54 protein-coding genes and 2 tRNA genes (1 of these 56 cut by a window edge) are annotated in these 57671 nt (G+C 54.5%); 16 read left to right on the top strand and 40 right to left on the bottom strand.

From position 1 onward, the window contains the following. From E8D52_08630 to E8D52_08610, 5 genes are all read left to right on the top strand, one after another. A protein-coding gene (locus E8D52_08630) for a sigma-70 family RNA polymerase sigma factor (GenBank protein TKB69033.1) crosses the window boundary here: on the top strand, positions 1–987 show its 3' portion. 264 nt of this gene lie to the left of the window's left edge; only the last 987 of its 1251 coding nucleotides appear in the window; its start codon lies beyond the left edge, outside the window; it ends in the stop codon at positions 985–987. Between the two features lie 144 nt (positions 988–1131). After that, positions 1132–1932, top strand: coding sequence for a lipoyl(octanoyl) transferase LipB (lipB, locus tag E8D52_08625; GenBank protein TKB69032.1), 801 nt, complete (start codon positions 1132–1134; stop codon positions 1930–1932). A gap of 15 nt (positions 1933–1947) precedes the next feature. Then, positions 1948–3198, top strand: a complete 1251-nt coding sequence (locus E8D52_08620; GenBank protein ID TKB69031.1) for a Glu/Leu/Phe/Val dehydrogenase — start codon at positions 1948–1950, stop codon at positions 3196–3198. 115 nt (positions 3199–3313) lie between these two features. After that, positions 3314–3607, top strand: a complete 294-nt coding sequence (locus E8D52_08615; protein ID TKB69030.1) for a hypothetical protein — start codon at positions 3314–3316, stop codon at positions 3605–3607. Positions 3608–3797: 190 nt separating this feature from the next. Beyond that, positions 3798–4310, top strand: coding sequence for a hypothetical protein (locus E8D52_08610; GenBank protein ID TKB69029.1), 513 nt, complete (start codon positions 3798–3800; stop codon positions 4308–4310). Positions 4311–4485: 175 nt separating this feature from the next. On the opposite strand, the gene E8D52_08605 is transcribed toward E8D52_08610, so the two are convergent. The 3 genes from E8D52_08605 to E8D52_08595 form a co-directional block, all read right to left on the bottom strand. Next, the gene (locus tag E8D52_08605; protein TKB69028.1) at positions 4486–5286 is read right to left on the bottom strand and encodes a D-alanyl-D-alanine carboxypeptidase; all 801 of its coding nucleotides are present in this window, start codon (positions 5284–5286) and stop codon (positions 4486–4488) included. 353 nt (positions 5287–5639) lie between these two features. Next, positions 5640–5846 (bottom strand): hypothetical protein, encoded by a 207-nt coding sequence (locus E8D52_08600; protein TKB69027.1) that lies wholly within the window; start codon positions 5844–5846, stop codon positions 5640–5642. Positions 5847–5921: 75 nt separating this feature from the next. Then, positions 5922–7229, bottom strand: coding sequence for a VCBS repeat-containing protein (locus tag E8D52_08595; GenBank protein ID TKB69026.1), 1308 nt, complete (start codon positions 7227–7229; stop codon positions 5922–5924). A gap of 80 nt (positions 7230–7309) precedes the next feature. Between E8D52_08595 and E8D52_08590 the strand changes: the two genes are divergently transcribed. Then, positions 7310–7630, top strand: a complete 321-nt coding sequence (locus E8D52_08590) for a hypothetical protein (GenBank protein ID TKB69025.1) — start codon at positions 7310–7312, stop codon at positions 7628–7630. A 77-nt stretch (positions 7631–7707) separates the two neighbouring features. Here E8D52_08590 and E8D52_08585 read toward each other — a convergent pair whose 3' ends face one another. The 25 genes from E8D52_08585 to E8D52_08465 form a co-directional block, all read right to left on the bottom strand. Beyond that, a complete protein-coding gene (locus E8D52_08585; protein TKB69024.1) occupies positions 7708–8709 on the bottom strand; it encodes a hypothetical protein in 1002 nt (333 codons plus the stop codon). A 26-nt stretch (positions 8710–8735) separates the two neighbouring features. After that, positions 8736–9017, bottom strand: coding sequence for an integration host factor subunit beta (locus tag E8D52_08580; protein TKB69023.1), 282 nt, complete (start codon positions 9015–9017; stop codon positions 8736–8738). Between the two features lie 48 nt (positions 9018–9065). Further along, positions 9066–9968, bottom strand: a complete 903-nt coding sequence (gene sppA, locus E8D52_08575; protein ID TKB69022.1) for a signal peptide peptidase SppA — start codon at positions 9966–9968, stop codon at positions 9066–9068. A gap of 36 nt (positions 9969–10004) precedes the next feature. Continuing rightward, positions 10005–11720, bottom strand: coding sequence for a 30S ribosomal protein S1 (locus tag E8D52_08570; protein ID TKB69021.1), 1716 nt, complete (start codon positions 11718–11720; stop codon positions 10005–10007). A gap of 56 nt (positions 11721–11776) precedes the next feature. Then, positions 11777–12469: a 1-acyl-sn-glycerol-3-phosphate acyltransferase gene (locus E8D52_08565; protein ID TKB69020.1), complete on the bottom strand. Its 693-nt coding sequence runs from the start codon at positions 12467–12469 to the stop codon at positions 11777–11779. Beyond that, the gene (locus tag E8D52_08560) at positions 12466–13125 is read right to left on the bottom strand and encodes a (d)CMP kinase (protein TKB69019.1); all 660 of its coding nucleotides are present in this window, start codon (positions 13123–13125) and stop codon (positions 12466–12468) included. The genes E8D52_08565 and E8D52_08560 overlap by 4 nt, the downstream gene beginning before the upstream one ends. Before the next feature lie 44 nt (positions 13126–13169). Next, the gene (aroA, locus tag E8D52_08555; protein ID TKB69018.1) at positions 13170–14492 is read right to left on the bottom strand and encodes a 3-phosphoshikimate 1-carboxyvinyltransferase; all 1323 of its coding nucleotides are present in this window, start codon (positions 14490–14492) and stop codon (positions 13170–13172) included. After that, a complete protein-coding gene (locus E8D52_08550) occupies positions 14489–15382 on the bottom strand; it encodes a prephenate dehydrogenase/arogenate dehydrogenase family protein (protein TKB69017.1) in 894 nt (297 codons plus the stop codon). The genes aroA and E8D52_08550 overlap by 4 nt, the downstream gene beginning before the upstream one ends. Before the next feature lie 7 nt (positions 15383–15389). Next, positions 15390–16403, bottom strand: a complete 1014-nt coding sequence (gene aroF / locus E8D52_08545) for a 3-deoxy-7-phosphoheptulonate synthase (protein TKB69016.1) — start codon at positions 16401–16403, stop codon at positions 15390–15392. Between the two features lie 7 nt (positions 16404–16410). After that, positions 16411–17508, bottom strand: a complete 1098-nt coding sequence (locus E8D52_08540) for a histidinol-phosphate transaminase (protein ID TKB69015.1) — start codon at positions 17506–17508, stop codon at positions 16411–16413. Positions 17509–17510: 2 nt separating this feature from the next. Continuing rightward, positions 17511–18587, bottom strand: coding sequence for a prephenate dehydratase (pheA, locus tag E8D52_08535; GenBank protein ID TKB69014.1), 1077 nt, complete (start codon positions 18585–18587; stop codon positions 17511–17513). A gap of 161 nt (positions 18588–18748) precedes the next feature. After that, the gene (ruvB, locus tag E8D52_08530; GenBank protein ID TKB69013.1) at positions 18749–19753 is read right to left on the bottom strand and encodes a Holliday junction branch migration DNA helicase RuvB; all 1005 of its coding nucleotides are present in this window, start codon (positions 19751–19753) and stop codon (positions 18749–18751) included. 16 nt (positions 19754–19769) lie between these two features. After that, positions 19770–20258 carry a hypothetical protein gene (locus tag E8D52_08525; protein ID TKB69012.1) on the bottom strand — a complete coding sequence of 163 codons (489 nt, stop codon included), beginning with the start codon at positions 20256–20258 and terminating at the stop codon, positions 19770–19772. 4 nt (positions 20259–20262) lie between these two features. Beyond that, entirely contained in the window at positions 20263–20871 is a 609-nt protein-coding gene (ruvA, locus tag E8D52_08520; protein ID TKB69011.1) for a Holliday junction branch migration protein RuvA, read from the bottom strand. Positions 20872–20919: 48 nt separating this feature from the next. Continuing rightward, positions 20920–21678, bottom strand: a complete 759-nt coding sequence (locus tag E8D52_08515) for a YebC/PmpR family DNA-binding transcriptional regulator (protein TKB69010.1) — start codon at positions 21676–21678, stop codon at positions 20920–20922. Positions 21679–22261: 583 nt separating this feature from the next. After that, a complete protein-coding gene (locus E8D52_08510; protein TKB69009.1) occupies positions 22262–23005 on the bottom strand; it encodes a hypothetical protein in 744 nt (247 codons plus the stop codon). 24 nt (positions 23006–23029) lie between these two features. Then, positions 23030–23950, bottom strand: coding sequence for an Mrp/NBP35 family ATP-binding protein (locus E8D52_08505; protein TKB69008.1), 921 nt, complete (start codon positions 23948–23950; stop codon positions 23030–23032). Positions 23951–24249: 299 nt separating this feature from the next. Next, a complete protein-coding gene (locus tag E8D52_08500) occupies positions 24250–25401 on the bottom strand; it encodes a hypothetical protein (GenBank protein ID TKB69007.1) in 1152 nt (383 codons plus the stop codon). Between the two features lie 3 nt (positions 25402–25404). Beyond that, complete coding sequence (locus tag E8D52_08495; GenBank protein ID TKB69006.1) at positions 25405–25971, bottom strand: OmpA family protein; 567 nt, start codon at positions 25969–25971, stop codon at positions 25405–25407. A 123-nt stretch (positions 25972–26094) separates the two neighbouring features. Further along, positions 26095–27933 (bottom strand): adenylyl-sulfate kinase, encoded by a 1839-nt coding sequence (locus E8D52_08490; protein TKB69005.1) that lies wholly within the window; start codon positions 27931–27933, stop codon positions 26095–26097. Between the two features lie 137 nt (positions 27934–28070). Continuing rightward, positions 28071–28868, bottom strand: a complete 798-nt coding sequence (locus tag E8D52_08485; protein TKB69004.1) for a sulfate adenylyltransferase subunit 2 — start codon at positions 28866–28868, stop codon at positions 28071–28073. 25 nt (positions 28869–28893) lie between these two features. After that, positions 28894–30000, bottom strand: a complete 1107-nt coding sequence (trpD, locus tag E8D52_08480; protein ID TKB69003.1) for an anthranilate phosphoribosyltransferase — start codon at positions 29998–30000, stop codon at positions 28894–28896. After that, positions 29936–30652: a phosphoadenylyl-sulfate reductase gene (locus E8D52_08475; protein TKB69002.1), complete on the bottom strand. Its 717-nt coding sequence runs from the start codon at positions 30650–30652 to the stop codon at positions 29936–29938. The genes trpD and E8D52_08475 overlap by 65 nt, the downstream gene beginning before the upstream one ends. Before the next feature lie 14 nt (positions 30653–30666). Next, the gene (locus E8D52_08470; GenBank protein ID TKB69001.1) at positions 30667–33177 is read right to left on the bottom strand and encodes a HEPN domain-containing protein; all 2511 of its coding nucleotides are present in this window, start codon (positions 33175–33177) and stop codon (positions 30667–30669) included. A 43-nt stretch (positions 33178–33220) separates the two neighbouring features. Then, positions 33221–33670, bottom strand: a complete 450-nt coding sequence (locus E8D52_08465) for an Rrf2 family transcriptional regulator (GenBank protein TKB69000.1) — start codon at positions 33668–33670, stop codon at positions 33221–33223. A 297-nt stretch (positions 33671–33967) separates the two neighbouring features. On the opposite strand from E8D52_08465, the gene E8D52_08460 reads away from it, so the two are divergent. From E8D52_08460 to rplT, 7 genes are all read left to right on the top strand, one after another. Beyond that, positions 33968–34549, top strand: a complete 582-nt coding sequence (locus E8D52_08460) for a hypothetical protein (protein TKB68999.1) — start codon at positions 33968–33970, stop codon at positions 34547–34549. Between the two features lie 81 nt (positions 34550–34630). Continuing rightward, on the top strand, positions 34631–34903 hold the full coding sequence (locus E8D52_08455) for an HU family DNA-binding protein (GenBank protein TKB68998.1): 273 nt from the start codon (positions 34631–34633) through the stop codon (positions 34901–34903). Positions 34904–35049: 146 nt separating this feature from the next. Further along, a tRNA-Val gene (locus E8D52_08450) sits at positions 35050–35124 on the top strand. Between the two features lie 80 nt (positions 35125–35204). After that, the gene (gene thrS, locus E8D52_08445; GenBank protein ID TKB68997.1) at positions 35205–37133 is read left to right on the top strand and encodes a threonine--tRNA ligase; all 1929 of its coding nucleotides are present in this window, start codon (positions 35205–35207) and stop codon (positions 37131–37133) included. Between the two features lie 15 nt (positions 37134–37148). Further along, entirely contained in the window at positions 37149–37655 is a 507-nt protein-coding gene (infC, locus tag E8D52_08440) for a translation initiation factor IF-3 (protein ID TKB68996.1), read from the top strand. Positions 37656–37697: 42 nt separating this feature from the next. Further along, positions 37698–37892 (top strand): 50S ribosomal protein L35, encoded by a 195-nt coding sequence (rpmI, locus tag E8D52_08435; protein ID TKB68995.1) that lies wholly within the window; start codon positions 37698–37700, stop codon positions 37890–37892. Between the two features lie 53 nt (positions 37893–37945). Next, positions 37946–38314 (top strand): 50S ribosomal protein L20, encoded by a 369-nt coding sequence (gene rplT / locus E8D52_08430; GenBank protein ID TKB68994.1) that lies wholly within the window; start codon positions 37946–37948, stop codon positions 38312–38314. A 476-nt stretch (positions 38315–38790) separates the two neighbouring features. Here the strand turns inward: rplT and E8D52_08425 are convergent, their stop codons facing one another. Then, on the bottom strand, positions 38791–39564 hold the full coding sequence (locus tag E8D52_08425) for a c-type cytochrome (protein ID TKB68993.1): 774 nt from the start codon (positions 39562–39564) through the stop codon (positions 38791–38793). A 26-nt stretch (positions 39565–39590) separates the two neighbouring features. Further along, positions 39591–41108 carry a hypothetical protein gene (locus tag E8D52_08420; protein TKB68992.1) on the bottom strand — a complete coding sequence of 506 codons (1518 nt, stop codon included), beginning with the start codon at positions 41106–41108 and terminating at the stop codon, positions 39591–39593. Positions 41109–42218: 1110 nt separating this feature from the next. Here E8D52_08420 and E8D52_08415 point away from each other — a divergent pair. After that, a complete protein-coding gene (locus E8D52_08415) occupies positions 42219–42743 on the top strand; it encodes a hypothetical protein (protein ID TKB68991.1) in 525 nt (174 codons plus the stop codon). A 211-nt stretch (positions 42744–42954) separates the two neighbouring features. Here the strand turns inward: E8D52_08415 and E8D52_08410 are convergent, their stop codons facing one another. The 7 genes from E8D52_08410 to E8D52_08380 all read right to left on the bottom strand — a co-directional run bounded on the left by E8D52_08410 (position 42955) and on the right by E8D52_08380 (position 53067). Beyond that, positions 42955–43272 (bottom strand): hypothetical protein, encoded by a 318-nt coding sequence (locus E8D52_08410; GenBank protein TKB68990.1) that lies wholly within the window; start codon positions 43270–43272, stop codon positions 42955–42957. 25 nt (positions 43273–43297) lie between these two features. After that, positions 43298–45787, bottom strand: a complete 2490-nt coding sequence (locus E8D52_08405; GenBank protein TKB68989.1) for a response regulator — start codon at positions 45785–45787, stop codon at positions 43298–43300. 878 nt (positions 45788–46665) lie between these two features. Beyond that, complete coding sequence (pheT, locus tag E8D52_08400; GenBank protein TKB68988.1) at positions 46666–48378, bottom strand: phenylalanine--tRNA ligase subunit beta; 1713 nt, start codon at positions 48376–48378, stop codon at positions 46666–46668. Positions 48379–48386: 8 nt separating this feature from the next. Continuing rightward, positions 48387–50114: a phenylalanine--tRNA ligase subunit alpha gene (locus E8D52_08395; protein ID TKB68987.1), complete on the bottom strand. Its 1728-nt coding sequence runs from the start codon at positions 50112–50114 to the stop codon at positions 48387–48389. Further along, positions 49963–50664, bottom strand: a complete 702-nt coding sequence (locus tag E8D52_08390; GenBank protein TKB68986.1) for a ribulose-phosphate 3-epimerase — start codon at positions 50662–50664, stop codon at positions 49963–49965. The genes E8D52_08395 and E8D52_08390 overlap by 152 nt, the downstream gene beginning before the upstream one ends. Further along, positions 50664–52085, bottom strand: coding sequence for a 16S rRNA (cytosine(967)-C(5))-methyltransferase RsmB (gene rsmB, locus E8D52_08385; protein ID TKB68985.1), 1422 nt, complete (start codon positions 52083–52085; stop codon positions 50664–50666). The genes E8D52_08390 and rsmB overlap by 1 nt, the downstream gene beginning before the upstream one ends. Before the next feature lie 40 nt (positions 52086–52125). Next, positions 52126–53067: a methionyl-tRNA formyltransferase gene (locus E8D52_08380; GenBank protein TKB68984.1), complete on the bottom strand. Its 942-nt coding sequence runs from the start codon at positions 53065–53067 to the stop codon at positions 52126–52128. An 87-nt stretch (positions 53068–53154) separates the two neighbouring features. On the opposite strand from E8D52_08380, the gene E8D52_08375 reads away from it, so the two are divergent. Then, positions 53155–53231 (top strand) — tRNA-Met (locus tag E8D52_08375). Between the two features lie 286 nt (positions 53232–53517). Here E8D52_08375 and E8D52_08370 read toward each other — a convergent pair. The 3 genes from E8D52_08370 to E8D52_08360 are packed head-to-tail and all read right to left on the bottom strand — an operon-like array spanning position 53518 to position 55453. After that, positions 53518–53985, bottom strand: coding sequence for a hypothetical protein (locus tag E8D52_08370; protein TKB68983.1), 468 nt, complete (start codon positions 53983–53985; stop codon positions 53518–53520). A gap of 13 nt (positions 53986–53998) precedes the next feature. Then, a complete protein-coding gene (gene higA / locus E8D52_08365; GenBank protein ID TKB68982.1) occupies positions 53999–55138 on the bottom strand; it encodes an addiction module antidote protein, HigA family in 1140 nt (379 codons plus the stop codon). An 18-nt stretch (positions 55139–55156) separates the two neighbouring features. Further along, on the bottom strand, positions 55157–55453 hold the full coding sequence (locus tag E8D52_08360; protein TKB68981.1) for a plasmid maintenance system killer protein: 297 nt from the start codon (positions 55451–55453) through the stop codon (positions 55157–55159). Positions 55454–57004: 1551 nt separating this feature from the next. Here E8D52_08360 and E8D52_08355 point away from each other — a divergent pair. Next, on the top strand, positions 57005–57367 hold the full coding sequence (locus E8D52_08355) for a response regulator (GenBank protein ID TKB68980.1): 363 nt from the start codon (positions 57005–57007) through the stop codon (positions 57365–57367). Positions 57368–57671 lie beyond the last annotated feature (304 nt).

The raw sequence follows: 57671 nt of genomic DNA, 5'->3' as shown, positions 1-57671 counted from the left end.
GACCATGGGACACGACGCATTCGGACTACGCTGCGGCAAGCGGTGAAGGTGCTTCTCAAGTCCAAGCGTACGTCTATCTGTACAGACACCGTAAAAATGCTTCAAGTCGTCAGACGATTGAGCGGGTTTTCAGCCACCGCATTGGACGATGCGGAGAAGGCTTTAGGCACCGCCCTGAGTCCGTCAGACCCAGATCTCAGACCTGCCGCAACGACGATAAGGCAACTGAAAGCATCGCTTGATGAAATCCGATCCGCCAGGATCATCCTAGAGCAAGGGAAGGATGAGCTCGTACGGCATAACTTGCGTTTGGTCGTCGATGTTGCCAAGCATTACACCGGACGGGGATTGAGCTTGCTGGATCTCGTGCAGGAGGGCAACATCGGCCTGATGAAAGCGGCCGAACGATATCAGTATCGGAAAGGATTCAAATTCAGCACCTACGCGACGTGGTGGATTCGACAAGGCATCACCCGCGCAATTGCGGATCAATCGAGAACGATTCGGATTCCAGTGCACCAGACCGAAGCATCACATCGAGTCCTCCGCGTCACGCGGAAACTTGGGCAGCAATTCGGGCGGCCCGCTCGGTTAGAAGAGATTGCTCATGTGCTGCGCATGAGGCCAGAAAGGCTCCGCGATACCATGCAGGCGTTTCAGGAACCCATAGCCTTAGAGGCCCCCATTGGTGACGGAGAGACACAGTTTGGCGACATGATTCCAGACCAGCAGGCCGTTCCACCCGATGCCCATGTCCATCGGGTGGAGTTGACCGATCAACTCGACCGAATCCTAAGCACCTTGACGCCCCGCGAGCAAACCGTCATCAGACTCCGGTTCGGGATCGGCTACGATGAAGCCAGCACCCTGGAGCAAGTTGGTCAAAGTTTGTCCGTGACACGCGAGCGTATCCGCCAAATTGAAGCCAAAGCGCTGAAGAAACTGAAGACCCCGGAGATTAAAGAACTCTTCGTCGCCATCAGATAGCGCCTGCTTACTCTCCTCGTGTCGACGGCCAGATTCATGACCGTCGACACGCAACTTTCAACTGCATGGGTCGTTATGCGACAATGTGCACCCCATGCACACATGTCTTCTCCCTAGTCCAGCTGCCCCCCTTAATAACAGACGCTGGGATACGCAATCGTTTCTCATCGAGAGCTCAACTCACCTCTTCCACCGAGTGCCCCAGTGAACTATCCCGATGCCATCACCGCTCCAGCTCCGGATGTTCCCTATCCATACGCAGAGGCTGTTCGAGTCTTTTCAGATCCAGTTCCCTATCTTCATGCATGGGAGCTTCAGTCTCGCTTGCACGAGGAGCGGGTCCGTAATCAGGTACCGGACACCGTCTTGATTCTTGAACATCGCCCTGTTTATACCTTGGGGCGAAGTACCACCGCATCGCACTGGGGAGGCAATGCCTCGCTCTTATGTGAACACGGGATAGAACTCCACCATGTCAATCGTGGGGGGTCCATTACGTTTCACGGCCCAGGACAGATTGTGGTCTACCCCGTACTCAAGCTTGATCGGCATGCCACGGGTCCAAGGCAATTGGTCTGGTTACTTGAAGAAATCATCGTTCAATTGCTGAGCTGCTGGAACATCACCGGCCATCGCATCCCTGGTAAACCCGGCATTTGGGTCATGACTCCAACCCCTGAAAAAATTGCTTTCATCGGCATCCGCATCGAGCACGGTGTGACGCTCCATGGGTGTGCGATCAACGTGGATCTGGACGTGACACCGTTCCATCAAATCCATCCCTGTGGGTTCTCCGACTGCCGAATAACCTCCATGGCAGCGGTGTGCCAAAAAGCGATCTCCCTTGATCCCGTCAAACAGGAGCTCGCGCAGCTCTGTCGCAGGATGCTCCATCTCGATTGGCCTACTGGACTCGACACGGATAGACAAACATCCATCCGATAGCTAGGAGGGACCACGATGCAGGAACTCGACACCCCGACGTTTCGCTTGGCGGTGGCTCAGTTCGATCAGGCGGCGGAGGCCATGGGGCTTGACCCAAACCTCCGTGAACGACTGAAACTACCCCAACGCTCCCTTGTAGTCAGCCTCCCAGTCCGGATGGACGACGGACGGGTCGAAGTCTTTACGGGTTATCGTGTTCAACACGATTCTTCTCGCGGCCCCTCCAAAGGTGGCGTCCGTTACCATCCCGACGTGAACCTCGGTGAAGTGGCTGCTCTTGCAATGTGGATGACATGGAAATGTGCGCTGGCCGGATTACCGTACGGCGGCGCAAAAGGCGGAGTCGCAGTCGCCCCGAAACAACTGTCCCCAGCTGAATTACAGCGGCTGACACGACGATATGCTGCGGAGATTTTCCCACTGATCGGTCCAGACAAGGATATCCCGGCCCCCGATGTCGGGACCGATGCCCAGATCATGGCATGGATGATGGACACATACAGCCAGCAGGTTGGCTACGCTGTTCCTGGCGTCGTGACCGGCAAACCGCTGTCGATCGGGGGAAGCCTGGGCCGTGAAGAAGCGACGGGACGCGGAGTCGTCTATGTGACGCACGAGGTGCTGCGTCACCTCAAGTTGTCAATCGACGGTGCCACCGTGGCGATTCAAGGATTTGGAAATGTCGGCTCACACACGGCCCGCATCATGCACGAGCACGGTGCACGGATCATTGCTGTCAGTGACGTCAACGGAGGTCTCTACAGCAACAAGGGATTGGATATCACAGCGCTCCTTCGACGCGACCCCAGCCAGCCGCTGCATGAAACCAAACTTGGGGACGCGATCACGAGTGAAGAATTACTCCGATTAGACTGCACCATACTCGTGCCCGCCGCCCTATCCGAGCAGATCACGGCTAAAAATGCGAATTCCCTGAGGTGTCGAATCTTGTCTGAAGGGGCAAACGGTCCGACGACTCTGGAAGCCGACCGCATCCTCGCAGACAAGGGTATCTTCGTGATCCCCGATATCCTCGCAAACTCAGGCGGCGTCATCGTCTCGTACTTCGAATGGGTGCAGGACCTGCAGCGATTTTTCTGGAGCGCAACAGATATCCAGAATCGGCTGCAAGATATCATCACGTCCGCCTTTCAGCGCACACTTCATTTTTCGAGCGAACGCCGAGTGTCCATGCGCATGGCCGCGCTCATGAGTGGCATTGACCAGGTCGCCCAAGCACATCTCCAGCGTGGGCTATACCCCTGACCCTGGGATTTCTCCACGCTGTTCCATTGCGACCTCGTGTCTGTATACTTGCTCCTCTGCACGCGCCTGCGCTAGGCTGCTGGCTTTCGTGGCAGAGGAGGGTTAGAAATACCTCATGAATCGAAACAAGATTGCAACAGCGTGGAAGCAGCATTGCGCCACCGGTTGGCCTCAGTTTTCAAGCCCACACCAAGGACAGTTGATGACGATCGACACAGTTATCAGTGGCTGTGTGGTCTTCTACCTCGATACCGCCGAGGGCCTTGACGCTCAGCGAGTGGCCATCGTGAAAGACTGCTTGGGAGATCTCGATGAGCTGACGGAGATATTGGATAGCGAATCCAAAATCTACTTTTTCCGGCTTCGCGAACTCGGCGCGATGTTGCTGGGCGATGAGCCACGATCATGAGGCAAGAGCATCGCCTCCACCCGACGAGTCCCTATCCAACGGTGGCTCGTGTGTCCTGTTTCTTGCAGGTCCGAAGGCTCTTGGCTACAATGTGTCATATGCTTTTTCAGATTCTACCGGTTCACCCATTCTGATCAATCACGACCACATAGAGAAGAAACGCCAAACACCAATGATGAAAGAGCGAGTCATGCGAAGAGTTATCATTCTGCTGGCGAGCGTCCTCGTAGTGCTTGGCTCAGCTCATGCCGAGCCGTACGAGTTAAGCAAGAACGATGTTATGGAGCCAAAGGCCATTTCGAGCACCGAGATCTCGCTGTTCGGCGTCAAACTCGGAGACTCAGAATCCAAAGTCATTGAAACGCTCGTCACTGAAAAGATTTCCGGAGTCAAGGTTGAGCAGGAAGCGGCGTTCATCTTCCTGCTCGATCAACGAAAGCCAACCGGTCCAATGGCTGGAGTGCGTATTCAGGACGGAAGAGTTGATCTTCTGTTCATCAATAATCGATTCACGTATAAGACCAGAGGCATCTTTCGTAACGTGCTCAATAGTGAGAGCCCCGAAGAGATCAGAAAGGTGTTAGGCCAAGAGGAGTATGGTGATGAAAACGTCATGGGCGCCGTCATGGCCTACGATAAGCAGGGTTTCCAAGTGAACTACCTTGGGAAAGATATCAACATCGAGTTTGCTGCCCCACGGTAATTCAGCCAAAACATGGAGTCAGGTCTAGGGAAATCCATCTTGAATCATCGATAAGAGTTCTCACCTGCACACTCTGAAACAGGCTCACCAGCACAGGCCGACAAGCAGAATGGTACTAGCCGCTATCCCTGCTCACTCGGTGAGTAGATCTGCCAAGAATGAGAGCTGGAGGCTGCTATTGAGGGGTTGTGAGACGAAACCCGTAATCGATGAGGCTTTTTGCGGTATTCCACCGACGATTGGAATTCAGGATCACGAGAAGCAGATCGCTGCCATTTTGAGAAACCTTCGCGATAAGGCATCGACCGGCTTTGGAAGTGAATCCGGTCTTCACCCCTACCACACCGGGAATGCGGCCGAGTAAACGATTTGTGTTATGCAGGACGTAGGCGCGATATCCACTAACCGGTGTGATAATTTCACGTTCCTCTCTGACAAGGTCTCGGAACACCGCGTTTCGCATCGCCACTTCACTGAGTGCTGCCAGATCTTCAGCTGTCGAGTAATGATCTGGGCCGTCGAACCCGCACCCGTTGCTGAAATGCGTGCCGGATAGTCCAAGTGCCACAGCCTTGGCATTCATCAATTTTACAAACTGCTCTTCATCGCCGCCGACATGCTCGACAGCCGCCAGGCAGGCGTCATTGGCTGAGACCATCATCATCGCCTTGAGCAAATCCCCAAGGCGAAAGACTTCTCCAACCTTGAGTCGCAAGTGAGTCTTGGGGGCCCTCGCCGCATTCCGGCTCACGGTGGCCAGATCATTGAGGCGGCCTTTCTCAAGGATGATCAGCGTCGACATAATCTTGGTGAGACTGGCCGGCGAGAGACGTTTCCCCACCTCGTACTCGTACAGGATGCGACCCGATCGCAATTCCTTTAGGAGAATACTGTGCGCTGGAATTCGCTTCCAGGGGAGGGGTTGTGGAACATAGCTGACAGGATGCGTGGCTCGCGTCCTAGAATAGTCCTCCATCCCTGAAGCCGGACATATGGTGAGTATGAGCAACGAAAGAAAAACGACCGAACTTAGTGCAAGGCGAGGAAGGATCAGACCCCAACTCTGTCTATGATCGTCGGGCGAGATAGGGTCGTGCTGAGCCACAAAAGACCGCCTCTTCTAGAAAATGAAGGATTCACGCACTTTATCACCTTTCCGTCCACTATCAATCACTTTATGGAAAAACCGGAGCAGGTCCGCCAGATCAATCCAAAACCCGCAATTGAGACAGCGCGCGTATATCCGCCGATTGACGAGGGTATAATGACGCTCCACCAGCATAAATCCCTTGCACTTGAGGCACTCCATACATGTCCCGTTCTCTCCGATTACCGAATGCGATTCATGATGAGCGCGACGCATCCGGCGAGCAAGCCACCGCCCAGGAGCGTCGTGCCAAAGTACACCAAGACATTGGTGCCCCCAGCCGGTTGAGTCCCTTCCCACAAATCCCGAACCCCACCCTGCACCATCAGGACGGAAAGGGTCAAGAGAGCCCCAATCATGAACCACCATGCAAAGGATCGAAACGCCATCGTAATGCCTGATAATCGCGGGCAGTTTTCCTCACCGGCAACTCTAGCGAAGGCCCTCCTGGCTGTCAAGAATAGTCAGTGATTGCTCGCGTCCGACTCTCGTGCCTTCGATGTCGCAACGGATTTGAGTCCACGGTGAAGAAAGATCGAGACGCTGCCACTCCCGTTATCGGCGATGGCCAGCCCCGGTTCTTCCAGCGCAGAGGTTATGACATGAAAGGACGAAAGAGCAAACGGACCGGACTTCGTGCGGTAATTTCTCGGTGGGTAATGGAAGGTCCCATCGCCTTTCCCGAATAAGATCGACAAGTCATTGGACTGGAGATTGACGATCGCGACATCCTCGATCCTATCGCCATTGAAATCTCTCGCCAACCCAAAGTTCGGACCGGCATCAGCCCCGGAATCCTTACCGGATCGGAATGTCGCGTTGCCGTTTCCAAGAAATGTCGTGAAGCTGTCCTTCTCTCCGTTGATGACCAGTAGATCTCTGTGATGATCGTTATTGAAGTCGGCAAAACTTACGCCAAGAGGTCGACGGCCTGTCGAATAGTCTGTGGGCTCCCGAAAAGAACCGTCGCCATTCCCGAGCCAAATGGAGACGGCATTCGACATCGGGCCTCCATTCGTCACCACCATGTCTAGCTTCCCATCGGCATCAAGATCGGAGAGGGCAACGGATGTGGGAGTATCTCCATGTTCGTACTGAACCCCGTGTCGAAATTCACCGGTCCCGTTCCCTAGAAAAATTTTGACTTTGTCGTTCCGTAGAGCAACGACAAGATCCGTATGATGGTCGCGGTTGATATCGTTGGCGGCCAGTGCAATGGGTGCACGATGGACCGGATAACGTGGTCCCTCTTCAAACTTGCCATCTCCATGCCCGAGCAAGATCATGATTTCGTCGCCACCGGAGCACGCCAAGGCCACATCAGCATGTCGGTCCTGATTGAAGTTGCCCATCACGAGGGAACGTGGTTCCTGACAGACATTCAGCTGGATCTGATCTCTGAATGTCCCATCTCCATTCCCTAACAGGATCGAGAGGGTATTACTCGCAATATTGGTGGTGACCAGATCGGTGAACGAGTCATGATTGAGGTCCTCGGCGACAATCGTGGTTGGATTCTTACCGACCTTGTAGCTGGCAAAATAATAAAAAGGATCAGGTGGGTTATACGGATCGCTTTTGGAACAGGCCCACAGAACATGCCCAATGAGAAGGAACAGCCATAGCAGGGAAAGAAACGGCCTGGCTGCATAGGGTTTCCGTTCGATATCAATCGTCACATCGTCTCCGATACCCGAACTCTGCTCGCCCAATGGGCCTATGATGGTCGAATCAAAAGGCCCAGTATACAGAGGCGGTCTTCCCACTCGCAATCTTCAGCAAGCCGTCATCAGCCTTTGAATTTTGCCTGCCGCTTACGTTATGATGCGACGTTACTTTTAGGAGGAAGATTATGAGCAAAATTGTGAACGTTGATATCACGATGTACGGGATTGCCGAAGTTCTCAACTGGTGTCATGATCGAAACAAGGGGCGTATCCCTGGCGTTGATACCCTGGGCTTCAAAAAAATGCAGGAGCTGTTGGCGGAGAAGCCGCAATCGGCGGATTATTTTACGCTTGATCAGTTCTGGAAGAAGAAGGTGACGCTACCCTTAACCGAAGACGAAGTTTCGATGATTGATCGTTGTCTCTACGACATTCCCAATTTAGACAACGAACCGCTCCCGCAAATTCGGCACAAGTTTTGGCCCCAGCAGGTGGGAGCCCATTAGAAGAGAATCTTCGATACGAATTGGTTGTGTATTTCCGGGGAACACGTTGGAATTGACGGACGAGAAGCTTCGTCTGATTAGAGTGTTCCCTCGCCTTTGAGATAGCTGCGGAAACGCTCCATGAGATCGGCTCCCAGAGTCCTGCCGTCAGGTTTCTTTGTCGACGGGTCGGCAAAGTGTCCACGGATTTCCTGAAGACGTTTCTCCGCCTGATCATTCCCCTGCAAACGCTTGGTTTTCTGGAGAGCGGTTTCAAAGGCATCGAACGTCAATTCATGATAGCCGAACGAGCGGATGCGCTTGACGGCTTTCATCATCGCCTGATTCCGAAATGTCGTCAAATGGTCTGAGTCAACTTCTTTCAACCCCAACTTGCGTGCACGCCGTTCGGCTGCTTTGCGGATACCGCTACGGACAAAATCAGGAGACGTTTGAAGCCGCTTCCAGGCTTCATCCGTCCATGCCATTCGTTCCTGCGGTGCTTCCCAGAGTTCATGCAGGATCTGTTCATCGATGCGGGTGAGGCCCCGTTCTCTGGCCAGATCCTCACTATCTCGTTTCAGCATATCCGTCACAAAGTCCATTGCGATGGGCGGCGAGTGCTTTAACTTGTCTTGCAGTAGCGCCACCGCTTCCTCGGTCCATTCCATCGGGGGGCCGCTCTCCTCGCGGAGGTCACCAAGCGCTTCCACTTTTTCAAACAGCTCGACATTCACTTCGAGATGCCCCCGCTCCTTCGCAATTTCCTCCGCAATCTGCTTGATCATCGCGCGCATGAACTCGGGTACCATACCCAACCGCTCCTTCGCGGCGGCAGTCCATGGCAGGCGGCCATTAGCCATCTCATCGACAGCGGAGGCCATGCCGGCCTCACCGCCCATGCGTCCCATCATCTGTCCTTTAAACTGCTCAAGAATCTCCTCGGTGATTTCCTCGTACCCCAATTCTCGCGCTTTTGTTTCAGCCAAGCGACGGACCATGCCACGCAGAAATATTGGGGCGCGCTCCATGCGTTTGAGAGCACCGTCAGTCCAGCGGACGTCCGTGGTATTCGCCTGCGAAGAATCTGATACCGACATGGATTCCCCTTTCAACCAGACAATCGCTACTGTTGGTTGAGCAATTCCTTCAGCTCTTTGCCGGCCTTGAAAAATGGGACTCGCTTGGCCGGTACCGCAACCGTCTCTCCGGTCTTTGGATTGCGCCCTTCTTTCATTCGACGAGCCCGCAGACGAAAGCTGCCGAAGCCACGGATCTCAGTTTTATCGCCATTTTTCAGCGAATCCCTGACACAATCGAAAATGGTGTTGATCACTACTTCGGCCTGTCGCTTCGTCAGCGTGGTGACTTGCTCAGAAACTTTCTCAATGATCTGCGCCTTGGTCATCTCCACCCTCCCTTCGCCGCGATAACCGCCACACCTTCATGGCCACAGCTAGAAGGCCATAAGATACTTCAAATTCACACCCGGCTGAACATCCAACTTAGGGAACAGCATGCTGAGTTTCGAGTCCAGAATTTCACGAAGGGAAAAGCGACGGCGAGGCTCGATGACCTTCGGTTCCCCTTCGATCCCGACGACTTCCGCAGCCAGTTGAATGGCATCTTCCAAGTCGCCGAGTTCGTCGACCAGCTTGGCTTCCTTAGCCTGACGTCCGGTAAAGATTCGACCGTCGGCCAGCGCTTGAGCAGCCCGGAGTTCGAGTGAACGGCCTTCCGCTACCGCCTCGATAAACTGCTTATGGACATCATCCATCACGCCCTGCAACAAGCCTCTTTCATCCGCACTCATCTTACGAAGTGGAGAACCGACATCCTTATACTTTCCGCTCTTAATGACGACCCCCTCCACACCGATCTTCTGGAGTAACCCTTCCACATTGGCCGTTTCCATGATGACGCCGATACTACCGGTCAGAGTCCCAGGATTAGCCACAATCCGATCCGTTGCGGCAGCGATGTAATATCCTCCCGATGCGGCGACACTTCCCATTGACGCGATCACCGCCTTGTTGTGCTTACTTCTGACCCGCTTGACGGCATTATAAATCTCTTGTGATGGCACAACGCCGCCTCCAGGACTATCAATTCTAATGACGATGGCCTTGATGGAAGGATTTTCGCTGAATCGCTTCAGCTCCCCAATGGTCGTCTGAGAGTCCAAAATGACTCCCTCAACTCGAATCAGAGCGATGCGGTCCTCAGTGGATAAATCGAGGTCGGGGAACAAGAGATTGATCAGAATCAGGACCCCCAGCCCTACTGCGAAAAGCCAAAAGGCTTTCCGCAGTAGATGGCGTTTGGGAGGCTGTTCCGCTGGTGTCACTTCATCCGCCATTGACCATATCCCACATCGTTCACAAAACCGATCGACTTAGTTTTGGTCGTCCGGTTGCGACCGCTTCCGGCTCTGTTTGGCCGCCCGCCCCAGACTCTGGTCCAGCACACCTTGTGTTGAGTGATAGTCGTCAACCTGCTTACGCTCCCAATCCTGTTGATGGTCCCGAAGACTGAGTGCGATTTTGCGTTCCTCTCGATCGACCTTGATTATCTTCGCCGTCACGTCATCCTGCAACTTAAACTTTTCTTCGAGCTTCGCAGAGGGTTCAAGACCAGATTCGCTGACATGGATTAAGCCTTCCACCCCAGCGTCCAACTCGATAAAGATTCCAAAATCAGCGACTTTCGACACCTTGCCGGTCACTGAATCCCCGATGTGATAGCGCGCTGGAATCGCCTCATCCCACGGATCACGCGCCAACTGTTTATAGCCCAACGAGAGCCGTTCTTTTTCTTTGTCGATACGTAACACAATCGCTTCCACTTTTTGTCCTTTTTTGAACAACTCAGAGGGATGCTTGATGTGCTTCGTCCACGACATGTCGGAAATATGAATGAGCCCGTCAATCCCCTCTTCAAGTCCAATGAAGGCACCGAAATCAGTCAGGCTCTTTACCTTTCCCTCAATACGAGTCCCGACCGGATATTTGCCTTCGATCATGTCCCAGGGATTGGGCGCCGTTTGTTTCATGCCTAATGAGATCTTGCGGCTCGCGGGGTCGACATTGAGCACCGCGGCTTCCACTTGATCACCAACCGCGACGACTCTCGATGGGTGTCGGACTTCGTGCGTCCACGACATCTCGGAAACGTGCACTAATCCCTCGACACCCGGCTCGAGCTCTACGAACGCTCCGTAATCGGTCAGACTGACCACACGACCACGGACTCTGGTGCCAATCGGATACTTACCGGCTACATTGGTCCAGGGATCCGCACTCTTCTGCTTGAGCCCGAGAGAAATGCGACCGGTTTCGCGATCGTACTTCAGAACGGTGACTTCGGCTTTATCTCCCACCGTAAACAGTTCCGATGGGTGTCCAACTCGCCCCCACGACATGTCGGTGATGTGCAACAACCCGTCAATCCCGCCGAGATCAATGAACGATCCGTAGTCGGTGATGTTTTTGACGGTCCCCTGGATGAGTTGTCCTTCCTTGAGCGTAGCCAGCGTTGTCTGCCGCTTTTTATCCCTGGTTTCTTCCAACAACACACGCCTTGACACGACCACATTCCCTCGCCGGTGGTTGATCTTGATGATCTTCAGGGGGAAGGTCTTTCCAACGAGCCCATCCAGATCACGAACTGGATGAAGATCGATTTGCGAGCCGGGCAAGAACGCTTTGACACCAATATCGACCATCATGCCGCCTTTGATGCGTGAGACAATCTTCCCTTCTATGCTCTTCTCTTCCTTGTGGAGAGTCTCGAGTTCCTCCCAAATTTTCATCTTGTCGGCTTTTTCCTTGGAAAGGACAAGATTGCCGTCTGCGTCTTCACATTCTTCGATATAGACTTGGACCCGGTCACTGATCTTAAGATTCTGAAGCTCCTCGGAAGAGAACTGATCAGTCGGAATCATACCTTCTGATTTGTACCCGATATCGATGACGACCTTGTCCTTGGTCAGGGCCACGACCCGACCCTCGGTAATCGTGCCTTCTTCAAGGTTCCGAAAAGTTTCTTCGTATAACGCGGCTAATGCATCGCGGTCTAACTGAGCGTCACTGCTGTTGGATACCGTACTCATATGAACGTCCTACCTCTTCCGACTATTGTCGGGTGCTGATGGTGAAGTCACCGGGCTCACTCAGCGTTGTGAGCGTCGGTGGTTGGCCTGTTGGGTGTGTCGGGAGCCAGGTCGTCCTTCTCCTTTGGAGCAAGAACTTGACCTAAGGCTGCAATGTGCTCGATCACCGTACGGCTGACCTGTTGATAGAACTGTTTCGCTTCTGCCCTCTCTTTTTGTTTTCCTGGTTCGAACTGAATGGGTTCCCCAAATCGTACTGTAACCTGACGCAACCGAGGCCAGCGAGCCCCGATGGGCAGCACGTCAAAGGTTCCTTTCAAATAGGCTGGAACGACTGGGCACCCGGTCTGGGACACAATCACTCCGATACCTGCTTTCGGAGGCCGGAGGTGGCCATCATGGCTGCGACCGCCTTCCGGAAAAATGACCACCACATGCCCTGCTCGAATCAGGTTGATCGCTTTCCCAAACGCCTCTCGGTCGAGACGTCCCAGCCTCACCGGTATCCAGCCCAACGCCTGCAACAGACCGTTCAACACCGGGACCGGAAACAAGTCGTTTCGTCCCAAGTACCAGGCCCTCCGACGCATCCCACAGCCCAATAGTGGAATATCGAGGTAGCTGGCATGGTTTGCCGCGATCAGCATCCCTCCGGTCTGAGGAACCTGACCTTCGACACGATACCGAAAGCACATCCAGCTGACGGCGCGCGCCAACACCCACAGACATCCGTAGAGAACCCCACTCACGACCCGGTCGACATAGCCGCGATCATCTGCTCCACTACTTGATCAGGGCTCAGGGTAGACGTATCGATGAATCGTGCGTCATCTGCTGGAACCAATGGATCGATCGAACGGGTCCGATCGCGCTGGTCTCGGTCCGACAGATCTTGAGACGTGGCTTCAACCGTCTCCCCACGACCCACGGCAACCAATTCACGGTGTCGTCGCGCGACTCGTACCGTCGCATCTGCCTCTAAGAAAAACTTGAACGGTGCAGAGGGAAACACCTTTGTGCCGATATCCCGTCCCTCCGCAACCACTGACCCTCGTTGGCTGATCTGACGCTGGATCGGTAACAGCCATTCACGGACGGCGGGGATAGCAGACACAATAGAAGCTGCCGTCGTGACTTCGGGCGTACGAAGATCCCTTGTCACGTCCAAGCCATCGACCAAGACCTGCACCAGGCCCTGTTGAAACTGCATGTGAATCGAGGTGACTGGGAGAAGTGTCGTCACCTGCACCTGATCAGTCGGACGGATTCTCAACTGCAAGGCTTTCCATGCGAGGGCTCGGTACAGTGCCCCTGTATCAAGGTAGAGGTAGCCAAGACGAGCCGCCAATAATTTGGCTACTGTACTCTTGCCCACCCCTGCTGGTCCATCAATCGCGATAATCACTCAGTCCCCTTACTTCTCGAACCGTATCGTTTGTCCCACCACTCTCACCCAGGTTGGGTCAACAGATCGGTGAGTGTCTTTTCAAAGTTTGGAAATGACGTATCCACGCAGCTCGTATCAGCAATCGTCATACTCTGCTCCGCCGTCAGCCCACCGATGGCGAGAGACATGGCCACACGATGGTCTCCATGGCTTTGGGCCTTGCCCGCCGCGTTCAGCCTGCCGTTCTCTCCTCCTTGGCCTAATCCGCGGATGATCATCCCGTCAGGCCGTTCTTCGATAAGCGCTCCCATAGCCTGCAACTCGCGACTCATGGTCGCAATTCGGTCGCTCTCTTTGACCCGTAGTTCCTCGGCTCCGGAAATCACCGTGTCCCCCTCCGCCACAGAAGCAGCCACACACAGCACGGGAAATTCATCGATCGTCTTCGGGATAAGATCATGACCGATGGTCACGCCTTTCAGCGCGGATGACTTCACGCGGAGATCCGCAACCGGTTCGCCAGCCGCTTCTCGCAAACCCAGAACCTGAATGTCGGCTCCCATCTTCCTCATGACATCAATGAGACCGGTTCTGGTTGGATTCATGCCGACATTGTAAATGGTGATATCAGACCCCTGTACAATCGTCGCGCCGACGATGAGAAATGCGGCTGCCGAGAAATCACCAGGAATGGTCACATGAACGCCTCGCCATCCGACCGATGGTCGTCCATGCAAGACCAGCACACCGTCTTCTCGGGCAAGAGGGATGCCGAAGAACTGAAACATCCGCTCAGTATGGTCTCGCGAGAGACGTGGTTCCCGATACCGGGTCGCCCCTTGAGCAAAGAGGCCCGCGAGCAGGATCGACGACTTAATCTGTGCGCTGGCCACGGGGGAGGTGTACTCAATGGCGTGGAGGCCTGTCCCTGTAATCGCCAATGGCGCCAGCTCTCCTCCCTTACGGCCTCCAATAGCCGCCCCCATCTCACGCAGCGGCTTGACGACCCGGCCCATAGGACGCCGTCTGATCGATTCATCGCCCGTGAGGATCGAGAAAAAATCTTGTCCGGCCAGAAGGCCCGTAAGCAGACGGATGCCGGTCCCAGAGTTGCCGCAATCGATCGGGCCAGTTGGTTCAGAGAGCCCCCAAAACCCCTTCCCACAGACGGTCAATTCGCTCGGAGTCTGGGTAATAGGAATCCCCATTCCCTGAAGAGCCCTCATCGTGTTCAGACAATCCTCTCCCTGGCAATAGCCCGTAACCGTGCTCGTCCCTTCTCCCAGTGCGGTGAGGATGATCGCCCGATGGGTGAGCGACTTGTCACCAGGAACGGTGGTTGTTCCCTTCAGTGGCCGGCCCGGGGTGATCGTCAATGATGTCATGAGTGGCCCCGAGAGGGACGATTCAACTTCTCACGTTCGCCTTTGGCCCGTTCGAGCAACTTTTCGATTCCAGCAGCATCCCTATCTTTAATCAGTTGCTTCACGTTTTCCAGGGCCCGTACATATCTGTCGATATAGGACACGACATTATCCGGATTCCACAAGAAAATGTCTCGCCACATTTCCGGAGAACTCGCGGCGATCCTGGTCGTATCCCGTAAGCCTCCTCCGGAGTGGCCGGCAAGATCCAATGAGGGGACCTGCTGATCGCGAAGCTCGGCTAGGGCATTCATCAGTGCAAAGGCGGCCACATGGGGCAGATGACTGACGGCTCCCAGGATTTGGTCGTGCAGATGCGGATCCATCGTTAAGACAATCGAACCGGCTTCTTCCCACAGCTGCCTCACCCGATCAAGTGCCGCCGGATCGGTTCGTGTTGTTGGCGTCAGAATACAGCGTGCGCCCGTGAACAGTTGATCGGACCCGGCCGCGACTCCCGTCTTTTCTTTTCCCGCGATGGGATGGGCCCCGACAAAGTGCACGCCTGCCGGCATCGCCGCTTCTGACTGTTCAACCAAGGTGCCTTTCACACTGCCCACATCACTAACGATCGCAGTAGGAGCAAGGCAATGGGCCCATTCATGGAGATGTCGCTCATACGTATCGACCGGTGTCGCAAGCACCACTAAATCCGCTCCACGCACACCCTCTTGAGGATCAGCCACGTATCGATCGATCGCACCTAACGCAACCGCAGTCTTGAGATTTTCGACACGCCGGCCGACGCCGACGACGTGATCAGCCAAGGCCTTCCTCCGGAGGATCATCCCGAGTGATCCACCGATCAACCCCACACCAATGATGGCAACCTGCTTGAAATGAACGGCCATACTGGCGTTACAGCTCTCTGTCTACAGCTTTCGCGATTTTCCTGAGATCAGCCATCAAGGCTTTGAACTTCGAGGGCTTGATGGATTCTTCACCATCACACAGCGCACACTCAGGGTTCGAGTGAACTTCGATGAGCAGGCCATCAGCACCGGCCGCGACCGCCGCTTTTGACATCGGAGCCACGAGATCCCACTTTCCCGTAGCATGGCTGGGGTCAACGATGACCGGGAGATGCGAGAGCTCTTTTAATGTTGGAATAGCCGCGAGATCCAGTGTATTGCGATATTGCGTTTCGAATGTACGGATGCCCCGTTCGCATAACATCACGTTCTGGTTACCGCGGGACATGATGTATTCGGCCGACAGCAGAAACTCCTTGATGGTCGCCGACAGGCCCCGCTTTAAGAGCACCGGCTTGTCGTACGCGCCGACCTCCTTGAGGAGCTCGAAGTTCTGCATGTTCCGCGCGCCAATCTGAATAATGTCCGCCTTCTCGAGAAAGAGCTCGATGTCCCTGGTATCAAGAATCTCACTGACAACCGGCAACCCCGTTTGCTTCTTGGCTTCAACCAAATAGTCGAGCCCTTCACGACCCAACCCTTGAAAGGAATACGGTGACGTTCTGGGCTTATAGGCTCCACCACGAAGAATCGTGGCCCCAGAAGCCTTCACTTCATGTGCGATTCCAACCGTGAGCTCCAGTCGCTCGACTGCGCAGGGTCCCGCCATAATGACAAGTTGTTTGGCGCCGATTTTGACACCACCGACATCGATGATCGTCGCTTCCTTCTTAAACTCACGGCTGACCAGTTTCCACGGTGCTAAGATCGGCAGAACACTTTCTACCCCAGGGAGCGCCGTTAAGGGCTGATTGTGCAGGATTCGGTCATCACCGATGACACCGATAATGGTGCGTTCCTGGCCCGTGGAGATTTGCGATTTTAAGCCCAGATCCCGCAGTCGGTCGATAATGTGGTCAACTTCACTTTCCGAAGCTTCTGGTTTCAAGACGATGATCATAATTCCCTCACTCTATTTCTTCCCTGCCTCCATCCAAGATGTTCTTGAGAGCTTGGAGGAAGGCAACATTTTCGTCCGGTTGACCGATGGTGACGCGAATCATCGCTCCTTCGATATGCCGCACAATAATCCCCTTTCGCAGCAGTGCGTCGAACACCAGTCGCCCATCCTGCTTCGCATCAAAGTAGAGAAAGTTTGCCTCACTCGGGATCGAAGTTATTCCGAGCGCGCGCAGCCCTTGTTCCATCTGCGCCATCCCAGCCTCGTTGACGGCCCGGCTCTTGGCCACATGCGCGTCATCGCCCAAGGCAGCCAGCGCGGCCTTCTGAGCCAGACTGTTGGCATTGAATGGCGGCCGAATCCTATTCAGGAAGTCGATCACCTCGGGTGTGCTGATGCCGTATCCAATTCGTAGCCCCGCCAGTCCATAGATCTTGGAGAAGGTCCGCAAGATAATCGCGTTCCTCCCCTGCTTCACATACGCCAGCGCATCGGGGAATTGCGGATTGCGGACATACTCGAAATAGGCTTCGTCGAATACTACGATGACATCCTTAGGCACGTTGGCCATGAGGCGATCGACCGCGTCCGCCGAGACCATTGTCCCGGTGGGATTATTGGGATTGCAGAGAAAGAGCAATCGAGTCCGCGGCGTCACAGCCCGTACCATCGACGCAAGGTCATGAGTCCAATTGGCAAGAGGCACGACCACCGGTTTGCCGTGGACAGCGGTGACCTCCATCTTATAGATCACGAACGTGTGATCGGCCATGATGGCTTCATCGCCAGGCGTCAAGAACGTTCTCGCCAACAACCCAAGGATCTCGTCCGAGCCATTGCCCAAAATGACTTGCTCACGTCCCACTTTCCACCGATCAGCAAGGCCCTGCCGAAGCTGATAGGCACCACCGTCCGGATATCGATGCAGCATATCCTGCGCACCGGTCAACGCGGCCAAGGCCTTCGGTGAAGGGCCGAGCGGGTTCTCATTGGAAGCAAGTTTGATCACGCGGGTGAGCCCAAGCTCACGCTGAAGCTCATCGATTGGTTTGCCAGGAACGTACGGGCTCAGAGATTGGATATCGGGATGGACGTGCAGTGTCATGGTCAGTCGTGAACCGGGTAGGATCCTAAAATCTTCATAAAGAGGCAGCGGGCCTTCACCTCTTCAATCGCTCTATTCACGCGCTCCTCACTTCTATGTCCCTCAACATCCACAAAGAAAATATACTCCCACGCTTTGCGCTGGGAGGGACGGGATTCTATCTTGGTCATATTGAGGCCGTGGGAAGCGAACGGGCGGAGCAGATCATAGAGCGCGCCAACTTTATCCTTCACCGATAACATCACCGACGTCTTATCTTTCCCTGTTCGCTCTGACGGCCTCTGCGACAGGATAAGAAAGCGGGTGACATTATTGAGGTTATCCTCAATACGGGCCTTAATGACTTTCAGCCCATAAAGCTGGCTAGCCAATTCCGATGCAATAGCGGCCGAGGCGGGCTCATCGATACACAGCTCGGCAGCCCGCGCCGTGCTTGCCACTTCAACCGCTGGCACATGCGGAAGATTGGTTTCGAGCCAGTTTCGGCATTGCGCAAGGGCATGTGGATGAGAATTGATTTTTTTCACATCCTCGATAAGACCAGATTTCGAGAGGAGGTGGTGTGAGACCTCCTGAAGAATCTCTCCATAGATCAGCAAGTTGGAATCCATAAACATGTCGAGGGTGTGATTCACGACACCCTCCGTGGTGTTTTCGATTGGCACTACACCGAAATTGGCCCGGCCTCGCTCAACCTCGCTGAAGACCTCTTTAATACTGTAGACAGGCACATACTGGACGGACGACCCGAATTTCTGCATGCAGGCCATGTGCGTAAAGGTGGCTCGTGGTCCCAAATATGCGACCTTCTGGGGAGACTCAAGCGACAAGGAAGCCGACATGATTTCTCGATAGACTGATCGGATGGCCTCGCTGGGGAAAGGGCCGCTGTTGAGTTTCGTGAGTCGTTCGATGATCTCAGCCTCCCGCCCAGCAGTATGGAGGTTGGCATCAGCATTTTTTTCTTTCTTGATTCTTCCAATTTCGATGACGCTCTTCGACCGCTCATTGAGCAGTCGAATGATTTCGTCATCAATCCGATCGATTTCCTTACGATATTCAGACATATCTTTGGGCATGCTGAGTCTCGCCTCGGACACCTACTTGCATGAGGGATTTCCCATCCCCGTCAGGGATAGTAGATCATGGAAACAAGTCAGGAATTCTACAGGAACGATTGAATCTATTGCAAGGATAGCGCTTGGATATCAGGAGCTTGAAACGTTGGAAGGCCCGAGGTTTACATCAGCAATTGAGACGGACGCTTAAAGTGATCGTAGGCCAAACGAGTCACTTGCCGGCCACGACCGGTACGATCCAGAAAGCCAGCTTGGATCAGGTAGGGCTCATACACATCCTCGATCGTGCCCTTGTCTTCCTGAACAGCGGCAGCCAAGGACTCCACCCCGACCGGTCCTCCATTGAACTTTTCGATGATCGTGAGAAGGATTTTGCGATCCATATCGTCGAAACCCGCCTCATCGACCCCGACCCAGGCTAACCCCTCCTTGGCCACCTGTTCGGTAATATGCCCGTCCGCCTTAATTTGGGCATAGTCTCTGATGCGCTTAATCAGCCGATTCACAATTCGTGGTGTTCCACGGGCTCGGCGTGATATTTCCGCAGCGCCTGCCCGGTCAATCCCAACCCCTAAGACTCCGGCTGAGCGCGTCACAATCGCCTCTAGCTCGGACGGCCCATAGAACTCCAGCCGATAGACTAAGCCGAATCGGTCCCGCAGTGGGGAGGTAAGGGAACCGGCCCTGGTCGTCGCGCCCACGAGCGTAAAGGGCGGCAGATCAAGCTTGACGGTCCTCGTGGCAGGCCCCTGTCCGATGACCAGATCAAGCTGAAAGTCCTCCATCGCCGGATAGAGCGCCTCTTCAACAGACGCGGGTAGGCGATGAATCTCATCGATAAAGAGCACATCATATTCCTGAAGATTGGTTAGAATCGCCGCCAAGTCACCGGCATGGGCTAAGACCAAGCCTGACGTTGACCGCAAAGCCGCGCCCATTTCTTTCGCGATAATATGTGCGATGGTCGTCTTCCCGAGACCGGGCGGTCCGTAGAAGATAGCGTGGTCAAGCGCCTCACCCCGCTGCTTGGCCGCTTCGATACAGACTCGCAGCGACTCCTTCATTTTCTCTTGGCCAACGTACTCATCCAGTGTCTGAGGTCGAAGGACGTTCTCCTGACCTCGTTCTTCGTCCGTGGCGCGATTGGTCACGACCCGCTCGGTCATGATACGACACCCATCCCTACTTGCCCTCCGGCATCTGTTGATACTTCGGCGGGGACGAAAGCGTCCCTTGACCAGGCTGAGCCGCACTGCCGCAGTCAGGAGGACACCTCTTAAAACCCTGGGTCGAGTCCGGAAAATTCTGCTCCATTTTCCTCAACTGGCATTGCGACAGCCTGCCACCATCCTTGGTCCCGCACCGAGCGGGCACTGAGGAACCACCAATTTCGGCATACCCCTCAGGACAGGATCCGCACACACCCAGCATATTGGCTCCCAACGGCACACATTGAACGAGCGTCGGATCGCCGTCTTTGCAGATTTCCGGAGCTTGGGTGACACCGGTCGTCGCATACCCATCGGGACAGCTTCCACAGGTCATTCTGATGCTCTTGGGCTCTTGAACCTCTTCTGCAAGCCCTACGGATGGCACCATGACCACGAGTGCAATCCCCATTAAGCCGTTACGCAGGAACAGTTTCGCACCATTCTTCGCGTAGAATGACATCTGCTTACCCCCTTCCAAGCTCCTTGAGCCCTTCACGAATGAGCTCCTTCAACGCCAACGAGCCTGTCGCAGCCTTTGTGGCCCGCTTTAAGGCTTCCTTGGCATCCTGGGCACGATAGCCCAAGTTTATCAGAGCGGAGAGGGCGTCCTCATACGGGCCATCCACGGCGGAGGTGTCAGTGGTCGCAAGCCGAGACGAACCGCCCTGGATTTTGCCAATCTTATCTTTCAGTTCAAGCACAATGCGGCCCGCCGATTTTTTGCCGATGCCTGGAACGGTCGCCAGCTTCTCGACATCCTCGGTTTGGATCGCATGGATCAGGTCCGTGATCGGCAAACTCGAGAGCACGCTCAGCGCCAGCTTCGGTCCGATTCCCGACACGCTAGTCAGCAGCAAAAACGATTCCTTCTCGCTTTGCGACAGAAAGCCGAAGAGCTGGATCGCATCTTCCCGGAGATGCGTGTGAATATTCAGCGCGGTAACTTCGTCAAGATTCGGAAGGGCGTAATAGGTGCTGAGTGGAATATGAACTTCGTACCCGACCCCCTGCACATCGAGCGTGAGGTGGGTAGGTGCCTTGAATGCCAACCGCCCCGTGAGAAAGGCGATCATGTCGTCTGGTTATCCGAGTGCCATGACGGTGTTGGTTGGCCGACCTTGTTATCCTGCTGCGGTCGCGGCCACTTTCTCCATGATTTCGTCCGGGATATCAAAATTCGCGTGAACCTTCTGCACGTCATCATGCTCGTCCAAGATCTCCATCAACTTGAGCATTTGTTCGGCTGACTTTTCGTCCAAACGGATCGTGTTCTGCGGAATAAAGGTGATTTCGGCTAGGGCTGCGTCGATCTTGGCATCGACCAGTGCCTTCTTCACGGCTTCAAAATCGTGGGGGGTGGTGAGTACCTCATAACTTTTCTCACCGACTTTCACGTCTTCCGCCCCGGCGTCGAGGGCCAACGAAAGTAGCGTATCCTCCTCAACCTTCCCCTTCTCAATTGCCACGAGCCCCTTCTTATGAAACTGCCAGGCGACGGCACCCGCTTCCGACATATTGCCATGATTTTTCGTCAGGAGACTACGAATTTCCGCGACGGTCCGGTTCCGGTTGTCGCTCGTAATCTCGAGAAGTACGGCGGTCCCTCCGGGGCCATATCCTTCCAACTGAAATTCCTCGTACATCACACCAGGCAATTCCCCCGTCCCTCGCTGAACGGCCTTCTTCATCGTATCGCCAGGCATGTTGGCTTCCTTCGCCTTGGCGATCGCCAGGCGCAGTCGGGGATTAGCCTCAGGGTCACCACCGGATCGAGCCGCAATGGTCATCTCCCGGATGATTCGCGTGAAGATCTTCCCGCGCTTCGCATCCTGGGCGCCCTTGTGCCGTTTGATCGTGGACCAGTGACTATGTCCACCCATGTGATCCTCCTCTACGCCGGCCCGAACTTTGTGAGCTGGTTTGAGGTGCGTACGAAGACACTACCACCTCATTAAAGGCTAGACGTAACACAGGCCTCAGAAAGGTGTCAATTATGACGCAACCACCAAGTGAAGTGGCTATTCGAAATACAGAAGCAGCTGAATACCTATGAGGATCACGAATACCGCCCAGGCCAGGTCCCACTTTTTCACTGAATGGCTCGACGCCCCAGATCTCCACGACACCATCGCACTGGACAAGGCAGCCCCAACGCCAAGACTTCCTAGAAGAGCATGGTGAAGTTCAATAGGCCACCCCTTGGGCGGACTCTTCCCAACCTCCTCCGTCAGGCTCGCCGTGGGAACCTTGCGTGATGCCCGTGGTAAGGGAGACTTGATGATGTTCTGAAGATACCTGTGCAGTCAGGTTGGAGCGCTAGAGAATCGGCACCAGCAGCAGAACAAATAGCAGAGAAACACACCACTTCATCGTAACAGCCGTAACATGAATGCGGGTCGATAATGGAAAGGCCCATCCAGTCGACTGGATGGGCCTCACGACACCAGACTCATGCGGCTCCCACTACATAAACTTCATGAACTTCTCTTTGGTCTCGTCCATCACTTGCGCGGTAATGGACGATAATCCACGTTCCTTGGCCACACGCTCCACTTCTTTGCGAGCCATAGGGCGGATGAAGTCTGGAATATTTTCCAGCCGCTGCTCCGCTTCGCGCGACCACGTCATCCCGTCAGGCGAATCATTCTTTGAATCGTCCATCACTTGCAGCGTGATAGTCTTGAATCCTTGTTTGCGCGCGTAGGTCTCCACGCTGCCCTGAACCATCGGTTTCACAAAGGCCGGAAGCCGGTCGAGTTTCTCTTTGGCATCGGCAGTCCACGTAAACTCAGATGCACCGTTCGCAGGCTTGCCGGAGTTCGTCAGGCCCATTTCCGCAACCATGGCGGAGAATGGACAGCCACTCGCTTTTTCAGGCGCCTTGGCAGGCGACGCAGCAGCGGCAGAAACAGCCGGCTGACCTCCTTGAATTTTCTCATTCAAATAGGCCGCCATCTGCCCAAGGGGTGGGGTGGCTTCGGTCTTCAACGTACCCTTCGTCATCTCAAATGGCTCGGCCTCAACAGTGCGCCCCCCCAACTTTACTCCGAGGGAACTGACCATCTGGGTTTCACCAGGATTCGTCACCATGGAGAACTTGGCATTGCAAGACGGACAGCCAAAAAACACGCCCAGCGTGCCCTCCCCTGGTTTTTCCACCTTTTCGAAGTTCATATAAGTTTCACAGTTGAGGCATACGAATTTCATGGGTCTCCTCTTCAGTGCATCGTGTTACAGTTGTTCGGCCAACACTTTCTTGTAATCGATGAGCGTCCTGATGCGCCCAGCTATTTCCTGGTACCGTTGAATGGTCGGATAGGTTTCGTCAAGCAACGGCTCCCCCTTGTCGAAAGTACGGGCGAGGGTCCGGTCGAAGGGAATGCGTCCGAGCAGCGGCAAATCCAGCATCTCACACATCGCCTCAGTATTGCCTTCGAACAACTCGTTCACTTCCCCACAAGACGGGCAGCGATACTCACTCATATTCTCGACAATGCCCATGACCTTGATACCTATGTCGCGAGCATAGGTCACCGACTTCTGCACCACATCCGATGCCACTTCTGATGGTGTCGTCACGACAATCGCTCCTGCCAGGTCAGGAATAAACCCGGCAATGACCGGCGGTTTGTCCGCTGCGGCCCCCGGAGGGAGATCGACCAGTAGATAATCGAGCTCACCCCAGACGACATCGGCCAGAAACTCTCGAATGACATTCATTTCCATCAACCCTAACCAGACCGGGCTGACATCCATCGGCCCTTTCCAACGAACCGGCGATGCATCATCCAAGAAGAAGTCCATCGATGCGACTTTCACCCCGAGCGGCCCGACCGGGGGAATCGCCCCCTCAGGCGTCATCGTCAATGATCGACCGTGCAATCCCAACATGCGAGGCACACAAGGCCCGTTCAGATCCACGTCCAACAGTCCGACCTTCGCGCCTTGCCGCGCAAAGGCCAACGCCAAGTTGACCGTGGTCATGCTCTTGCCCACGCCGCCTTTTCCGCTCATGACCACCAGCTTGTGCGTGATGCCGGCCATGCGATCATGGACCAGTTTGGTATTTTCTGAAATCTGTGCGCGCACTTTGGCGTCGTCTGAATACTTCAAATTGCGAAGAATGGCCTTCAGATCTTTTTCAACCGCCATAAAGGGAATCCATTGCTAACTGTGCGAATTGACAGAGGTTGACCGTAACACATGGATTTCTGGTGAGTCAAACTCACACATCCAGCCCACCAGATGGCACAGATTCCGATGGCTAACGCCACCGCTCAGCTGACACCGGAGGAGTGAAGCAATGGAAGAGACCCACAACGCTCGTACTCTGGGCGGTCGGCTGCAATGGCTTGTTATGCAGGCAATGCTGGATTCCAATATGGGAGGGGCGAATCCGCAGGGTACGGAGGCCCAGCCTCCTCCAATGGCTTTCGCAATGAACAGCCATCTTAGTGTGCATCCGGCGCCGTACTTGTGGGTCCATCGTCGCCTAGCCACTGCTTATACTTCTTGTAATGCTCGACCCTGGCACTGCGCACCCAGTTCTCTCGCTGGATGCGCCCACCAAAGTTGGGCAAGAGGAACTCGAATTTGTCGATGTCCGCGTGACTCCAGGTTGCCACCTGGCTGAACCAGAAGACGCCCCGCTTGTGCAGAAACCGTTCTAACGCCGGCCCGACCCCGCGGATGTGTTTCAGGTCATCGGGCGACTCGCCGACCGCTTGCCCCTCCTCCGACGGCTCCATGACCCCGACCTGGTCCAGATCCCCGGTATATGCGCTGATCGTTTCAACCGACACATCTCCATTCTGCACGACAATCTGTTCAGCGGGAGTCTCGACCCGCATCTCGACAACCTTCTCACCAACCTGTGAAGACACAACTGGAAGCTCAGCCATCTGCGCCCGAACATCGGGGCTCTCACTCGGGGGCTCGCCGTCGCCCAGCCACTGCTTATATTTCTTGTAGTACTCGACCTGTGCGCTGCGCACCCAGCTCTCTCGTTGGATGCGTCCCCCAAAGTTGGGTAAGAGAAACTCGAATTTGTCGATGTCTGCTTGGTTCCAGGTCGCCACCTGGCTGAACCAGAAGACGCCCCGCTTGTGCAGGAACCGTTCTAACGCCGGCCCGACCCCACGGATGTGTTTCAGGTCATCGGGCGACTCGCCGACCGCTTGTCCCTCATCCGACGGCTCAATAGCACCGGCCTGGACCAGATCCCCGGTGTGTGCGCTGATCATTTCAACCGGCACGTCTCCATTCTGCACGACCATCTGTTCAGCGGGAGTCTCCACCTGCTTCTCGACAACCTGCTCACTGCCCTGTGCAGACAGGGCCAGGAGTTCAGCAATCTGTGCACGAAGTTCCGCGATCACGGCCACTTCGCTTTCTACGGCCTTGATCCGGACTAGCTTCTCTGGATTGTCGAGCGGCACCTCCCCATTCTGTTCCGTGGGAGTCACGATCCGCTTCCCGACAACCCCTTCACAGGCCTCCAACACCGAGGCCCGGAGCTCAGTCATCTGCGCACGAAGATCGGTGATCACAGCCCAGGAAACCAGCCCCCACCATCGTCCAAAGCCAGCATGTCCAGTGCGCAAACATCACGACTGCTCTCCCTTGGGTCCGATGGAGAATTCGATCTGTCGGTTTTGCTGGCGCCCCTCCTCGGTAGAATTCTCGATGATCGGTCGTGACGCTCCATATCCTTTGGGAGCCAGACGATCAGCAACGATCCCCTTTGAGATCAGATAGTCGACGACGGCCTTGGCCCGCTGTTCCGAGAGGATCCGATTCGTGGCCTCCGGTCCGACGTTGTCTGTATGCCCGCCAACTTCAAAGGCAGCCGTGGGATCTTCTTGTAAAATCGTGGCCACACCATTCAGGACAGCTTTCCCCTCCGGCAGCAGCGTGGCGCTGTTGATTCGGAACATCATCGTTGTCCCCATCAGCAGCTCATCAATCTTCTTTTTGAGCACGGCTGATGCTGGTACCGGTGGTACTGGTGATGGCCGTGGCTCGATGATTTTCGGAATCGGTGGAGGAATTTCAGCCGGGTTTTCCAATGCAACCGGTGGAGGCGACGTGACTGAACCTTCGCCACAGAAGAGGAACACGGTGCCAAGGATGAATAACCCGAGGAGCGCCAAGTACGGGTCCTTGCCCTGCATGACAATCACCTTCGCTAAGGAGAGCAACCTAGCACGCCGCAGCAGAATATGGCTGAATAGGGAAAGCCGTCAAGGGGTGGGTCTTGCGCCATCGTCTTCGAGGGGTTCGAACTGATGGGCTGGCTAAATCGAATATTGAAAGACCGGCTTCGCCCCGATCGCCTGAGCCAGGACGCCTCGGCGTTTCAATTCATCGATGATGCGAGCGGTGGCGCCATCGAAATCGGTAGGGCCTGAGAGGACGACGTCGGTATTTGGCGGAGGCTCTTCTTCTGTCTTACTCATGTGGACGGCAATGACCGGTGCGGGGTGGACGAGTGTCCTAATCGCCTGTGCAGCTTCTTGGTAGGCGAGGCCGAAGGGATTGGTGGTGGACACCACGATGAGGCCCGTGTCGGTGAGGAGACGCGCCACTTCGCCATAGCGTCGAGCCATTTCCGTTGTCTGTCCCCGCTCTTCCTCGTTCAGATCCGCATCCAACCCACGACGCAGATTTTCTCCGTCCAATAGGTAGGCATGGCGTCCGTCCGCGACGAGACGGCCTTCAAGCTTTCTGGCCAGGAATGATTTGCCAGTATGTCGTCCCCCGGTAATCAGGACCACTGCGGCTCGATGGCCATACTGTTGTGCTCGGTCTTCAACTGTGACCTCGCCCTTGACCCACGCAAAATCGCGCCGCCTGGCTTCTTCGCGGAGAAATTCCTGATCGTCATGGACCAGTTCGGTAATGATGCCCCCGCCCGCAATATCGTATTCGTCGACCAACACAAACCGGCCCGTAGCCTCGAACGACGCCGAGAGGTCAAACGCCACCGGCGTTTTAGTGCGCAAGGTCAATTCCGCTACCTGATTCTTATTCACCGTATTGCTGCCCTGTTGCTGAGCCAAGTCCATCGTATCGATAATCCGATGGATCGACGCCACCTCGCAGTCCACTTCTTTCGTCGCCACGCGCAAGAGATATTTGCGCTCTTTTTCCAGCGGCCTCTTGCCGAGCCAAAACAGATTAGCCCGAAAGGCCGTGGAGACGGACGGAAGGTGCTCCTGGTGCGAGGCGATCTCCCCACGCTCCACAAAGATCTGGTCATCGAGCGTCACACCGATCGATTGCCCTGCCTGGCCCACTGTCGGTTGCGGCTCAATATTGAAAGCCTCCACCGTCCGGATATTGGCGCGTTTGTTCGAGGGCGAGAACACGAGATGATCGCCGACTTTTAACTGCCCGGCGGCAATACGACCCGTGATGATCCGGCGCGCATCAAACTTATAGACGTCCTGTACCGGCATTCGGAGAGGTTGTTCCGAACGGGCCGCTTCTTTCTGGAACCCACCGAGCGTTTCCAGGACGGTCGCGCCGGTATACCAGGGCATCTGCTCGCTGCGATTGGCGATGTTGTCGCCGAGCTTGGCACTCACTGGAATGAACTGCAACGGCACCGCTTTGAACTGCCCCAGAAATTCACGATACTCTTTTTCAATCCCCTCGAACACGTCTTGCCGATAGCCCACCAAATCCATCTTATTGACCACCACCGCAAACTGTCGGACGCCCAGCAACGACAAGAGATAGCCGTGCTTCTTGGACTGCTCTTTCACGCCTTCCAACGCATCAATGAGCAACAGTGCCGCCTCGGCCCGCGCTGCGCCGGAAATCATGTTCTTGAGAAATTCTTTGTGCCCGGGCGCATCAATGATGATGTATTGCCGACCCTTCCACATGAAAAACGTGCGAGCCGTATCGATCGTAATCCCTTGCTCCTGCTCTTCGAGAAAGGCGTCGAAGAGGAAGGCATATTCGAAGTCCTTCCCCTGTTGCTTGCAGATAGCCTGCACTTTCTCCAACTTCCCGTCAGGGAGAGAGCCGGTATCGGCATACAGTCGGCCGAGCAACGTGGACTTGCCATGATCCACATGGCCGACGATCACGATATTCAAATTTTCAGACGGCTTGGTAGTTGTCATAATTTATTCTTCAGAATGCCCAAACGGGCAGACCAGCGAGGCCGCAGGTGAGAAACAACCGGAGGCGTACCCTCTTGGGTACGTTGAGGATTGTTTCGATCCGAGAACGAAGCTGGATGCTCGTTTCAGCATTCTGCTTACATGTATCCATCTTTGCGGAGCAGCTCCATCCCCCGACCTTCGTCCTGCGCTCGGCCTGACCGCTCGGCCACGGTGGTGTGGCGAAGTTCTTCGATGATCTCGTCCACCGTCTTGGCCGTAGACTTGATTGGTGTGGTGCAGGGAGCACACCCAAGGCTGCGGTAACGTATCCCCTCACCTTTATCGAGGTACAAGTCGATGAAGGGAATATTTTCGAGCTTGATGTATTCCCAAATATTGATTTCAGTCCAGTCCAAAAGCGGATGAATCCGAATGTGCGTACCGGGCGGAAATGTGGTCTTATACTGGTCCCAGAGCTCAGGCGGCTGATCCCGAAAGTCCCAATCTCCGTGCTTATCGCGCGGGGAAAAGTATCGCTCCTTGGCCCTTGTGCCCTCTTCGTCTGCGCGGACACCGAGGATGACGCCGGTGTATCCCTTGTGCTCCAAGAGTTGCTTGAGACCGTTCGTTTTTAAGGCGGTGCAACAGACGACGCGGCCCATCGTGTGGTTCATACCCGCCGCCAGGGCCTCTTTGTTCTGGCCAACGACCAAATCCAATCGCCATTCTCGAGCGAGACGGTCGCGATATTCAATCATTGCCGGAATTTTGTAACTGGTATCGACATGCAGGAGCGGAAACGGGACATGCCCGAAAAAGGCCTTGCGGGCCAGCCACAAGAGCACCGTCGAGTCCTTCCCCATGGACCAGAGCATGGCGAGATTATTGAAATGTTTGTAGGCTTCTCGGAGAATATAGACGCTTTGATCTTCCAGTTGCCGCAGGTGTTTCATACCCCAAATCCTTCCGCCTTTCGTCCTACACTGCGACCTGCTGTCGCACCAAGTCATCAAGCTTACGCACCGCCGCGCCACTCTCAATGGCTTCGCGCGCCGCCGGGAAGCAGGTCGAAAACGACGTCCCTTTCCCCGCTGCGTACAGTAACATCGCGGCGTTCATGAGGACCCACTCTTTTGGCCCGCCCTGCACCCGATTCTGAAGAATATGGCGGAGCAGATCCGCCTCCTTTTCTCGCTGATCGGGGGGAAACCCGGCCATCTCGCGCGATGGAATAAAGGTCAGTCCAAAATCTTTCGGAGTGATCTCCAGCGGTCTGATGCGTTCATCGCGAAGCTCCAGAACTCTCGTCGCCATGGAGGCAGACAACTCCGGATCGCCCTCGACGCCACGAATCACCATCCCCCGCGGACACCCGAGCATTCCTAGCGCTTCAGCCGTTTTCTCGAAGTGCGGTGGATGCGACAATCCCACCACCTGCGCTTTAGCCCGAGCAGGGTTCAACAACCTGGCAATCGGATGAAACACGTTCCTGACACCGAGCTCTTGGCGCATCTCCAAGAATCGGTACACAGGTGGATGATAGAGTCCGATATCGAGATAGGCGAAACCGTTCCTGTGTACTTGTTCACTCACCCGCTTAGGGTCTGCATCCACCGAAATCCCTAAGGCCTTCAGTACCCCAGCAGTACCTGGACGCCCAGGAATGCCGTCGTACCCATGCATCAACACTGCGGCTCCAGCTGAAACCGCAACGATCGAGGCAGCAACGATGGCATGAAATGTATCCTGCTTCCCGGCATAACTCGGCACATCAACGAGTGCTAAATCTTTCGACACTGCAAGGGCTGGCACATACTGACGTGCCGCAGCCGTCAATGCCGCAAGTTCAGTGACTGACTCTGACTTAAACCGCATAGCGATGAGAAAAGCTCCGACCTGTGCCGGCGTGGCTTCCCCTTCAATCAACGCCTTCATCGCCTGCTTACACTCATCCCATGTCAGGTCTTTGGAAGCTTTTGGCCCTTTGGCGATCTTGGCAAGGATCTCTTGAATCGGCATGTTACGCCTTATGTAATCCACACTCGGTTTTGGTAAAGTTCTTCCAGCGCCCGGCGCGCGGATCATCGCCAGGCGCCACGGGTGCTGTGCAGTACGTGCACCCAATACTGGGATAGTTGTGATCGTGGAGCGGATTGTAGGGAACTTCGTAGACCGTGATGTAGCTCCACACATCGGCCCACGTCCATCGAGCCAGTGGGTTCACCTTGATCAATGTAAATTTCTCGTCCCACTCGATCAAACCGGCATTCGCACGGGACGGTGCTTGATCCCGCCTAATGCCCGTGATCCAGGCATCATAACCTTTCAGGACGCGAGTCAGTGGCTCGACCTTCCGCAATTGACAGCACTGATCTGGATGGCTGGCCCACAGGGCGTCACCATGGGACTCTGCTTGTTGCTGTGGTGTCAGCAATGACTTCACTTGGATCACTTGCGCTGGTTTCAGCTGGTACCTTTCGATGATCCGATCCCGCGTGGCATACGTCTCGGGAAACAAAAAATCGGTATCGAGATAAAACAACGGTACTGCGGGATCGATGCGATGCACCATATCGACGAGAACCACGTCCTCCGCCCCAAAGCTACAGGCGAGAACCATCTTCTGCCCGTATCGCTCGATAGCAGCCGCCAGCACATCTTGAGGCATCTTCGTCTCAAAAGATGCGCTCCAGGCTTTGAGCTCTTGGACCAGTTCAGAACGGCCAGTGACGGTCATGGCAATCCGCCCCTTTACCCTTCGACCTTTTCCACCAGAATCCGATAATGCGATGCTTCCGGCTCCAAGGCCTCTTGGATCAGCACCTTATGCCCGTCGTTCTTGAGGCTCATCGGCACGTTCTTAATCGGCTCGCCCGCATCGAGCCACACTTCCAGCTTCTCACCTGCATCCATCATTTCCAGCTTCAACTTGGTCTTCACATAGTTCATGGGGCAGGCGACGCCACGGAGATCGTAGACCCGTGCACCGGTCGGAGCCGGAGCCAAAGGTTTCACCTCGGTGACGACCGGCGTGACCTGCGCTGCAATATCCCTCACTGGAGCGGCCGCCTCTTGGACCGGAGCAAGCTTCAAATCTTTCCCCATCTGTTCTGTTGCAGCTCGGCAGGCCTCAACGAAGCCCTTCGCAAACACCATCTTTTCACGCGCCGACTCGGCGGTCGTCTCCTTTGGGCCGAGATCGCCGACCTTCTTATTGAGCTCTCGATATTGCGCAGGGATGACCCCTTTCTGCGCAATCCGGCTGTCAAATTCAATGAACGTTTCCGAGTCGGTCGACGGCTCAAGCCCTTCGGTCACCAACATCGCCTTCGCCGCGGCCAACACCGCGCGATAGGATTTGTTCACCGACACGGAATATTGATGGTTCTCGACCAGCAACTTAGCTTGATACAGTTCTTGATCGGCCTCCAGAATACCATTCTCGATCATCTCCAGCGCGCCGCCGGCACATTCTCCGGGGCCAAGATCTTCAAGGATAAATTCGTCCTCCCCCTCCCAATCATAGTAGAAGGTGGAATCCTCCTTGAAGGAGGGAACGATCGTGTACGGAATCAGCTCATCCTTCAACTTACTCTTACCCATACGGGTAATGAACTTCGGTAAATTCTCATCTGGTTGGCGATCACGCCGGTACACGTCGATCAAATGAGAGATCGCTGCAGGGACGGATTTCGCCGGCAGCTTCACGGTCATCTGCCCGATCTTGGCCGTGCCGTTCACCGAACCACCGAGATGCAATTCATAGTGCGGCGCGACATGCTCGCCAAGGCGTTTTCCAACCCCATGCAACCCGATCGTGGAAATGTGGTGCTGCGCGCAGGAGTTATGGCAGCCGCTGATTTTGATATCGACGCCTGCCAGATCTTCCGGCACACGACCGGGTGAAAACACTTCAGCCAACGCCCTCGCAAGTCCCTTGGACGACGTAATCCCGAGCCCGCAGGTGTCAGTGCCGGGGCACGCAATAATGTCTTCGACCAGTTCAGCGCCGGGATCCGCCAACCCGCGAGATGCCAAATCCTCGTACAGATCGGCAATCCGATCGCCAGGAATCCACCGAATCACCATATTTTGATTGATGGTGGTACGGAGATTTCCGTTTGAATAACGCTCGGCCAGATCAGCAACGAAGAGCATCTGTTCAGCCGTAAGATCCCCCATGAACAGCTTGATGGCGGCTGTGACGTAGCCCTCCTGCTTCTGTTTCACAACATTGGTCCGTTTCCACATCTCAAACGGCGTCTCATGACCGATTGTGCTGGCCCCATTGCCATGACCGTTCCCGTTTCCATATACCAGACCATTTTTCGTGGGCATGAGGAGCGGAGGGGGCTCATCCTGATACTGAAGCAGGGTCAACGGTCCGTTCTTGGGAAGCGTGTGTCCCATGCCGACATAGGCGGCTTCCCATCGCCGTTTGAATTCCTCAAAACCCAGCTTGTCGATCACGAACTTCATCCGGGCCTTGTTTCTATTTTTTCGATTGCCGAGGGTATCGAAGACTTTAATCACGGCTTCGATACTGGGAATCAGTTCCTCCATCGGTGTGAACTCACGGAGCAGTTGGGCAATCCGTGGAGCAGAGCCCAAGCCGCCACCTGCCACCATTCGAAAACCGACGACTCCGTCAGCTCGCTTGACGGCCAGTAGGCCGATATCGTGAATCGGGGTCAGCGCACAATCATGTTTGCAGCCAGAAAACGCAATTTTGAACTTCCGCGGCAGACTTTGGTTCAAGGGGTTCCGTAATAGGTGATACGCGACGGTCTTCGCATAAGGCGTCACATCGAAGACTTCGCCTTGGCACACGCCGGCGAGGTGACACGCCGTCACATTCCGCACGGTATTCGCGCAGGCCTCTCTGGTGGTGAGCCCAACTTCGGCCAATCCACGCATGAGGGTTGGCACATCCTTCAATTCCACGAAGTGCAGCTGGATATCCTGTCTCGTCGTGACATGACCCACCCCGGTCGCATAGCGGTCGGTGAGCTCCGCCACACGTCGCAGCTGATTCGCATTGAACCCACCGAACGGAATCTTGATCCGCACCATCTGCACACCAGATTGGCGCTGCCCATAAATGCCATACTGCAGGCGGAAAGGTCTGAAGAGATCAGAAGAAATCTCCCCAGCCACTGTTCGCAGCGCTTCGGCCTCAAAGGTTTCTATTTCCTCTAGGATGGCGGGAGGAATCGGACTCGTGACAATGTGAGGGCTCGTGAGGGCTTCAATGTGGTTCATAATACCGCTCTCCTATATCTCCTCTGGAGAGGAGCCTCCTAAGTCAGATGTGGTACATCGGACTGCGCTGGGCATCGATCGTTCGTAACCGCATTGCCAAATGTTCGACCGTCACGTTTTCGAGAACTTTTCGCTCTGCCTGCTGAACCTGCTCCCAGACGTCACCGAGCAGCAGTTCAGGCTTGGTCGCTTGACGATCACGTGTTCGCTGACCGACAAAAGACCGATGAAAGACCGGCCCTTCCAATGCCTCGAAAATATCGGCGATCGACATCGCTGCTGGTTCATGCGTGAGGAGATAGCCTCCTTGAGCACCCCGTTGGCTTTCGACTAACCCGGCCTTCTTCATCGCATGGAGAATCTGTTCGAGAAAACGAGCTGGAATCCCATGACGCCTCGCGATAGCCCGCGCTTGAATTGGGGCTTCTTTTGCATATGTGGCAAGATCAACGGCTACCATAATTCCGTATGTGGCACGCATAGACACTTTCATTCTTTATTATTCCTGTCGGAATTGAGTTACATATACCGTCTCCCATCTTGACCTGTCAAGGCACCAGAAACTTCCTTAATGAAGGTCTACACATATCCTGACATTTAGTATTCAAAGCTATTTGTTAGTGGAGTCATGAACATCGAGAGCGCACCATAAGTCCATATCTTTACTATTCATTTCATGCCTGCAAAGCCACACAGGAAGCAGGACGGAAGGCTATCGCATCTATAAATCAGATTGACATCGTGTACGCCCTAAGCAATAATCTGACCTCTTCTTCGGGTGGTATCTTTCATGCCTGTGGCATCATCTTCATTTACTATTCTGTTATTCACAAACGATACGACCATACAGGCCCTGGTGGGACAGGTATTCAAGGGCGCTTCCGTGATGATCGCTCGGGATGTTGTGACCTTTCAAAAGGAGTCGTCGCGACATCGGTTTGATACCGTCGTGGTGGAATCGCATGGCGGGCAGGAACAGATTGAGACGCTTCATGACCACGTCGACCCTACTCGCACTCTTTGTATCAGCGGGTCTAAGGCTGTCTTAAAAAAAACGTTGACGGTAATCCAGCTGATGAATCAGCCAGACAGCCCCCAGCAGAACAAATCCCACGACACCTCCCTGGAGAGTTATCTAGAGGTGAAAATGGGGGAATTCGTCAAGGGGATGCGAAACGGATCAGCTAAAAACCTTCACCCGATTCTGATTTCCGCCGTAGAACGCCCTCTCATTACTTCAGCGCTGCGTGAGACCAAGGGTAATCAAATACAGGCTGCTGCACTTCTCGGTCTCAACCGTAATACCTTGCGGAAAAAAATCGTGAATCTTCACATCCCCGTCAAGCAGACGAAAGCGAGAGCTACTCAATAGTGAGTGAACAAGACTGCCACAGACGTGCTACGGGGCTCACTTCCCATATACATCTCTCACCACTCATGAAGGAGGGACATCATGACAAAGGAAGAGCTGATCGCAAAGATGGCGGCTTCAGCTGGGATTACGAAGGTCGCGGCCGGAACCGCCCTTGAGGCACTCACCGGGGCGGTGACGTCCTCATTAAAAAAAGGGAAGCGCGTCTCGCTCGTCAATTTCGGCACCTTTACGATTTCAAAACGAAAAGCACGAATGGGAAGAAATCCACGGACAGGCGAATCACTCCGAATCCCTGCAGCGAAGGTCCCGAAGTTTTCAGCTGGGAAAGAGCTTCGCTCGGCCGTGAAATAACCGTCCGTACGCAGTAGGGTGGCCGCCTCAAGAGATGATTGAAAGAGACGGGCCAATGTCTTTCAGCTAGCTGAGGGAATGAGGCTTGCTCTTTCGTTTTCTTGACAGTGTCAGTGAGGCTATATTAGCATGCCCCCTCTCTTGATAGGCGCGTAGCTCAGGGGGAGAGCGCTACCTTGACACGGTAGAGGTCGACGGTTCAAGACCGTCCGCGCCTACCATTCTGGCTGAGGCACTGGTTTGCCTCTTAAAGGCTCGGTGCCTTTTTTGTTTTTGCACTAGTGGATCAAGTCCGTACGTCATGAAGATATCGGTCAAAGACGGTCCAAGCGGTGACATTCAGACCGGGGTGACAGTGGGTGGTGCTCTGTCTGACCTAGGTGTCGTTGGCAGAGATATTCTAGCAGCTAGAGTAGACGGAGCGGTTGTTGATTTATCGTCCGCACTGTCTGGGAATTCAGTCGTCGAAGCACTGCGGTTCGACAGTGCAGAAGGCCGTGAGGTGTACCGTCACAGCAGCACCCACCTCATGGCCCAGGCAGTCAAGGAACTCTTTCCGTCGGCACAACTGACCATCGGCCCAGCCCTGGAAGATAGTTTCTATTACGACTTCGCCTTCGAACGCCCCTTTACCCCAGAAGACTTGCAGAGGATCGAAGAACGCGCTGCTGAAATTATTAAGCGTAACCTCGCTATCACAAGGCGGGAGTTCTCAAAACAGGATGCGATAGATTTCTTCACGTCCCGTGGAGAGCACTATAAGGTCGAGCTAATTCAAGGCTTCCCCGATGGAGAGCCAATCACCGCCTACACACAGGGTGACTTCGTGGATCTCTGTCGTGGCCCCCATCTTCCTACTACCGGTGTCATCGGAGCCATAAAATTGCTCACCACGGGTGGGGCCTATTGGCGTGGCGATGAACGTAATCCGATGTTACAGCGGATCTACGGAACATCCTTTCCGACACAAGCGGAAGTGGATGCCTACATGGCCAGACTTGAGGAAATTAAGCGGCGCGACCACAGAAAAGTTGGAAAAGATTTGGATCTGATCAGCATTCAGGATGAAATTGGACCCGGGCTGGTCCTGTGGCACCCGAAAGGTGCGACAGTCCGCCTGTTGATTGAAAATTTCTGGCGAGAACAACATATTCGAGACGGATACCAGCTGGTCTATTCACCGCATACCGCACGCCTTGATCTCTGGAAAACCAGCGGGCACCTCGATTACTACCGGGAAAACATGTTCCCATCGATGAAGCTGGAAGGCAGTGAGTACCAGCTGAAACCGATGAACTGTCCGTACCACATCATGATCTACCAATCTCACCTGCGCAGCTATCGAGACCTCCCCATTCGCTATGGGGAACTCGGAACGGTCTACCGCTATGAACGGACCGGCGTGCTGCACGGGCTTATGCGGGTACGCGGATTCACGCAGGATGATGCCCATCTCTTCTGCCGCCCGGATCAAATGGAACACGAGGTCAGCCGGGTCCTGGACTTTACATTTTTCGTCTTGCAAACATTCGGGTTTCACCAATTTGACGTCTTCTTGTCCACGCGGCCCAAAGAGTCCGTGGGTGGTGATGAACATTGGACCTTGGCCACCAGCGCATTGGAAGCGGCCCTGAAGAGTCGAAACATCTCCTTCCACCTTGATTCTGGCGGGGGGGCATTTTACGGCCCGAAGATCGATATTAAGATCAAAGATGCATTGGGCCGCTCGTGGCAATGTTCCACGGTCCAGGTGGACTTCAACAATCCAGAGCGATTTGAGTTAAGTTATATTGGAGAAGACGGCAAAGCACATCGCCCAATCATGATTCATCGCGCCTTGATGGGATCCATCGAGCGTTTTTTCGGTATCCTGATTGAACATTACGGAGGTGCGTTCCCAACCTGGCTGGCTCCGGTACAGGCCGTCGTCATGAACATCACCGATCAGCAGCAAGACTACGTGGCGGCCGTCGTGGCGCAATTGAAGGCGGCTGGCTTTCGGGTCGAGCCTGATCTCCGGAACGAAAAGATCGGGTTCAAGATTCGCGAAGCGGAAAAGGCGAAAGTCCCATTCATGTTGGTCGCGGGGAATCGTGAAATGCAGGATGGAACTCTCTCGGTACGAGGCCGAAGTGGGGCAAATTTAGGGAGCAAGACAGTGGCTGAAGTGTTGGATCTTCTGCAAGCCGAGGTCACGCACACACAGCGAGAACTTCAACCTGCACATTAAAAAAAGAGGTGGCCTATCGTTCCCAAATTGCGTGTGAATCGTGAGATCCGAGTCCGAGAAATTCGTGTCATTGGCCCGGAAGGAGAACAACTCGGCATCCTTCAGACGCCGGACGCCTTTCGACAGGCTCAGGAAGGCGGCTATGACTTGGTGGAAGTAGCTCCTAACTCCACCCCCCCGGTCTGTAGAATTATGGACTTTGGGAAGTACAAGTATGAGTTGAGCAAAAAGGACCATCAAAGTCGGCGCCATCAAAAGTCCACGCAGGTAAAGGAAATCAAGTTACGGCCACGGACCGATAAACATGACCTTGAAATTAAAGTTCGGCAGATGAAAACGTTCCTCGAAGAGGGCAATAAGACCAAAGTCACCCTCACATATCGCGGGCGGGAGATGGCCAATCAGGAAATGGGGCGGGCCGTGATGAATTCCGTCATTGAACAATTGGCGCAAGCCGGCACCATCGAGTATGCCCCCCGCATGGAGGGACGAAGTTTGATTATGATTGTGGCGCCCAAATAATTGACGCGCGATGCGGTGATCGATCAACCAAAGGAATCCTCGATGAAAATGAAAACCCATAAAGGGACAAGCAAGCGATTTGCCAAGACCGGAAGCGGAAAAATTGTCCGCCGCAAGGCGGGTAAGCGGCACATACTGACCAGCAAGCGGCACGACCGAAAGCGCCGCCTGAGCGGGTCCACGGTCGTCGATCCGACAGTCACCACGTCGTTGAACCGGCTGATCCCGTACGCATAGAGCGACAATGATTTCATGGCAGGAGTCTCAGGACCTTAAAGGAGTAATGAATTATGCCTCGCGCTAAGGGTGGGCCAAAAACTCGGCAACGGAGAAAGAAGCGGATTAAGCTGGCATCAGGCCAGTACGGCGGAAAGAGTCGGCTCTTCCGTTCAGCGACAGAAAGCGTCGACAAGGGGCAGACATATGCCTATACGGGCCGCAAGAATCGGAAGCGAGACTTCCGGCAATTGTGGATTGCCCGCATCAGCGCTGGCGTTCGGGCTCAAGGGCTGACCTACGGCCGGTTCATCAACGCATTGAAGAAAGCGAATGTGTTGTTGGATCGAAAGATTTTGTCGGATATGGCGATCAAAGATTCGGCGGGCTTTGAAAAGTTGTGCGGCCTCGCCAAGCAACACCTGACTCCTGTCGCCGCATAACTCTACGCTCTAGTCGAATATCGTTTGAAAGGGGAGCCGACAACGTGTCGTCTCCCCCTTTCACGCCCCATCGCTCTAGGGGCAGTCCCTACCCAAGCGCTATCAGCTGCGACAGGTTCACGTCGAACGCCACCACCGGCATGGAGATCTGCCAACGTTCGAGGACTTCCGGATAGACCTCGCCGATGACGCCGACCGGCTTCCACCGATGAGAATAGGGTTCTATAATCGCCACCGGCTCCATCAGAACCTTGGTTATCTGAGCCCGTTAGAGTTCAAGCGACGGCTCAGTGAGTCTTAACTTGGTGTCCACGGAACCCGGGCTAGCTCAAGCTGTCCCATTTTGCTCTGCGGTGACTGTTGCGAGGCTTAGTTAGACGACTCTCTTCAGACCGGGAGGGAGATCTGGCCTTGATTGGAACAAAACTGGCCACACAAGATACGGCTAATACCAGCCAACTTTCTCAACAATCGACCTATTCGGAGAGAGAGAGAAGATAATTCACAAGATGCCAGATTTCTTCTTCCTTATTAGCATACTGACCCAGGAACGATGGATGAGGAGTTCCGTCTAAGCCTGTCATGATCGAACGATACAAATCTTGTGGCGCCGAGCCGTTTTTCAATGAGGACCGACTCGTCAAATCTCCAGGCCTGATCGGCAATCCGCTCTGATCCATCAATTCCTTCGCACGAGCCAAGGTCCCCTCTCCATCCGCATCATCCCCATGGCACCCTTGGCAGCCGGAGTCGAAATAGGCCATGCGACCGCGCTCGATGCTCTCCGGAGTCGACGGAACAGGCGACACAGTCAATGGAATCGACTCCGGCTTTTCCTTCTGGAACCCGGGATAGAATGTCTTGATGTAGCTGATTACACTCCACCGCTCCTGCTCGGTCAGGCTGCGGAACGACGGCATGTAGCCGGGCACACCCCGCGTCACGGTACGGAACAGGTCCTGGTCCATCGGCAGCTCGCCTGATGGAGTCGATCGGAACTTAAAGCTACCGACGGTAAAATCCGTCGGTCTCGGCGCCATATAGGCCGCGTTGAAGAATGCCGCCGGCCCATCACCCTTCCCATTGACTCCATGGCAGAACAGGCAACTTTGCTCGTAAATCTGTTTCCCTTTCTTATTTCCCTGTCCTGTTGCTTCTTTGGGCTTCAATGCCTCCGCCGAACCGCTGAACAGACTGCTCGCCACGAGACTTACCACACAGACTCGAACGGTCGCTCGCATCAATCCCATGAAGAAGTCTCCCTCATCTATTTAAATTAGAAAATGAGATCGAAGCCAAGAGTAAAGAAATTGCGCAGATTTCGCTCCGGCATGACTCCGCCCTGAGAGCCTAAGACATTAAAGTCGTTGCGGATCATTACTGCCATATTGGGTCGAATATAGTACTTGAGCTGAACCCCAACCACCGAGGTAGTCGTTCGCTGAATCGTAGTTAGTGGAAGCAAGATTGGCACGGTGGCAGGAATAAAATTTTGAACGGTTTGGTTCTGAACCCCTCCGCCATCTAGAAAGTCATACCGCGTGGAGAGGAGCAATTGTTCAGTAGCCCGTACGTCCAACGCAACCGAGTAGCCGCTCGCTGTATCATCAAAGAAGCCGGGAGGAAGCACTGGCAAGTTCGATATCTTGTCGAACGAGTAAGCAGCATGGAGATCAATCATCTTATATCGAATGTACGCCGATACGCCAACCTGGCGTTGTGAAACCTGCGCCAGTTGCCCAGGCCCCAGTGGGAGTATCAAATTGTTGTTGCCAAAATACCCAAACCCCGACAGGCTTGCGCTGAAATAATCCGCCCTGGCAAAGTCAAACCGGATCATGCCATAGGCATCTTTCATACGGTTTGTATCGCCCATCGCTGGAACAAGCCTGAAATTTTCCCCCGAACCGTTGATCACCCCGGCCTGGTAGAAAAACCAATCCCCAAACGGACGTCCATGGATTTCAATCCCATCCCCGAATCCGTTATACCCACTCGGCAGGAATGGCGAGATGGGAAACCCATTGTGATTGTAGAGCCCGTAGAACTTGTGCACATGGGCAAAGGAGGTAAGATCGAACCGATTGAGGATAGGGGCAGCCTGGAACGGGATGGGCGCACCGACCGGTCCACCATTGTTGATGAGCGCCATATCACTGAAGATCACATCTAGTTGGGTACGTAAAAGGGGAAAGGATGAAAATGAAGAGGGATCGAACCGGCCAACTCGGATATGAGCCCAATTCTTGGCACCCAACTGGCTGCCAATGTTGTTGAACGTAAGGAACATACGATTCGTGAAGAGATTCCCTCCATTCAATGATTCGATAGAGTCGAGATCGACATAGAAGCCGATATTCTTATAGACTGTGCCCGCCACGAACATGCTCAGAAAATCGGGACGAATGAATTCCGCTTTGTCGTGAGGTTTCCCGACCACCGCACTACCGACCGATGCTGAACCAGTAGCAGAGTAATCGGCGACTCGGAACGTCGACTGCCCGCGCACCCGGAATCCGACAAAGTTTCCGACGTCATTGATCGTCAAGTCACCCAGCTTCTTCTTGCCGATAATGCCGCCGTCTTCTGTCCCAGGGAGTTGATACCCGTTTTCCATGAACCGCTCGCCGTACGGATTTAATCTCGGCACCGGTGCATGGCATACGTTGCAATTCACCTCGTACTTGCGAGCAAACGCTGGAATGGCGCCAGCCTCCTCGACCGACCCTACTAATCCCCCGCCCACCACGATAGTGAGCATCGCGGCCATTCCAATCGTCCAGCCTCCTCTCATTAGGCTCCTCCTTCTCTCGGGCTCTCTGCAGTCGACTTGTCGGTCACAGTCTGTTCAATCATGATGGTCGTGCACTCAACCAGACCTGAGCCTGAGAGGTACCGTAGCAAACTACTTCTACTTAACAAGTATTTTTACAAATGCAGCGAGTGGTGGACGGCGCGCCGCTTTCTGGACGACATCCACCGGAAAGGCATCCGGATTCGGGGACGGGGCGTCCTTCGGACTGATCGTGAATTCAGGTGGCCCCACCACAGCCCAGAAGCGTGTTCCATGCTCAGACAAGCAAGCGTGCAATCCGAAGTAGATGAGGTCCGGAATCGCACGCCATGCATCGTCTTACCGCCTAAGTGTGAGCCTTCTCGCGTCCATCTTGGCGGCTTTGCTCTTCCCAGCATGGTAAACACACAAGTTGAAGATGTAGGAGACACACCCCCTGTGGCATATCCTGACCATGGGTCCACATTCCATACCCGTGTATCATCACGGTTCAGTTTGTACGTATGTCTTGTGATTGTGGTCCTATTTGGTATGGTCGAACTGATCCGAGTAAGACAAGAACCGTCACTCCAGGTTATTGCGCAGTATGCTTCACCCTTCCCCTTTTGATGAAATTCCAACCCCATCGTTCGCCGATTCGCTTAAATGGAAAATGGATGGTGTGTGTAATCTTGTTGAGCACATTTCTAATGTGCTCAACAGCTCAAGGAGTGTGAGATGGTAATTCCCGAGTCCAATCCAGCGTGCTCTCATCGGCGCTGTCTGCTGGTTATCGGTCTCGTTGTCTGGCTTATCGGAAGTACCACCGAGTGTGCCCTGGCAACAGGCTCAACTCAGTCTCGACACGATGGAGACAAGCCTGTTTCTCCCTTGGTCGATCAACAGATCTCTGTGTCTCCACGCACACATGATGTGACGGCCGACACTCCACAGATGAGGCCATTCCCCACGTCTACGGAACTCACGACCGTTCAACACAGTAGATCTGCAGCAAAAGAGGACACGTCTTCAACTGATTCAGTGGTCGTTGGGCGTGTTACGTATCGAGGGTCTGTTCCCCCACCGATACAAATGGAAGTAGCTCGAGACAGCGACATATGCGGTCAAGTCGTGACCGTGACACCACTCACGATTGATCCGACGACCCATGGCCTCCGTGACGCGATCGTCCATGTGAGTTCAAGGATAGAACAGGTGGATGACGGCCCTGCTCACAGTTCGACTGTGCAAAATAAGCGCTGCGTGTTCTATCCGCACGTGGCGGCATTACGAAGTGGTGCGCCGGCGGAAATTACGAACGATGATCCGGTCCTGCACAATACAAACATCACGCTCGACAGCCGAACGGTGTTGAATGTTGCGTTGGTGGCCGGAGGAAGCCCTATACGGAAACCACTGAAGAGAGAAGGCCTGCATCTTGTCACGTGCAATGTCCACAAGTTCATGCGGGCTTATCGATATGTCTTCAACCATCCATTGTTTGACCAGACCAATGAGACGGGACAATTTCGAATAATGGGGTTGCCCCCGGGACAACATACGATCTCTGTCTGGCACGAGACCGTAGGAATTCTGAACAAAGAGATTCAGGTTCCAGTTCGTGGAACAGTCACTGTGGAGTTTGAGTTTAAGTAACGTCACTCCCTATTCAAACAGCTTCCCAGCGCCGTTCTCACATCGTTCACGCTCCCTGCATCCCGACTACACACACAACAGCCGGTCACCCAGGGTAGCCTTACGGGAAGTCTTTCCCCAGCATCGCTTCAGCATCCTCTGGAGCACTGGATTTCTGGTCGTAGGCCGAATGGTGTACGTGAGAAATCGTCAGTACTCCTGGCGCAAACAGTCAGGTAGCGTGCCGGCGAATCCTGTCTTCGAGCCATCGACAGGCCGGCTCTATGCTCTCCCCAGGTGGAGCAAGCAGGTTCGCCGCCTTATCCAACCGCTGTTGATCGGCACGTCGCGCAATTGCACCAGGCTGAAAGAAGCAGGTCAGCACTCCAACCTGACCGCTGACGGTTTTCACCTGCTGGACTCCTGCATGAAGTGCCATCGCATCGCCGATGTGAATGGCCTCCTGAATCCTTTTAGGCAACTGCCTGGAATCCGAGAGGTAGAGCGGAAACGCCTTCTGTACGATGTGTGGATGGTCTGCTTGCTCCATAGCCGGCAGATTCTCCCAAGCCGACTCATCGATGACGGGAATTATCCGGCAGACGTTCGGTCGGCTGCACCACCAGCCACCGGTGCAGGACGGAGGACAAGCCTTCCTTGGTAAATGGTTTCGAAAGATAGTCGTCCATGCCAGCTGCCAGGCAATTCTCCCGGTCGCCTTCCATGGCATGGGCCGTCAAGGCAATGATGGGGACATGATGTCCGCCAGCAATGGAGGCTTCGTGATGGCGGATCGCGGCCGTCGCGGCAAATCCATCCAGCTCAGGCATCTGACAATCCATCAAGACAAGATCATAGGACTGCTGTGCCATAGCCTCAACGGCTTGACGCCCGTTCTCCGTTAGATCGACGCAGCAGCCCAAGGATTCCAACATCGCCATCGCTACTTCTCGGTTGACCAGGTTGTCTTCGGCGAGCAAGATCCGCCCACGGAATGGTGTGGAAGAGGATGGCGCGGATGCATGGTGTGGAGCGGTCTCTGACATGGCATATCGTTGGTGCAACAAACACTCTAGCAGCAGGGACTGCCGAGCCGGTTTTCGAAGCCACGCGAAAAATATCGGGGCGTCTGTCACGCCAGCAGCGCCCTGTGGCTCAATGGAACTGAGCGCCAGCAGGGGGATCGTCCGGAGATCCGGGTCAGCTTTCAGGGCTCGGGCGAGCATGATGCCATCCATGTCCGGCATCTGGATATCAAGGATGGCCAGGTCGATGGGCGTACCGTCTCGCACGGTCTGTTTCAGGCGATCCATGGCAGCTTTGGCACTGTCGACACTGATAGGATCGGCTCCCCAGATGTGCAGCTGGGCTTCCAAAATAAACCGATTGATGGCGTTGTCATCCACGATGAGAACTCGCGTACCCGCGAGTGATCCTATAGCCGTGGTGTCCTGTGACTGATGTTGGGGATCGTATCCCAGTTGCACCGTGAACCAGAACGTGGAGCCTTGGCCAAGGACGCTGTTGAGCCCGACCTCACCGCCCATCAAGGACACCAGTTGTCGAACAATGGCCAAACCGAGTCCTGTACCGCCGAACCGTCGGGTGGTTGAGCTATCTGCTTGAGAAAACGCTGTAAACAAGCGCTTCTGTGCCTCCTCAGCGATCCCGATGCCGGTGTCCCGCACCTCGCACTTCACCATCACCCGGTCGCCCTCCTGCTCGAGACAGGACACCTGTACAGAGACGTCCCCTCGCTCGGTAAATTTCACGGCATTGCCGAGGAGATTCACCAGCACTTGTTTAAATCGCGTTGGATCACCGATGACGGCATCGGGTATCTCCTCCGGCACGAAGCTGGTCAGCTCCAATTCCTTTTTGCCAACGGGGTCGGCAAAGAGCTCCACAGCATCTTCAACGGTTTTCCGGAGACTGAACTCGACCTGCTCCAAATTAAGCTTGCCGGCTTCGATTTTTGAAAAATCCAGAATGTCATTGATGATGTCGAGCAAGGCCGTACTGGACCGACGGATCGTGTCAGCCATGTACCGTTGCCGTTCAGTGAGCTGTGTGGCAAGCAGGAGTTCGGTCATACCCATCACGCCGTTCATCGGAGTTCGAATTTCATGACTCATGTTCGCCAGAAACTCTGACTTGGATCGGTTGGCGGCCTGTGCATCGTTTCTGGCGATGGTGAGTTCCTCAACCGTCGTGGAAAGATCAGCGGTACGACTTGCCACGATCTGCGCTTGCGCAGTGACGAGGTGAGTCGTGCGGTTGATGAGACTGAGCAGATGTTCGAGTTCCCCGCCGGAATCGTGAGCAGAGCTGGGATCAGACGGCGGCAACGCGGCAGGGTCGGTGGTAGAAGATGAATCGGTTTGACTCAGAACATGCAATGTCGCCTGAAGTTCACCGGCGGTATCCTGGAAAACCGAAGACATTTTCCGGATGCTGAGCTGAATACTGATCACTCCGGCTCCGATCAGAAACACTGTGACAAAAACCGCCTGGTAAAGCTCGTGGGCGACCTCCTGGTTCAGGCGAGCGAGTGAGAACTCGATTCGCACCCAAGCGGAAATTTCAGAGCCATTGCGCAAGGGATCGATGGCAACGAGCATGGGAGTCCCATCTGGTGCTGTTGTCTGAGTGGCGACTTCCCTGCGGGTGAGCTGCGCCTGGTCTAGATACGGGTCGTGAAGGGTGCGGCCGATACGTGTGGCATCGGTTGAAGAAATGATCATGAAATCAGGATCAAGTATGTCGATGTGGAGAATATTCGGGTCCTCACGATACGTGCCGAGTGCTTCTTGGATCCGATACAGATTGTCGACGACGGCGGCCGATCCGATGATCGTAAACGTACGGCTGATGGCCAAAGCACGGGCGTGTGTGGAATCCTTAAGAGTCTGCTCGATCTCCGCGATCCGGATGCCGGCTGCGATGGCCATAATGGTTCCGAGAAGGAGTGAGAGCCCAACGGTGATGCGGAAGCGGAGGTTGTGCTTCCATGCGAGATGGCTGCGAGAAAGAAGTGTCTTGTACAACCCCTGATCGTTCTTCATGAATGCCAATCAATGAGACAGGTCGTGAAAGAATTGTCGTACGTCTTGCCCGGCCTCACTGACATGCAGGGTATGGCAGAATCGATACTGCGCCCATCGTTACCCCGTGCATGTTGCATCGGCCGGCTTGATTATGAACTAAGCCAGCCCTGAGCCATTTGCATGACATGGGAGGGCTCAATGTCGCTGTCGACTCGGTCACTCTGTCATGGTCATGTACGGCATAGGGAACCCTTAGGCATCAAAGTACAGGCGCCCTCGTTATATATCGGTATGGTGAAGTACCAGCTTAAGTCGTGGTTGAACATAAATTCGTCGATTAGGGTGACTCTGGACAGAGATCGAGAGGGCGGAGTGGTGGGCTAGTTATAGCTGGTGACCCGTATGGCGCTCCACTCGCAGACATATTGCCAGATTCATTTCAGGGGCAATCGCTCCGCACTGCTTTTCCCTGCCTTCAGCAAGTGACTCACCTGCGTCAACAGACGCATCACTTTAGCTCCCATTGTCATAGGTGTACTCCCCCGTACCCTGCGCCCTCGTGCCTGCCACTCCTGCCACAGGTTCACAGACATCATCGCTCCGGCCTGTTGCAGATTGATGATTGTCAGATACCTAACGGTAGTTCCACCAGTATCACCCTGTGGAGGCTGCTACACGATATGCTCGACACTCTTGCAAGCGTTGTGCAATCCAAGAAGATGACTCTATTGTAAGGTGAGAGAGTCTGGTAGCCGTATCAAGGCTGGTTTGCTTGTGGAACTCCTGAGACACCAACCGGTGACGAAGAGTGTTGCCCGAGTCTCAGCGAGAGCCCCTCTTGCACTCGATGTACGACGGCTAGGCCAAGCGATTTTACGTGATAAGTTGTGACCAACTTACGAAAGCAGCTGCGAGAGGTTCAGATCGAATGCCACCACCGGCATGGAGATCTGCCAACGTTCGAGGACTTCCGGATGGACTTCGCCGATGACGCCGACCGGCTTGCCCGAAACGAGAATGCGGCCGGCACGCCCTTCCAGAAAAGATGGATGCTGCACTGGCTCAAGGCTATAGTCCTTGCCGAGGTAGTAACACAGCACGTCCAGACAGGAATGGATTTCTGAGAAATGGGTGGTGGCGTGCGCGATCAAGGCGCCGATCATGGTTTCCGTTCGAGACCCCAACTCGTGGGTCCCGTCGGGAATCGCCACATCACCGGCCTCGAAGAGGCGATGGGGGTAGAACGCCCGACTCGAGGCGGCTTCGATACGCAGCAGTGAGGGCAGCATCCATTGTCGGAGGCAGGAGAAGCTGAGCGACATGACGTTATCGACCTCGACCGTCCTCCCCCATTCCGTTCCTTCCAGACGCATAGCACGGCAATACTGATCCGGCGAGCCGAGAATGTTCGAAATGATTTCCTGAAAGCCGAGTCCCACCATCAATTCTCGAGATCGATCAGACAGCTGCTCAATGGCGGATAATCCTCCCACTGTAAATTGCGCCGGCATGACAGGGGTAAACTCGGCATACCCATGACTCATGGCGACGTCTTCAACCACATCCATCGTATGCATAAGATCATGGCGGTACGGCGGGAGCTTTGCCTTCACTGATCCATTTTCTGTCGACACCTCATACCCATAGGCCTCAAGAGCCTGCTTCACCATTGCCTCGCCGAGCTCCTGGCCCAATGCCTGTTCAATTGCTTTCATCCGAATGGTCGCTGGCTTCCCAAAATCTTGAGGCGTTTTGACCCGTGTGCCCAACACCGTGCTCGTTGGATACCGTACTTCCACCGGCTCGATGGTTGCGCCACGGTCGGCCAAATTCGCCGCGAAGATGTTCAACGACAGAATCACCATGCGCAGGTCTGTTCCGGTCACTTCAACGAAGAGCTCATCATCACCCACCCGTACCTCTCCGATTTCCCGGCTATTGATAATCGGGGGAAAGGACAACGGTTGAGCCTTCGCATCTCGAAGGATGGGGAGCAAACTTTGGACGGCCAAAATAGGTCCATACTCCAGCCCCTTGGGATGAACCATGAGAATTTCCGATAGGGTCATCGCCGTTTCCATACCCAGCGGGGTAAACCGCACTTCGTCCGGTTTCACCAGCTCATAGGTCACGGGAAAGGTAATCTTGCGCAGTTGGTAGATTCCGATGGAGACGGTCTTGCGCTTCCGCCCAAAGATGTCGGCGATCTTTTCCTGAGTTTGAATCAGCTGAGCCAACCCCTTCTCAGTCACCCGATATCCCTTGGCCGTACAAGCTGCCACATAGGGGCGCACCTGCTCCATGCCAGGCTTCACGATCAGATGATGCGGCGATGTCGGTGTGTCAGCGAAGAAGGCATACGGCTTCAACCGGCCTTGCTGCTTGATACGAATTTGTCGGGCAATCCCCTCGCAACACCAGAGATCCGGCCGATTACTGTCTTGCAATTCGATACGCAACTCTCCGGTTTCCGGATTGTGCCCCTTCAGCTCGCCTTTCACGAGCATCAGCCACTCTTCCAACTGCGCCATCGGAATGCCACGGTCGATACCGTCCTCACCCGTCAGAAGCGACTCTAAATCGTCCTTGAAAATCGTGATGGTAGGCATATGTGGAGTTAGAACAATCCTCTGGTCGTGCGGATCAATTCCAGATTGTCGGTGAAGAGTTCGCGGATGTCATGGATGCCCAACGCCACCATCGCCATACGATCAAGCCCCAACCCCCAGGCAATGACCGGCACCGTCACGCCAAGCGGCAGCGTCACTTCGGAACGAAAGAGACCCGCGCCGCCGAGCTCCATCCATCCCAGGCGTGGATGCCGCACATGCATCTCGACCGACGGTTCGGTAAACGGAAAATAGGCTGGCAAGAACTTCACTTCCTTCGCCTGCGCCACTTCCCGGGCAAACAAATTCAAGAGCCCCAACAGCATCCGAAAGTTGATGTCTTCTCCGAGCACGATCCCCTCCACCTGGAAGAAATCCGTGGCGTGGGTGGCGTCGACTTGGTCATAGCGAAAACACCGGGCAATCGAGAAATACTTCCCGGGGATCTGTGGCGAAGCGGCAAGCCTTCGAGCTGACACCGCCGTGCCCTGGCTCCGCAACACCAACCGTTTAGCCCGATGCACATCAAACGAATAGCCCCAGCCTGTGGAACCAGTCTCTGCGCCATTCTCATGCACCTTGGCCACACGCGACAAGAACGGCTCGTCCACGGCAGTGGCATGGCTGGGCTCCTTAACGAAATAGACGTCGTGAATATCCCGAGCTGGATGGAATTGCGGCATGAACAGGGCATCCATATCCCAGAACTCGGTTTCGACCAGCGCCCCCCGCATTTCCTGGAACCCCATGCTCACAAGTTTGGTTTTGACCGTATCGAGAAATTCGCGATAGGGATGTTTCTTTCCTGTTCCAATACGAGGCGGGCGCAGACTGATGGTGTACTTTCTCAAGCGCGTCTGACGCCAACTCCCATCCTTCAACAAGTCGGGAGTCAACTGTGAGACTTCCTCCGTCACTCCTTGCGTCAGGAGCTGTGAGGCCGCGCTCACGCCGTCCTGGGACAGGACAAACGACCGAGCCACTCGCTCATCGACACGGAAGGGTTCCTTGGCGTTCCCACGTTTCACCGCATAATCTTCGATGACCTGTCGATGGGCTCCCGTGAAGCCGTCCAGTTCCTTCGACGATTCATGCAACTGTCCAAGGAGGGCTCTGAGCGCATCGGCCGTCGGGCTTGGTCGCCCGGTTGTTTCAATACAGCCCCCTTGGATGATCAAGAGCACGCCTTCTTTTTTGAGTCGACCCACCGCCTTGCTGACGTCGGACGGATCCAGTCCGTCTTGGGATTGCAAATCGGGAATGGTCAAGCGTTTTCCCGTGCCGGTCGCGTCACGAGCGGCCGCCAACACCCGCTCGATGGGTGAGGTCGTCTGGTAGTACTCTTCACCGACCTTCGTCAGTGACACAATGGGTGTCACGGTCTCCGTCTGCACAGCAATGAGCGACTTGGCTAATAACCACTCGACCGCCATGCTGAGTTGAGACGTCTCCAACTCAGCTGCGTCGGCCAACTGTTCGCTGCCCAGAGCAGTTCCAGACGGGCGCGTGGCCAGGGCCAGGAGCACTTTGATTTCCAGGGGGTGCAGACTGTCGATGAGTGCGGAGGTATCCACCCGAAATAACCTATCGATGACCCGCGGCGCGACGCGCCGGTGAGACGACTGTTTCTCCGGCTGCTCGCAGAGCCGCGATCGTGGCCGTGTAGTCGCGTTGAGAGAAAATGGCGGACCCGGCCACCAGGACCGTGGCACCGGCAGCCACCACTTCTCGAGCATTCTCCGCCTTGATGCCGCCGTCGACTTCAAGTAGCGCATGGCTGTTGATCTGATCCAGCATGGTTCGCGCTTGGGCAATTTTCTTGAGCACCGAGGGGATAAACTTCTGCCCACCGAAGCCTGGATTGACTGACATAATTAAGACGAGATCGACCTCGCCCAAGATCTCTTCGAGCAGTGACATCGGCGTGGCAGGATTCAGCGTCACACCGGCTTTGACCTTGCGTTCCTTGATCAGCTGAATCGTCCGGTGAAGATGCGGACAGGCTTCGACATGAACGGTGAGATAATCCGCGCCGGCATCCACAAATTCAGGGATAAAGGCATCAGCGTTGGTGATCATCAAATGCACATCAAGCGGCAACTTGGTGACTTTCTTCAGGCTTGCCACAATAGGTGGCCCCACCGTCAGATTCGGTACGAAGTGGCCGTCCATCACATCCACGTGAAGGAAATCGGCGCCCGCGCGCTCCACGGCGGCGACCTCGTCAGCCAACCGTGCGAAATCTGCAGACAGAATCGAGGGCGCGATGTACAACGGTTTCCCCATTACCCCTTTTTCCTTAACCGAGCGGCGTAAAATCCGTCCATTCCACAATCATTACCCATGGTGGAGAGCGCCCCGCTCACGGTCACAAAGGGGAGCGCCGTAGAAGGAAGCCACGGGGCCACGGATTCATGCGTCCAGTCGTGATGGCCCTTGCAAAAGCTGCTCACAACCTCTTCAGTTTCTTCGGTTTCTGCTGAACATGTACTATAGACCAGCACCCCACCGGGTCGCAAGCACGGAGCCACTGAGGCAAGGATTTCAGCTTGAAGTGCCTGATGCCTGGCGAACGTCGAACTGTCCTTCCGCCATTTCGCTTCAGGGTGTCGGCGCAACACACCCAACCCACTACACGGGGCATCCACAAGTATCCGATCGAATAGCGGCGGGTCCTTGTGGAGGTTCGGCTCACGGGTGATCACCCTGGCCCATTCGGATGGTGTTCTCACATCGCCGACGATCGGCACGACGCTCTGCGCGCCCAACCGTCCACAATTTTGTCGAAGGAGGTCCATGCGGAGAGTCTTCCGATCAACCGCATAAATCGTTCCACGATTACCCATGAGTTCGGCCAGGTGCGTTGCCTTGCCGCCTGGAGCGGCGCAGGCGTCCAGCACGGTTTCGCCAGGTTGCGGATCAAGGATCCGAGGAATGAGTTGAGCCGCTTCATCTTCCACATAGAAATCGCCAGACTGAAACCCTGGCAACGCCGTGACAGTCTGGCCTTTTTCCAACACCACCCCGACAGGACTAACGGCGGTCGGATGTGCCGCAATACCTGCATGCCTCAACTTCTCCAAAAACTCTTCCCTGGTGAGTCGATTGGCATTCACTCGCAGAGTGACATCTGGGGCCGTACTGCTTGCTCGACAAGCCAATTCTGCTTCTTCAAGTCCCATTCGGCCGAGCCACCGCTCTGTCAGCCATATTGGGATTCCATACCGAATAGACAACGATTGAGCCGGATAACTTACTGGGTCTGGGAAAGGTGGCGCCGGCACACGAACAAGATTGCGCAGGACTCCGTTCACCAACCCACTCCAATCGCGGCCTACTTGTTTCGCGTAGGACTTCGTCAAGAGGACGGTTTCGTTCACCGCTGCGGAAGCAGGGATACGATCGAGAAACAGGAGCTGGTAGGCGCCAAGCCGCAGCAATATTTGAACGACTATTGGCAATCTGTGGAGAGGTTTGGCGAGAACCGCATCAAGCCTCCAATCAATTGTCTCCTGTCGCCGTAAGGTCCCATACACCAGTTCCATTACCAGCGAGCGGTCACGGGGCTGTGGAATTGATGTGGCTCGTTGTTCGATCAGCTCATCGAGTGTGTCATCAGTTCGTTGACAGGACAGGAGGATAGAGAGCGCAATAGATCGTGGAGAGAGCCCCCGCACATCAGTACCCACCGGTCTTTCGTCACTCATAGTTGGAACAAGGAGATGGCGGCTGTTGTGAAGAGAAGAGTTACGCAGCCGGTGAACCCAATTGCATACCGGCCGTGACTCGGTGCCCAGCCAGGAATTGGACTACCGACATGCGTTTCGAATTGGCCGTTTGGATTTCATGAATCTCAAGAATGCCCTCGCCTGTCGCCACCAAAATCGCCTGCTTATTCACCGTGACGATCGTTCCCGGTCTCTCGGTCGTCGCACCCATAATCGAGACTGCTTTCCATATGTTCCAACGCTCCTCACCGAAAAACGTATAGGCCCCAGGCCAGGGAGAAAGCCCTCGTGCCCGATTGGCAAGCGACGTGGCGTTCATTGTCCAATCGATCAGGCCATCTTCTTTTTTCAAGAGCGGCGCCATGGTCGCCTGTCCATCATCTTGCCTCTTCGACACCAACGTCCCCGCCTTCAGCTGAGCGATCGTTTTGATGAGTAGCTGCCCGCCTAGCTCTGCCATACGAGGCGCCAATGTCCCGGCCGTATCATCAAGCGAGATATCCAACTCCTCTTGGAGCAGCATGGGACCGGTATCCATTCCTTCATCCATGAGCATCGTGGTAATACCCGTTTTGGTCTCACCATTGATGACGACCCACTGGACCGGCGCCGCGCCTCGATATTTCGGCAGCAGAGACCCGTGGACATTCACGCAGCCCATCGGTGGGAGCCGAAGAATCGGCGTGTGCAGAATCCGTCCAAAGGCTGTGACCGCGATGAGATCTGGCTGCCAGGCAGAAAGGGCCTGCAAAAACTCAGGTGTACGAATTTTGAGCGGCTGTAGAATAGGAATACCAGCACGCTCCGCAACCAGTTTCACGGGCGGCGCGACGAGCTGATGACCTCTTCCCTTCGGTCGATCCGGCTGCGTGACGACTCCGACCACTTGATCCTCTGATCCAAGGAGCGCCTCAAGCGATGGCACGGCGAATTCGGGTGTGCCCATAAAGACAATCCGCATGCTATCGCTTTAACATCGTGATTCCGAGAATGCAATCAGGCGACACCTCAACTTGACTTGTCATTCAATGCTTTGTTAGTCTTCGTTCGCGGGGTGGAGCAGCCTGGTAGCTCGTTGGGCTCATAACCCAAAGGTCAGAGGTTCAAATCCTCTCCCCGCAACCAAATCCCATCCCCTCTTTCTTTTATCCTGATTCAACAACAGCGGCTGAAGCAAAGCCAAAGAATGCGACCGTTCGAAACTGATCGGAAGGCATGGGTACGTCCTTTCTCCGTGACGCTTCTCCTGAGGGGAAATATTGAGGCCGCGCGAACCGGGGAGAAAGCCGATTCATCGGGAGCGACCCTAGCGGCCTCGGCGAGGGCTATAGCGTAGAATATAGAGTGTGCAAAAGGGGGTGAAAAGTCGGGGGAATTAGCAAACATAGTACTCGCAACGTGAGGAGGGAGATCACACCGGCTCGAATTCTTGCTCCAACTCCTCCAAGTCAGTCCTAAAGTCAAAAACGACCTGAATTGGTTCTCCATGATTTTTGTTCTCGTTATAGTAGTCGCAGTCTGTCTTCAATTGTTTACAGTCTCCAACTATTTGCTGTCGCCGCTGCTGGAAAGCGACCTGCATATGTTCACGTGAAGCTGAACGGATATCCGCCCAAAGAGCGATTTGCTCACCTCCGCGCTCAATTCTTGCTACATGCTTTGCGCGGATAGCACGCCCATTCGTATCCGTAAAATGCTCCTCACGCATGGCGCGAGCAAGTTGATCCGCACATTGGTTTATTAAGGCAAATGGTTGTGGTTCCCATTCGCCCTTGCGGATGGCCCACGCCGCTATCTGGCGTGTTGTTGCTGGCCACGGTTGCCCGTCATCCAAATACGACCGAACAATACGCTGTAATTGTTCCATGTACGTTGCCATTTTGAGACCCCTCCTAGAGTACTGCGGGGGCGATGTATCCCCAGCCATCCGTTAAAGCAGAGGGCATAATCACATGCCTTACTTTCTCTAATAGTCTACGATGTTGAGAGTAGGGGAGTTGGCCTCGATACTGTAATTGGCCCACGACGATTCCTGGATGAACCTTAATTCTATTCGCAAATCGCACTATTTTTGTGCGCGAGAACAACGGGGCCGTGCGTCCAATAAAGTCTTCAATCTCGCTCTTTGGAATCAAGAACTCGCTGGCAAACACATTTGCCTTATGCTCACTCGGCTGGTTCTGCTGCATACCTGTGGGGGAATCTTTTACCAGATCGATGTCCAGCACGGTGCTCCTCACCCCATCGCCTGAGGCTACATGATTCAATTCGTGAAGCAGCGTAAACCAGAAAGCATCTACTCTGTCATATCTCAACGAGAGGGCGACGATAGGCGAAGCTTTATCGAGCCACAGGCAAGCACCATCAATTCGAGTCTGCGGTAAGGCTTCGACAACAACTAATCGAACACCCATATCAGCCAATACACGCGGGACTTTCCTGATTTCGGCAATCGAATGAAGCATACTTCGCAACGACCCAAATCCTTCATCAAGTGAGCGCTTCGAAAGAGGCTTGGTTATTACCGCCTTCCCAAGACTTCGAGCACGGGATAGCCATGCTCGTTGGGAGGGTGTTACCTCATGATACGGAGTTGATTTTCTCGCAGCGTGCGCAAGCTCTAGCTCTGACTCATCCAATGATTTAATTTTGAAAAACTTCAACACTTGCGATTCAAGAACGTCGATATTTTCTGATCCTTCAACCCAATTGCGCTTCACCATCTCCTTAATGGGGGCAAATCTATAGAGATTTGCTCGTCGTGAAATCGATTCATCCGCGTCTTTGGTTTTCCAAAGCTGGTAGGCGCTTTCTAAATTAAGCCAGTACTGTGCGCTTGTACCAAAGGCGCGCGCCAGAGCCTTGGCTGTTTCAGGCGTAACGGCGCGTCTTGCCATGACGAGTTCGTTCACAAGGGCAGGGGTCTTCCCTAGGATTTCGGCGAACTCGATCTGCGACCAGCCACGGGACTCTAATTCTTCCTTGAGGAACTCTCCTGGAGGAAATACTTCTGCGAATGTTTTTTCCATCATGGTGCTTGCCCTCACCACTTAGTGATAATCTTCGATAGAAACAATTGCGATGACTTTAGCAGCTCCTTTGCCTTCAAGCTCAAATATGAGCCTCCACTGGTCATTCAGTCGTAGGGAATGCTGATGCGATCGATCGCCTTTTAACTTCTCACAATGCAAAGAGTGAAGTTGATACAAATCCCTTTCATCTTGGGCTGCTCGGATTTGCTGCATGCGCTGACGAAATTTCTTGACCACTTGAGGAGGGTATCCCCCATCGAATCGCGCGTCAGATTCGAGACGTTCAAGCACATCGTCCTTGAATCGCATTTCCATGACACGGTCGAAATATACTCTCCTTTTTGTAAATCGTCAATATCGAATTACTATTATACGATAATTGCACTATGAAAGTTTCAAGATACTGATTTATTTACATAGTACCCGTCTATCTTGAACTCTACCAAGGGATGGCTGACATGAAGAAGTAAACCCCCACCTCCGCTTGAGACTGAGGTTGCAACGCGGCAGTCCGGTAGTAAAGGACACGGTTGGCGGAATTACGCCTGGGACGTCCGGCTCCCCGATTCTATCTGACAAGGGGCGAGTGGTCGGGGTGGTCTCGATGTCTAGCAACTGGCCGCAGGCCCACTGCCAAGTGCCTTACTCCAATGGCTAACGCAGCAACACACGCGGCGGTCCAAGTAAGTGTCGCGGGCTATTTATTTTTGCTGCTTGCACTAAGATAATTAACCGTTTTTTACAAATCGCATCTGGTACCCACATGAGTGTTGAAGAACCATGGCCGCGCGAAGACATTACGATTAGCGTCGAGAGAATGATGCGCTTTTGCCAGCTTGCCGAAATGCTATTTAAATGCTCGGACAAAACAACCACGGTCTTGCCATTGCATCTTACTCGATTTGGCACCCTTCTCATTGAGATGGCAAGCTTTCTGCCTTCTCTGTTCGAAGAAAGATCCGACTCAATAAACTTGGTGCGCCTATGACAGGGTTTCGACCACCCATTCACCAAAGACTTACAAGAGCATGCGACACGACTTGATGCTTTCAAAGAAGACCTGAAACTTGTGCGACACAGACTCGGCTTCCACGGCAGCCTTACCCGTAGCCATGAGAAAGCTGGCCTGGGAATCTTTGATATGGAGAGTGGACGCGCACGGACATTCGCCCGCCTTACCAGGGACATGCAAGGGCTATTTCTGCGCATGATCGACTGGTACATGAAGAAGCTGGAATGCGATACATACCCATCCGAGACGATGTGGGGGGAGTTCACATCTGACATGAAGGATTCATTTCGTGGGTAAGGGTCGCCGCACGAATTCACGCCGTTAACGCAATCCTCACCGTGGGGTTAAATCGTGACCGAATCGCCTCCCCGCAACTAACCCTCTCTCTTTTCTTTCAACATCTTACAAACGATTCTCTCCCGGTTTCCTACACAGTGAAATTAGCCGACTGTGCTAACTCCGTCCGAAACTCGATCAAGAATCCCGATGCCAGCGCGTAAACTCTCCGGATGCTGATGTGTATATCGCATGACCATCGAAGCTGCTTTCTACCGTTCAAGTTTCTGCATGGTGTAGATATCGTCTGCCTGTCAGGTCTCACACTGTGATCACATGCATCTGGTCGCCACCGGCTGTGACCGATCGGTTAGCACCTGTGAGACTGTCACTCCCGCTGCTTGAATCTCTCCGGCACACCGTTTCCAGCCGCCACCTCCATTTCCTCCGTGACCTGCGCGGCGCCTCGCTTCCCAGGCGCTTCCCCTTTAGGATTCAGCTTTTTATTGTAACTAGACACATTTCACGTAGACTTCGACAGTCTCATTGTTCAAAGAGATGTTCACTGAAGGGGTTGTATGGCCAGCATCTTAGTAATGGATGATGAAGCCCCCATTCGTGCGTTGTTGTCGACGACTCTCCAATCGGCAGGATATGCTGTGGTCGAAGCAGCAAACGGACGAGAAGGCCTACAGTTATACCGTCAGCGACCAGCGGATTTGGTTATCGTGGATCTTCTGATGCCTGAATTGAATGGGTCCGATACGATCATCGAGCTCACCCGCGAATTCTTGGACATCAAGGTCATTGCCATCTCAGGAGTATTCAGTGAGGAACGCCTACAGAAGACGGCCAGACTGTTGGGCGCACGACAGACGTTGCGAAAACCCTTTGGAATTGAGGAACTGCTGAGCGTCGTCCGATATGAGTTGGCACACTGATTGACTCCGCTAGAATACTAGGTGAGATCCTTCGCAAGTCACACGGGTTGTTTCAGACTCCACGAGGCGGAAGCAAGGGCTCCTCTACATTGCTCGATATGCCTCCTCACCTTCACCGGCAGGGCTTGTTTGGCCTTCGCTCTACCAAAAAGCAGAGGGCTGGTCCGGATATCCGAACCAGCCCTCTGACTGCAAGCCCTACGCTAAGGTTTAGCGTCTGTTTAGTACCCGGCCTTAGCGTTAGGGTTCACCTGGCTGGGGAACGGATCCAGAATGGCCTTGGGTGCGTTGTTCCAGATCACAT

Source organism: Nitrospira sp., assembly GCA_005116745.1.
Classification (GTDB): domain Bacteria; phylum Nitrospirota; class Nitrospiria; order Nitrospirales; family Nitrospiraceae; genus Nitrospira_D.
This window is presented reverse-complemented; position numbering and strand designations above follow the sequence as displayed.

Bases quoted from the DNA above. Each gene is read 5' to 3' on its own strand.
- E8D52_08620 (TKB69031.1), top strand. From the start codon at position 1,948: ATGCAGGAACTCGACACCCCGACGTTTCGCTTGGCGGTGGCTCAGTTC.
- E8D52_08615 (TKB69030.1), top strand. From the start codon at position 3,314: ATGAATCGAAACAAGATTGCAACAGCGTGGAAGCAGCATTGCGCCACC.
- E8D52_08610 (TKB69029.1), top strand. From the start codon at position 3,798: ATGCGAAGAGTTATCATTCTGCTGGCGAGCGTCCTCGTAGTGCTTGGC.
- E8D52_08605 (TKB69028.1), bottom strand. From the start codon at position 5,286: ATGGAGGACTATTCTAGGACGCGAGCCACGCATCCTGTCAGCTATGTT.
- E8D52_08600 (TKB69027.1), bottom strand. From the start codon at position 5,846: ATGGCGTTTCGATCCTTTGCATGGTGGTTCATGATTGGGGCTCTCTTG.
- E8D52_08590 (TKB69025.1), top strand. From the start codon at position 7,310: ATGAGCAAAATTGTGAACGTTGATATCACGATGTACGGGATTGCCGAA.
- E8D52_08585 (TKB69024.1), bottom strand. From the start codon at position 8,709: ATGTCGGTATCAGATTCTTCGCAGGCGAATACCACGGACGTCCGCTGG.
- E8D52_08580 (TKB69023.1), bottom strand. From the start codon at position 9,017: ATGACCAAGGCGCAGATCATTGAGAAAGTTTCTGAGCAAGTCACCACG.
- sppA (TKB69022.1), bottom strand. From the start codon at position 9,968: ATGGCGGATGAAGTGACACCAGCGGAACAGCCTCCCAAACGCCATCTA.
- E8D52_08570 (TKB69021.1), bottom strand. From the start codon at position 11,720: ATGAGTACGGTATCCAACAGCAGTGACGCTCAGTTAGACCGCGATGCA.
- aroA (TKB69018.1), bottom strand. From the start codon at position 14,492: ATGACATCATTGACGATCACCCCGGGCCGGCCACTGAAGGGAACAACC.
- E8D52_08550 (TKB69017.1), bottom strand. From the start codon at position 15,382: ATGGCCGTTCATTTCAAGCAGGTTGCCATCATTGGTGTGGGGTTGATC.
- aroF (TKB69016.1), bottom strand. From the start codon at position 16,403: ATGATCATCGTCTTGAAACCAGAAGCTTCGGAAAGTGAAGTTGACCAC.
- E8D52_08540 (TKB69015.1), bottom strand. From the start codon at position 17,508: ATGACACTGCACGTCCATCCCGATATCCAATCTCTGAGCCCGTACGTT.
- pheA (TKB69014.1), bottom strand. From the start codon at position 18,587: ATGCCCAAAGATATGTCTGAATATCGTAAGGAAATCGATCGGATTGAT.
- ruvB (TKB69013.1), bottom strand. From the start codon at position 19,753: ATGACCGAGCGGGTCGTGACCAATCGCGCCACGGACGAAGAACGAGGT.
- E8D52_08525 (TKB69012.1), bottom strand. From the start codon at position 20,258: ATGTCATTCTACGCGAAGAATGGTGCGAAACTGTTCCTGCGTAACGGC.
- ruvA (TKB69011.1), bottom strand. From the start codon at position 20,871: ATGATCGCCTTTCTCACGGGGCGGTTGGCATTCAAGGCACCTACCCAC.
- E8D52_08515 (TKB69010.1), bottom strand. From the start codon at position 21,678: ATGGGTGGACATAGTCACTGGTCCACGATCAAACGGCACAAGGGCGCC.
- E8D52_08510 (TKB69009.1), bottom strand. From the start codon at position 23,005: ATGAAATTCGTATGCCTCAACTGTGAAACTTATATGAACTTCGAAAAG.
- E8D52_08505 (TKB69008.1), bottom strand. From the start codon at position 23,950: ATGGCGGTTGAAAAAGATCTGAAGGCCATTCTTCGCAATTTGAAGTAT.
- E8D52_08495 (TKB69006.1), bottom strand. From the start codon at position 25,971: ATGCAGGGCAAGGACCCGTACTTGGCGCTCCTCGGGTTATTCATCCTT.
- E8D52_08490 (TKB69005.1), bottom strand. From the start codon at position 27,933: ATGACAACTACCAAGCCGTCTGAAAATTTGAATATCGTGATCGTCGGC.
- E8D52_08485 (TKB69004.1), bottom strand. From the start codon at position 28,868: ATGAAACACCTGCGGCAACTGGAAGATCAAAGCGTCTATATTCTCCGA.
- trpD (TKB69003.1), bottom strand. From the start codon at position 30,000: ATGATCCGCGCGCCGGGCGCTGGAAGAACTTTACCAAAACCGAGTGTG.
- E8D52_08475 (TKB69002.1), bottom strand. From the start codon at position 30,652: ATGACCGTCACTGGCCGTTCTGAACTGGTCCAAGAGCTCAAAGCCTGG.
- E8D52_08470 (TKB69001.1), bottom strand. From the start codon at position 33,177: ATGAACCACATTGAAGCCCTCACGAGCCCTCACATTGTCACGAGTCCG.
- E8D52_08465 (TKB69000.1), bottom strand. From the start codon at position 33,670: ATGAAAGTGTCTATGCGTGCCACATACGGAATTATGGTAGCCGTTGAT.
- E8D52_08460 (TKB68999.1), top strand. From the start codon at position 33,968: ATGCCTGTGGCATCATCTTCATTTACTATTCTGTTATTCACAAACGAT.
- E8D52_08455 (TKB68998.1), top strand. From the start codon at position 34,631: ATGACAAAGGAAGAGCTGATCGCAAAGATGGCGGCTTCAGCTGGGATT.
- thrS (TKB68997.1), top strand. From the start codon at position 35,205: ATGAAGATATCGGTCAAAGACGGTCCAAGCGGTGACATTCAGACCGGG.
- rpmI (TKB68995.1), top strand. From the start codon at position 37,698: ATGAAAATGAAAACCCATAAAGGGACAAGCAAGCGATTTGCCAAGACC.
- rplT (TKB68994.1), top strand. From the start codon at position 37,946: ATGCCTCGCGCTAAGGGTGGGCCAAAAACTCGGCAACGGAGAAAGAAG.
- E8D52_08425 (TKB68993.1), bottom strand. From the start codon at position 39,564: ATGGGATTGATGCGAGCGACCGTTCGAGTCTGTGTGGTAAGTCTCGTG.
- E8D52_08420 (TKB68992.1), bottom strand. From the start codon at position 41,108: ATGAGAGGAGGCTGGACGATTGGAATGGCCGCGATGCTCACTATCGTG.
- E8D52_08410 (TKB68990.1), bottom strand. From the start codon at position 43,272: ATGGAGCAAGCAGACCATCCACACATCGTACAGAAGGCGTTTCCGCTC.
- E8D52_08405 (TKB68989.1), bottom strand. From the start codon at position 45,787: ATGAAGAACGATCAGGGGTTGTACAAGACACTTCTTTCTCGCAGCCAT.
- pheT (TKB68988.1), bottom strand. From the start codon at position 48,378: ATGCCTACCATCACGATTTTCAAGGACGATTTAGAGTCGCTTCTGACG.
- E8D52_08395 (TKB68987.1), bottom strand. From the start codon at position 50,114: ATGCTCGAGAAGTGGTGGCTGCCGGTGCCACGGTCCTGGTGGCCGGGT.
- E8D52_08390 (TKB68986.1), bottom strand. From the start codon at position 50,664: ATGGGGAAACCGTTGTACATCGCGCCCTCGATTCTGTCTGCAGATTTC.
- rsmB (TKB68985.1), bottom strand. From the start codon at position 52,085: ATGAGTGACGAAAGACCGGTGGGTACTGATGTGCGGGGGCTCTCTCCA.
- E8D52_08380 (TKB68984.1), bottom strand. From the start codon at position 53,067: ATGCGGATTGTCTTTATGGGCACACCCGAATTCGCCGTGCCATCGCTT.
- E8D52_08370 (TKB68983.1), bottom strand. From the start codon at position 53,985: ATGGCAACGTACATGGAACAATTACAGCGTATTGTTCGGTCGTATTTG.
- higA (TKB68982.1), bottom strand. From the start codon at position 55,138: ATGATGGAAAAAACATTCGCAGAAGTATTTCCTCCAGGAGAGTTCCTC.
- E8D52_08360 (TKB68981.1), bottom strand. From the start codon at position 55,453: ATGGAAATGCGATTCAAGGACGATGTGCTTGAACGTCTCGAATCTGAC.
- E8D52_08355 (TKB68980.1), top strand. From the start codon at position 57,005: ATGGCCAGCATCTTAGTAATGGATGATGAAGCCCCCATTCGTGCGTTG.